Source organism: Kitasatospora sp. NPDC023118 (genome assembly GCF_055560875.1).
This window is the reverse complement of the sequence record NZ_JBVHHW010000001.1, coordinates 1-57,671: the sequence shown is the minus strand read 5'-3', so window position 1 is coordinate 57,671 and position 57,671 is coordinate 1. Positions and strand designations below refer to the sequence as shown.

Genomic DNA, 57,671 nt, shown 5'->3' with positions numbered 1-57,671 from the left:
TCGGCTACACCCCGAAGGGCGGCACCGCGAGCGCGGTGCGCACCCTGGTCCGCTTCGCCGAGCAGACCGCGGCCAACGGCAGGGCCTGATCCGACCGGACTTGAGCCTCCACGGGGGCCCGGCGCACACGCGCCGGGCCCCCGTCGGCGTTACCGCGGGGGTTACCTGCGAGTAGGCCGGGACGCCCCGGCGCACCCCTGTTCGCCACGGGCGAAACTTTGTTCCACAGAGCGGAACAGACGGCGGCAGACGGGGCGGAAGGCGCCCGTCCGGCGGCTGTCAATACCGCGTTGAGCTGCGATGATGCCCTTCCGTCGGGGGTGTTCCCGCCCCGGTGACCACCCTGCGGGACACCCCTGGGGTGGACCCGGACATCAGCCACCGCGAACAAGTGCGAAGATGTATTTCCGGCACGACTGGGCGCCCCACAAAGGCATCCGACCCACCGGACCGCGACCGGCCCGGCGACCCACCCCATTGCATGGAGGACGTGACGTGGCGAACGACGCCAGCACCGTTTTCGACGTAGTCATTCTCGGAGGCGGAAGCGGCGGTTACGCCGCGGCGCTCCGCGCCGCTCAGCTGGGTCTGAGCGTTGCCCTGGTCGAGAAGGGTGAGCTGGGCGGCACCTGCCTGCACCGCGGCTGCATCCCGACCAAGGCGCTGCTGCACGCCGCCGAGATCGCGGACGAGACGAAGGAGGCCGCCGAGTTCGGCGTGCTGGCCACCTTCCAGGGCATCGACATCAACGGCGTCCACAAGTACAAGGACGACGTCATCGCCGGCCTGTACAAGGGTCTGCAGGGCCTGGTGGCGTCCCGCAAGGTCACCTTCATCCAGGGCGAGGGCAAGCTCTCCTCGCAGACCTCGGTGGACGTCAACGGCCAGCGCATCGAAGGCCGCCACATCGTCCTGGCCACCGGTTCGGTGCCGCGCTCGATCCCGGGTCTGGAGATCGACGGCAACCGCGTGATCTCCTCCGACCACGCCCTCAAGCTCGACCGCATCCCGAAGTCGGCCGTCATCCTGGGCGGCGGCGTCATCGGCGTCGAGTTCGCCTCGGTCTGGAAGTCCTTCGGCGTCGAGGTCACGATCGTCGAGGCGCTGCCGCACCTCGTCCCGCTCGAGGACGAGAACTCCTCCAAGCTGCTGGAGCGCGCGTTCCGCAAGCGCGGCATCAAGTTCGAGCTGAAGGCCCGCTTCTCGGGCGTCGAGTACACCGAGACCGGTGTCCGCGTCTCCACCGAAAACGGCAAGCAGATCGACGCCGACCTGCTGCTCGTCGCCATCGGCCGCGGCCCGGTCTCGGCCGGCCTCGGCTACGAGGAGAACGGCGTCGCGATGGACCGCGGCTACGTCCTGGTCGACGAGTACATGCGCACCAACGTGCCCACCATCTCGGCCGTCGGCGACCTCGCCCCGACCCTGCAGCTCGCCCACGTCGGCTTCGCCGAGGGCATCCTGGTCGCCGAGCGCCTGGCCGGCCTGAAGCCGATGCCGATCGACTACGACGGCGTCCCGCGGGTGACCTACTCCAACCCCGAGGTCGCCTCCGTCGGCATCTCCGAGGCCAAGGCCGTCGAGCTGTACGGCAAGGAGAAGGTCGTCACCCTGAAGTACAACCTGGCCGGCAACGGCAAGAGCAAGATCCTGAAGACCGCCGGCGAGATCAAGCTCGTCCAGGTCAAGGACGGCGCCGTGGTCGGCGTCCACATGGTCGGCGCCCGCATGGGCGAGCAGGTCGGCGAAGCCCAGCTGATCTACAACTGGGAGGCCCTGCCGGCCGAGGTCGCGCAGCTGATCCACGCGCACCCGACCCAGTCCGAGGCCCTGGGCGAGGCGCACCTGGCGCTGGCCGGCAAGCCGCTGCACGCGCACGACTGATCGCGCCCACCACCCCCCTTTCCAGTACTTCCCGTACGCAAGACTTGATAGGAGTCGCTGAAACCATGGCGGTCTCAGTAACACTGCCCGCGCTGGGCGAGAGCGTTTCCGAGGGCACCGTCACCCGTTGGCTGAAGGCCGAGGGTGAGCGTGTCGAGGTCGACGAGCCGCTGCTGGAGGTGTCGACCGACAAGGTCGACACCGAGATCCCGGCTCCCGCCTCCGGCATCCTGGCCTCGATCAAGGTCGGCGAGGACGAGACCGTCGAGGTCGGCGCCGAGCTGGCGATCATCCACGACGGCTCCGAGGCCGCCGCTGCCGCCCCGGCGCCCGCCGCCGAGGCCGCTCCGGCCGCTGCCCCGGCCGCCCCGGTCGCCGCTCCGGCTCCGGTCGCCGAGGCCCCGGCTGCCGCTCCGGCCGCCGCCGCTCCGGCTGCTGCCGCTCCGGCCGGTGACGCCCACCCGGTGCTGCTGCCCGCGCTGGGCGAGTCGGTCACCGAGGGCACCGTCACCCGCTGGCTGAAGGCCGAGGGTGAGACGGTCGAGATCGACGAGCCGCTGCTCGAGGTCTCGACCGACAAGGTCGACACCGAGATCCCGTCGCCGGTCGCCGGCGTCGTCGTCAAGATCCTCGTCGGCGAGGACGAGACCGCCGAGGTCGGCGCCCAGCTCGCGCTGATCGGTGCCCCGGGTGCCGCCGCTGCCGCTCCGGCCCCGGCCGCCGCTCCGGTTGCCCCGGCCGCCCCGGCCCCGGTCGCCGCCCCGGTTGCCCCGGCCGCCCCGGCCCCGGTCGCCGCCCCTGCCCCGGTCGCTGCCCCGGCCCCGGCCGCCGCTCCGGTTGCCCCGGCCGCCCCGGCCCCGGTCGCTGCCCCGGCCCCGGTCGCCCCGGCTGCTCCGGCCGCCGACGCCGGTGACGCCTACGTCACCCCGCTGGTGCGCAAGCTCGCCGCCGAGCACGGCGTCGAGCTGTCCTCCGTCGCCGGCACCGGCGTCGGCGGTCGCATCCGCAAGCAGGACGTCATCGCCGCCGCGGAGGCCGCCAAGGCCGCCCCGGCCCCGGTCGCCGCCGTTCCGGCCGCCGCGCCGAAGGCCGCCGCCGCGCCGTCCGCCCTGCGCGGCCAGACGGTCAAGATGACCCGCATGCGCAAGGTCATCGGCGACAACATGATGAAGGCCCTGCACGAGCAGGCCCAGCTGACCAGCGTGGTCGAGGTGGACGTCACCAAGATCATGTCGCTGCGCGCCAAGGCCAAGGACGGCTTCCTCGCCCGCGAGGGCGTCAAGCTCTCCCCGATGCCGTTCTTCGTCAAGGCCGCCGCCCAGGCGCTGAAGGCCCACGCGGTCGTCAACGCCCGGATCAACGAGGCCGAGGGCACCATCACCTACTTCGACACCGAGAACATCGGTATCGCGGTGGACTCCGAGAAGGGTCTGATGACCCCGGTCATCAAGGGCGCGGGCGACCTCAACATCGCCGGCATCTCGAAGAAGACCGCAGAGCTGGCCGCCAAGGTCCGCGACAGCAAGATCACCCCGGACGAGCTGTCCGGCGCCACCTTCACCATCAGCAACACCGGCTCGCGCGGTGCGCTGTTCGACACCGTGATCGTGCCGCCGAACCAGGCCGCCATCCTGGGCATCGGCGCCACCGTGAAGCGCCCGGTCGTCATCGAGGCCGACGGCGGCACCGCCATCGGCATCCGCGACATGACCTACCTGTCGCTCTCCTACGACCACCGTCTGGTGGACGGCGCCGACGCCGCCCGCTACCTGGTCGCGGTCAAGGAGATCCTGGAGGCCGGCGAGTTCGAGGTCGAGCTCGGCCTGTAAGGCACCCCGGTCGTACCGAACCCCGCGTCGTCCCCGGACGGCGCGGGGTTCCGCCGTTCCCGGACGGCGCGGGAATCCGCCGTTCCCGGACGGCGCGGGAATCCGCCGTCTTCTCTTCGGGTCGCGGCATGCGCCGAGGCGGCCGAGCGGGGATGCTGGAGCGGTGATGGACGAGACCGACTTCTGGCAGATCATCGACGAGACCCGGGAGGCCGCCGAGGGCGATCCCGACGAGCAGGCCGACCGGCTGGTGGAGCACCTCGTCCGGCTGACCCCGGACGACGTGATCGACTTCGCCCGGCTGTTCGAGGCCCGGTTCCAGCGCGCCTACCGCTACGACCTGTGGGGCGCGGCCTACCTGCTGCTGGACGGCGCCTCCGAGGACACCTTCGACTTCTTCCGCTGCTGGCTGATCGGCCAGGGCCGGGAGGTCTTCGAGGGCGGGCTGGCCGAGCCGGACGACCTGGCGGACCTGCTGCCCGAGTTCGACGAGGAGGAGGACGGCGAGGCCGAGGACCTCGGCTACGCGGCCGACGAGGCGTACGAGCGGCTGACCGGCCTGCCGTTGCCCGAGGTGGGCGGTCGGCAGGCCCGGCGACCGGCCGGGGCGGCGCTGGACTTCGACGACCCGGACGTCATGGCGAAACGCTTCCCCAAGCTCTGGGAGCGCTACGGGGATTGATCGGGATCGGTCAGGTGCTGCTGCCCGGGCTGCCGTCCTGCTTGATGCCCTTCAGGATCTGGTCCAGCACCGAGGCGTCCGGCGCGGCCGGGTCGTCGTCCACACCGCCCTCGAAGACCACGTAGCCGCCGCCCTTGGCCGGGACGGCGGCCAGCAGGACGTAGCCCTGGGTGCCGTCCGAGGTGCGGACGTGCCAGCGGGTGGCGTAGCCGAGCACGCCGGCGACGCTGACGGAGCCGGAGCCGGAGTCGGTGTGCGAGGTGATCCCGGTGAAGATGCCCCCGGCGTAGGCCGGCATCGCGGCGTCGGCGGCCGCCTTGGGCGAGTCGCCCTGGATGGTGTCCTTCTCGACCGAGAACTGGCCGCGGATGCAGGCGTTGCCGTCCGCGCAGGTATAGCGGCCGCTGCCGAGGTAGACCGTGGAGTGCACCGGGTTGGACGACACGTCCCAGCCGTCCAGCACCGGGACGGTTATCGCGTGCTGGGCGTCCGGGACGGTGCTCTTCACGACCGGGACGGGCTTGGGCGGCGCGACGGTGGGCGTGCTCTCGGTCGGGGAGGGGGTCGGCCCGGGGCTGTCGCTCTGGCTGACCGACACGGTGGGGCTCGGGGTCGGGCCCGCCTTCGGGTCGCCGCCCTGGCTGAGCACGATCCCGGCGATGATCCCGCCTACGGCCAGCACGCCGACCGTGATCCCGATGATCACACCGGGCCTGGTCCTCGCGGGGGCGGGCGGCGGGTAGCCCTGGTCCGGGTAGTAGCCGCCGCCCTGGTAGGCCTCCTGGCCGGGGTAGCCGTACCCGGGGGTCTGCGCGCCGTAGCCCGGGGCCCGGCCGTCCTGGCCGGGGTAGCCGTAGCCGGGGGCCCGGCCGGCGTCCTGACCCGGGTAGCCGTAGCCGGGGGCGGGCGAGCCGCCCTGCGCCGGATAGCCGTAGCCGGGCCGCGGGGGCTGCGGGGCCGACGGCAGCCAGGCCTGGGTCGGGGCGTCGGCGAGCTGTCCGGCGCCGCCCTGGAGCGGCCGGACCTCGCTGCTCCAGGCGTTGCCGTCCCACCAGCGCTCGTGACCGGGGGTGCCATCCGCACCGGGGACCGGGTACCACCCGGGAGGCGTCGAGTTGCTCACGGGCGTACGGTACCCGGCGGAGCGCGGCTCCAGACAGGGCGGGTACGTCACGACTCCGCAGCGCTCGATCCGCTGACGACGCGTCGGCTCACGGGCCTCAGTCGACCAGTCGGCGGGCCATCCAGATGTCGTCCACGTACCGGCCGTCGATCAGGAACTCCTCGGTCAGCGAGCCCTCCACGACGAAGCCGCAGCTCTCGTACAGCCGGCGGGCCGGGGCATTCCAGCCGAGCACCCGCAGGGTCAGCCTGCGGGCGCCCGCGGCCCGGGCCGCGGCGCAGGCCGCCTCGACCAGGCGGCGGCCGATACCCCGGCCGCGGACCGTGTCGTCGACGGCGAGGCCCTGGATCTGCCGGACGTGCCGGTTGCTGGCCAGCGGGGTCGACGGGACCTGGCGGGCGTAGCCGACGATCCGGCCGTCCAGCACGGCGAGCAGGTACTGGTCGGGGGTGTGCCGCTCGTCGAAGATCCCGTCCTTGGCCTGCGGTTCCGGGGAGACGTCGGAGAGGGTGGACCAGGAGGCCCGGTCGAGGGCGGCGAGCCCGCGGTCGTCCTCGGGCCGCGCCGGACGGATGATCAGATCGTCAGGGGAGTCATAGGGCATGCGCGTCAGCCTAATGAGGCGCGTGCGAACGTGGCGGGGATTAAGTACTGCGAGGATGGGGCCCATGCGCATCGCTGTCACAGGCTCCACGGGATTGATCGGTTCGGCACTCGTCCGCTCCCTGCTGGCGGACGGCCACGAGGTGGTCCGGCTGGTCCGGCGCCGCTCCAGGACGGGCCCGCAGCCCGACGGCAGTACGGCGATCGGCTGGAACCCGCTGCTCGGCCAGGTCGAGCGGGACGGCCTCGCCGGGGTCGAGGCGGTGGTGCACCTGGCCGGTGCCGGGGTCGGCGACCGCCGCTGGACGGACGCCTACAAGCGGGAGATCCGGGAGAGCCGGGTCTACGGCACCGAGACCCTGGCCGTCGCGCTCGCGGAGCTCAAGGAGCCGCCGCGGGTGCTCGTCAGCGCCTCCGCGGTCGGCTGGTACGGGCAGACCGGTGACCGGGTGATCGACGAGGACTCCCCCGCCGGGGACGACTTCCTGGCGGAGGTGTGCCTGGAGTGGGAGGCGGCGGCGCGGCCGGCCGAGCGGGCCGGGATCCGGGTCGTGCACCCGCGCACCGGGATGGTGCTCTCCACCGCCGGCGGGGCGGGTGGGCGGCTGTTCCCGCTGTTCAAGCTGGGCCTGGGCGGACGGCTGGGCAGCGGACGGCAGTACTGGAGCTACATCTCGCTGACCGACGAGGTGGCCGCGTTGCGGTTCCTGATCGACCGGGAGGACCTCTCCGGCGCCTTCAACCTCACCGCACCGGAGCCGGTGACCAACGCCGAGCTGACCGCGGCGATCGGTCGGGCGCTGGGGCGGCCGACGCCGTTCCCGGTGCCGGAGGCGGTGCTCAAGGCGGTGCTCGGGGAGCTGGCGGTCGAGGTGGTCGGCAGCCACCGGGTGGTGCCGCGGCGGCTGTTGGACGCGGGGTTCCGCTTCGCGCACCCGGACGTGGACTCGGCGGTGCACGCGGCGCTCTGACTCCCGCTTCGCGCGTAGGCCTCCTACGGCATTCGCCCTGGCCAGGGGCATATGCCGGGCGGGGGTCGGACGGGGCTCCGGCAGGGGGCGCACGGGAGCACATGGCGGGCGCGTCGCACGCCCCCGGTGACCGTGCGCGCCCGCCGGCCCCGTATCCCGGCCGCCACGGCGCACTGTCCGTGACCGCGCCCCCGCCCGGTGCCGCACAACCCCTCCCGACCCCTGCATCCGGTCCGTTGTGCTTGTCTGATACTCACACTGACTGGGCATCACCTTCCACGGACCGTGTCCCGGCACCCCGCTGCCTGCGTCGGCCGGAGCCCCGGAACCAGGGAGGGAGCACGCCAGTGCCCACATACGACTTCACCCGCCGTGCCCGTCGACCGTCCGACCCGGACGTCGTCGTGGTCGGCGCCGGACTCGCGGGCCTGGCCGCCGCCCGCGCACTCACCGGCCACGGCCTCGCCGTTCAGGTCCTGGAGACCACCGACCGGATCGGCGGCCGGATGGCCACCCGCGAGCTGGACGGATTCCGGCTCGACGACGGCAGCCACCTGCTGAACACCGCCTTCCCCGAGCTGCGCCGGGCGCTCGACCTCGACCGCCTGGACCTGCGCCAGCTCACGCCCGGCGTGCTGGTGCACAGCGCCGGACGCCGCTACCGCGCCGGGGACCCGCAGCTCACCACCGCCCGCCAGGCCGCGACCCGGGCACCGCTCGGCAGCCCGCTGGACAAGGCCCGCCTCGGCAGCTGGCTCGGCCGGACCGCCACCACCCCGGCCAGCCGGCTGCGGGCCCGCCCGGAGACCACCGCCGCCCGCGCCCTGGCCGGCCACGGCCTCGCCCCGCGCACCGTGGACGGCTTCCTGCGCCCGCTGCTCAGCGCGCTGCTCAGCGATCCGACGCTCGGCACCAGCAGCCGGATCGCCGACCTGGTGCTGCGCTCCTACGCCCGCGGACGGCTCTGTCTGCCCGCCGACGGGATCGCGGCCGTGCCCGCCCAGCTGGCCGCCGTGCTGCCCGCCGGCACCGTGCGGACCGGGGTGCAGGTCACCTCGGTCACCGCCGACGGCGTGGAGACCCTCGCCCACGGGCGGATCGGCGCCCAGGCCGTCGTGGTCGCCACCGACGCCCGCTCCGCCGTCGAACTGCTGCCCGGGCTGCGGCTGCCGGACTTCCACCCCGTCACCACCTTCTTCCACGCGGCCGACCGCGCCCCGCTGAACGAGGCCGTGCTGCTGCTCGACGGCGACCGGCCGGACGGGCACCCGCCGCTGGTCTCGCATTCGCTGGTACTCAGCGAGCTGCACCCGTCCTTCGCCCCGGCCGGGCAGGCGTTGGTCGCCACCACCGTGCTCGGGCGGCGCTCCTTCGACGCGGGCGGCCCGGCCGGACTGGAACCGGCCGTCCGGGCCCGGCTGGCCGAGCTGTACGGCGTCTCGACGGCGGGCTGGCAGTTCCTCAGCGTGCGCCACGTCCCGGACGCGCTGCCCGCGATGCCGCCGCCGCACAACCCGCGCCGACCGGTGCGGGTGCTGGCCGGACTGTACGTCGCCGGGGACCACCGGGACACCAGCACCGTGCAGGGCGCGCTGGTCTCCGGGCGGCGGGCGGCATGGGCGGCGCTGCGCGACCTCGGGCTGCCGGCGGACGCGCGGGAGGCCGAGGCGGCGGCCTGAGGCCGTTGGCTGAGGCGTGCTGCTCGGGCGTCCTGCTCGGGCGTGCTGCTTGTGCGTGCTGTCCGGGCGTGCCGTTCGGCCGTCCGAACACGCCAGCGGTCTGCCGGGGTGACAGACCGACGGCGTGCCGGGATGCCGGGATGCACGTTCTGACCGTTCAGCGGATGATTTCCGCCGTTCGGCCGGTTTCGCGGTGAGCGCCTCCGCCCCAGCCGGTCGCGCTGATCCTGATCCCCGCGGCAGCCGTCGCCGCGCCGCTGCTCGCCGACCGGCCGCCGCGGTGGATCGCCCTGCCGACCGTCGTGTTCGAGATCGTGCTCGGTGTCCTGATCGGCCCGGACGCCCGGCCGATCGAGCGCACCCTGCGCACCTCGGGGCGGTTCGCGATCCGGGCGGTGTTCCTGGGCACCCGGCTGTCGGGTGGTCGGGCGGGTGATCCGTGTGGTCGGGTGTCGTCAGGCGTGCGGTCAGATCACCCCCGCCTGGCGGGCCGTCTCCTCGAAGGCGCGGGCCACCGGGCTGCCCCGGTAGGGGGTGAGACGGCGGTGGAAGTCCCGGACGTACTCCAGCGAGCGGGCCGAGCGCATCTCCCCCGCCGCCCGCAGCGCGTCGGTGGCCATCGTGCAGGCCTCGTCGAGGTCGCCCATGCCGAGCCGGGCGGTGGCCAGCACCAGCCGGCAGAAGATCCGGCTGCGCGCGTAGGCGGGCGAGCGCAGCCGCAGCGACTTCTCGGCGTGCTGCGCGCAGGTGCGCCACTGCTGGAGGTCGCGGTAGCAGTGGGCGAACTCGTCGGAGAGCTGCGCCTCGTCGAAGTACCGCGCCCAGGAGGGAAGTTCGTCGCCCGTCCGGGAGGCCGCGAGTGAGCGCTCGGCCCGTACCAGGGCGGTGGTGCAGGAGCGGACGTCGCCCAGCAGGCCGTGCCCGCGCGCCTCGGCGGCGTGCATCAGCGACTGGACCACCGGCGGGACGGCGGTGCCCACGCCCTGCTGGGCGACCCGGGCGAGCTGGACGGCCTCCCGGCCGTGGCCCAGATGGACGGCCTGCTGGCTCATCGTCACCAGGACGTAGCCGCCGAGCGCACGGTCCCCGGCGGCCTGGGAGAGGCGCAGCGCCTGGACGAAGTAGCGCTGGGCGAGGCCGTGCGCGGCGATGTCGAAGGACGTCCAGCCGGCCAGCCTGGTCAGGTCGGCGACCGCGCCGAACAGGGCCCGGCCGATCTGCTCGCCGTAGCGGCCGCGCAGCATCGGCTCGGCCTCGCTCTCCAGGTAGCGGACCAGTGCCTGGCGGGCGTGACCGCCGCCGTAGGCGTGGTCGAGCGCGCGGAAGAGGTCGCCGACGGCGCGGATGGCGGCGATGTCGCCGCGGCCGACCCGCAAGGCGGGGCGCGCCTCGCGGGTCGGGTCGGCGTACGGCGGCTCGACGGCGGCCGGCAGGCGGCGGCTCTGGGTGGGCACCCGGCCGATGGTGGCGGCGGTACCGGTGGTTCCGGTGGTGCTGCGGGAGCCGGGGGCGCCGGGGGCCTGGCCGCGCGCGGGGCTCACGGCGGGGGCGCCGGGCGCGCTCGCGGCGCTCTGCGCCGGTGCGGTGGGGGCGGTGCCCGGCGGGCCGGTGGCGGTGTCCGGGCGGACCAGGGTGGAGCCGTCCCGGGCGACCCGCTCATCGGTGCGGCCGATCAGCCAGTCCCGGCTGGGGACGACCAGGCCGGCCGGGGTGAAGGCGATCCGGCGCAGCTCGGACTGCGGGCCGTTGTCCTTGCGCCACATGCTCGCCACGATGTCCACCGCCTCCTGCGGGGTCTCGGCGAACTCCAGGCCCGCGTAGACCGGGGCGCAGGCGTCCAGGCCGAGGTCCTGGGCGGTGAGGCGGCGGCCGAGGCGGCGGGTGAAGACCTCGGCGATCAGCGCCGGGGTGGCGCCGCGGGGCTGCTGGCCGCGCAGCCAGCGGGTGACCGAGGTCTTGTCGTAGCGCAGGTCGAGGCCGTGCTCCAGACCGAGCTGGTCGACCCGGCGGGCCAGGCCGGCGTGCGAGAAGCCGGCCTCCTCGATCAGCGCGGCGAGCTGGCCGTTCTGCGGGGCCGGGCCGGAGTGGCCGGTGTGGCTGCCATGGCCGCTGGTGGTCGCGGGGGCGGGTGCGGCGACGGCTTCGTGCCGGTTCGGTGTGGCCTGCACGGGCAGCCGCAGTTCGTCTGCGGTCGGGGCGTCGGTGGTCAGCGTGTCGCCGGTCAGGGCGTTGGGGGCCAGGGCGTCGGGGGCGTCCGGAAGGGTCCGGCCGACCGGCCCTCGGTGCTGGCCGAGCGGGTCGAGCGGTCCGTACGCCGGGCTGTCGGTTGCAGGCCGTTGGGGCATGTCAGTCAACACCTCTCGGACGTCGCACCGGGCTCTACCAGCACTTCGGCGGCCTGGGGCGGCGCCCCCTGTCGGGAATCGGCGTGAATGTAGCGAGCATTCGGGCGCTATGGGTGGATCTGACCGAGCAATCCTCCGAACGGGTGAAGCAACCGCGCCCATTGTGGGGAAGCGAGGTCAGGATGGGTTTGGCCTTCCGGGGTCGAACCGTCGATCGACCGTCATGTTGGTTTCCGCCATGGGGAACCCTGCTGCTGTAGCGGCCCGCCACATGGGAGCCGCACCGCCGGATTCCTACCGTTCTCGGCCATGGACACCTCTACTGCCCGCCCGCTCGACGGCCGCACGGCCCTGGTGACCGGCGCCGCCTCCGGCATCGGCCGGGCCTGCGCCGAGGCCTTCGCCGGGGCCGGCGCCCGGGTCTACGTCGTCGACCTCGCGGCCGGCCCGGCCAGGGACGTCGCCGAGCGGATCGGCGGGCACGCGATCGTCACGGACCTCGCAGACCCCGGGGCCGTGGACGCCCTGCCGGACGACGCCGACATCGTGGTCAACAACGCCGGCCTGCAACACCTCGCGCCCGTGCACGAGTTCCCGCTCGACCGCTTCACCCTCATGCAACGCGTCATGGTCGAGGCCCCGTTCCGCATCCTGCGCCGCACCCTCCCCCACATGTACGAACAGCGGTGGGGCCGGATCGTCAACATCTCCTCCGTCCACGGCCTGCGCGCCAGCGCCTTCAAGTCCGCGTACGTCACCGCCAAGCACGCCCTGGAAGGCCTCAGCAAGACCGTCGCCCTCGAAGGCGCCCCCCACGGCGTCACCAGCAACTGCCTCAACCCGGGCTACGTCCGCACCCCCCTGGTCGAGAAGCAGATCGCCGCCCAGGCCCTCGCTCACGGCATCCCCGAGAACGAGGTCGTCGACCGCGTCATGCTCGACCGCACCGCCGTCAAGCGCCTCATCGAACCCGGCGAGGTCGCCGCTCTCGCCCTCTGGCTCTGCACCCCGCCCGCCTCCTACATCACCGGCACCAGCCTCCCCATCGACGGCGGCTGGACGGCGCACTGAGTCGATCCCCTATGAGCACCCGGCACGCATCCTCAAATGAGGGATGGAGAAAGAGAGATGTGAGGGAAGACGAGAGCGGTGGAGCTCAGCTCCCGGTACCGCAAACGGTGTCGGGCAGCACGGCGAATGGACCGATCGGGCCGGGCTGGGAGGTGGGCAACGGCCAGGGGTTGAGGTGGTTATGGGGTAGTTGGCCATATCCATCCGAAACGATGTGTGGGTCGGTCACATAGTCCCGGGGGCGTGGGGTTCCTACCTTGTGGCGACATCCTCCCCTCTGGACCTGGAAGTGGTGACCCATGAAGGCCCCTGCACGTGGTTCGGCGGCGACCAGCTCACTCCCGCGAGTGGTGGCCGCGAGTCTGATCGGCACGACGATCGAGTGGTACGACTACTTCTTGTACGGAACAGCGGCGGCGCTGGTGTTCGGGAAGCTGTTCTTCCCGAACACCGATCCGCTGACCGGGACGCTGCTGTCGTTCCTGACCTATGCGATCGGGTTCGCGGCGCGGCCGCTCGGGGCCTTGGTGTTCGGGCACTTCGGGGACCGGGTGGGGCGGAAGAAGCTGCTGGTGGTGAGCCTGCTGCTGATGGGCGGGTCGACCACGGCGATCGGGCTGCTGCCGACGTACGGGTCGATCGGGGTGGCGGCGCCGGTGCTGTTGACGGCGCTCCGGCTGGTGCAGGGGTTCGCGCTCGGCGGGGAGTGGGGCGGGGCGGTGCTGCTGGTGTCGGAGCACGGGGACCAGCGGCGGCGGGGGTTCTGGGCGTCGTGGCCGCAGGGCGGGGCGCCGGCCGGGAACCTGCTGGCGGCGGGGGTGCTGTCGTTGATGACGGCGGTGCAGTCGGACAGCGCGTTCCTGGCGTGGGGGTGGCGGGTGCCGTTCCTGCTGTCGGCGGTGCTGGTCGGGGTAGGGATGTGGATCCGTCTGGCGGTGGACGAGTCGCCGTTGTTCCGGCAGGCGCTGCGGGCGGCGCAGGCCCGGCAGGAGGCCGAACCGGCGCCGCTGGTGGGGGTGTTGAAAAACCACTGGCGGGAGGTGCTGGTGGCCATGGGCGCACGAATGGCGGAGAACATCTCGTACTACGTGATGACGACCTTTGTGCTCACGTACGCCGTCAACCACGCGCACTTCGACAAGCAGAGCGCGCTGAACGCCGTACTGATCGCCTCGGCGATCCAGTTCGCGCTGATCCCGCTGTTCGGCGCGTTGTCCGACCGGGTCGGGCGCAAGCCGGTGTACCTGGTGGGCGCGGCCGGGGTCGGGGTCTGGGCGTTCGTGTTCTTCGGGATGGTGGACACCGAGTCCTTCGGGGCGCTGGTGGTCGCGGTGACCGTCGGTCTGGTGTTCCACAGCGCGATGTACGCGCCGCAGGCGGCCTTCTTCTCCGAGCTGTTCGCGACCAGGCTGCGGTACTCGGGGGCCTCGATCGGCGCCCAGTTCGCCTCGGTGGCCGCCGGGGCGCCCGCCCCGCTGATCGCCACCGCGCTGCTCAAGGACTACGGCAGCGCCACCCCCATCGCGGTGTACGTGGCCGTCGCGGCGGCGATCACCGTGCTGGCGGTGCTGTGCGCACGGGAGACCAGGGGGCAGGACCTCACCGAGGTCGAGGAGCATCCGGCGGACGGTGCCGCGGTCGGAAAGCCCGCCGTGGCCTGAGCGTTGAGCCGATAGCATCGCGGTTCCTCGCAACCGTCGGACCCGACGCCGATTGGCGGCCCGCACCATGAACCACCCCGACGAGGGCGCCGCACCCGCGCTGCGGCGGCTGCTCGACCTGCTCGCCTCCGGCGCCGCCACCGAGGACTTCGCCGAGGTGCTGGCCGACGCCCGCCGCCGCGGGGCGCCGGCCGGCGTCCTCGCCGAGATCGACGACGCCACCTGGCAGGCCCTGCGGGTGCACCGCACGCTGCGCCAACACCGGCGCCGAGAGGCCGAGTTGACCGCACTGTTCGACACCGCCGGGGACCTGGCCGCCTCCCGGGAGCTGGACACCGTGCTGCAGGCGATCGTCCGCCGGGCCCGGATGCTGCTCGGCACCGACACCGCGTACCTGACCCTGCCGGACGAGGCCGCCGGCGACACCTACATGCGGGTCACCGACGGCTCGGTCTCCGTGCTCTTCCAGACCCTGCGACTCAGCCTCGGCGACGGCCTGGGCGGGCTGGTCGCCCAGACCGCCCGCCCGTACGCCACCCCCGACTACCGCACCGACGAACGCTTCCACCACACCCGCACGATCGACGCGGGCGTGCTGGACGAGGGCCTGGTGGCGATCATCGGGGTGCCGCTGCTGATCGGCGGGCAGGTCATCGGCGTCCTGTTCGCCGCCGACCGCTCGCCGCGCGCCTTCTCCCCCGACGAGGTCGCGCTGCTCTGCACGCTGGCCGCGCACGCCGCGATCGCGCTGGACACCGCCAAGTCACTGGCCGACACCCGGGCCGCGCTCGCCGAACTGAACGCCGCCAACGAGCTGGTCCGGGCCCACTCCGCCGCCGTCCAGCGCGCCGAGCAGGCGCACGACCGGCTCACCGACCTGGTGCTGCGCGGCGCCGAGGTGCCGGACGTCGCCGCCGCCGTCGCACTCCTGCTGGACGGGGAGATAGCGGTCCTGGACGCCGAGGGCGAGCCGCTGGCCGGGCGGCCGACGCCCGCCGCCGAGCTGGCCGGGGCGGTGGCCGCGTCCCGGGCCGAAGGCCGGTCGGTACGGCACGGCGAGCTGTGGGTGTGCGCGGTGCTGGCCGGACACGACGCGCTCGGCACCATGGTGCTGCGCGGTCGGCCCGACCTCGACGACGCCGACCGGCGGCTGTTCGAGCGGGCCAGCGTGGTGACCGCGCTGCTCCTGCTGCTGCGCCGCTCGGTGGCGGAGACCGAGAACCGGGTCCGCGGCGAGTTGCTCACCGACCTGTTCACCGCCCCCGAGCGCGACCCGGCCGGGCTCACCGCGCGCGGGCGCCGGCTCGGGGTCGACCTCGCCCGACCGCACCTGGTGCTGGTCGCGGAACCGGCGGACGGCAACGGCGACGAGCGGGAACGGCTCACGGGCGCCGCCCGGCGGTATCTGTTCGGCTCCCGGGGCATCGGCGCCGAGCACGGCGAGGCGGTGGTGCTGCTGGTGCCGCTCGAAGCGGGCACGACCGACGATCCCGAGGAGACCGCCCGGCAGGCCGCCGAGCGGCTGGCCCGGCTGGCCGGCTTCCCGGTCACCGTCGGCGCCGGCCGCCCCGCCGCCGGCCCCCGGGCGCTGGCCGCCGCGTACGCCGAGGGCCTGCGCTGCGTGCGCGCCCTGCGGGTGCTCGGCCGTGCCGGGGAGGGCGCCTCGGCCTGCGCGCTGGGCTTCCTCGGGGTGCTGCTCGGCGACGGCCACGACGTGGACGGCTTCGTCGGCGCGACGCTCGGCCCGCTGCTCGCCTACGACGCCCGGCGCGGCACCGAGCTGGTCCGCACCCTGCGCGCCTACTTCGACTGCGGCGGCAGCCTCACCCGGGCCAAGGACGAGCTGCACGTCCACGTGAACACCGTGGTGCAGCGGCTGGACCGGGTCGAGGCGCTGCTCGGGCCGGACTGGAGCCAGCCGGAGCGCTCCCTGGAGCTGCAGTTGGCGCTGCGGCTGCAGCTGCTCGCGGGAGGACGAGCCGGCTGACCGGGACGGCCGAACGGGTGGTACGGGCCTGGGCGTACAGTGGCCAGGTTGGTCTCGAACGCCTGGCAAGGAGCGGCAGCGGTGAGCGAGAACGTACGTTTCGTGCGGATGGGCATAGGCGAGCACGTCGTCCCCTACGAGGAGGCGTGGGAGGAGCAGCAGCGTCTGCACGCGCTGCGGGTCGCGGACGAGATCCCCGACACCGTGCTGCTGCTGGAGCACCCGCCCGTCTACACCATGGGCAAGCGCACCAACCCCGCCGACCTGCCGCTGGACGGCACCCCCGTGGTCGAGGTCAACCGGGGCGGGGAGATCACCTGGCACGGCCCCGGCCAGCTGGTCGGCTACCCGATCATCAAGCTGCCCGACCCGATCGACGTGATCGCGTACGTCCGCCGGCTGGAGGAGGCGCTGATCCGCGCCGCCGCCGACTTCGGCGTCGAGACCACCCGGGTCGAGGGCCGCAGCGGGGTCTGGGTGCTGGGCCAGAACATCCCGGACGCCGTGGTGGACCCGGCCGAGGTGGTGGACATCGGCAAGCTGACCCTGCGGATGGGCCTGCCGCTGGGCATCGACCCGCGACTGGCCGGGCCCGAGTACGCCCCGTCCAACGCCGGGCAGCGCGGCGGCGACCGCAAGCTCGCCGCGATCGGCGTCCGGGTCGCCCGCGGGGTGACCATGCACGGCTTCGCGCTCAACTGCGACCCCGACATGACGTACTTCGACAAGATCGTGCCCTGCGGCATCCGGGACGCGGGCGTGGCCTCGCTGGCCGACGAGCTGGGGCGCGATTTCGGTGTGAGCGAGGCGCTGCCGGTGGTCGAGCGGCACCTGACGGACGTCTTCGCCGAGCTGCCGGAGCCGGCGCTCAGCCGCTGAAGCCCGCCGCCGTTCAAGCCGCTGCGGCCCGGTGCCCACGCGGCTGCCACCGTCAGCCACTGGGAATCTACTGGCCGGTAGCCGCGTTGCCCTGCGATTGCAGGGCGGCAGGCCCGGCACAGGCCGTACAACCACAGGCGTACCCTGGGGGTACCCCGTCTAGTTCTAGGAGTCGCACGTGTCCGCTGTCGCGCCCGACGGCAGGAAGCTGCTCCGCCTGGAGGTCCGCAACAGCGAGACCCCCATCGAGCGGAAGCCCGAGTGGATCAAGACCCGCGCGAAGATGGGCCCGGAGTACAACGCCCTCCAGTCGCTGGTGAAGAAGGAGGGGCTGCACACGGTCTGCCAGGAGGCCGGCTGTCCCAACATCTTCGAGTGCTGGGAGGACCGCGAGGCGACCTTCCTCATCGGCGGTGACCAGTGCACCCGCCGCTGCGACTTCTGCCAGATCGACACCGGCAAGCCCGCCGAGTTCGACCGCGACGAGCCGCGCCGGGTCGCCGAGTCCATCGTCACCATGGACCTCAACTACGCCACCATCACCGGCGTCGCCCGCGACGACCTGGAGGACGGCGGTGCCTGGCTGTACGCCGAGACCGTGCGCCAGGTGCACGCGATGACCGCCGAGCGCGCGGGCGGCCGTACCGGCGTCGAGCTGCTCATCCCCGACTTCAACGCGGTGCCCGAGCAGCTGGCCGAGGTCTTCTCCTCCCGCCCCGAGGTGCTCGCGCACAACGTCGAGACGGTTCCGCGCATCTTCAAGCGGATCCGCCCGGCGTTCCGGTACGAGCGCTCGCTCGACGTCATCACCCAGGCCCGCGCGGCCGGGCTGGTGACCAAGTCCAACCTGATCCTGGGCATGGGCGAGACCCGCGAGGAGGTCAGCCAGGCGCTGGCCGACCTGGTCGGGGCCGGCTGCGAGCTGATCACCATCACCCAGTACCTGCGCCCCTCGCTGCGCCACCACCCCGTGGAGCGCTGGGTGAAGCCGCAGGAGTTCGTCGAGCTCCAGGAGGAGGCCGAGGAGCTGGGCTTCGCGGGTGTCATGTCAGGGCCGCTGGTGCGTTCGTCGTACCGGGCCGGCCGGCTGTACCGGCAGGCGCTGGAGCGGCGCGCGCAGGCCGCGGTCTGACGTTCCGGGGCAGGTTTCGGCCACTGGGCCATTGGAAGGGCGGAGCCGCGGCTCCGCCCTTTCGGCTTCACCACGCTTTGACTGCATGGTCACGGGCTGGTAACACGGGGTGGGGACGATGGACGCCTAGTGAGCGTTCGATTCTTCTCAGCCACGAGAGGAGCTGTTCGGCATGCGGATGCGGATCCGGTCGGTGGGGGTGGCGCTGCGGTTCGCCGAGAGCGTCCTGCTGGCGCCCGGCCAGCGGCACGCGCGGCTCAACGCCTGGGCGGCGGTGTGCGAGAACCGCCGGTACGCGGCGGACCGCCGGCACGACGCCCTGGCGGGCGGGGCGGCGGCGGGTACGGCGAGGGCACGCTCCGTACGCCCCTGAGGCCCCCGACGTCGCTGTGCGCGACGGTGCGCGGGCACACGGGTCACGGTTCGGGCGAACGGGTACCCGGGCTTGGATATCCCGTACCCGTGCCACGTACCATGAGCGTTATGGCGAGGGAAACATCCGAGAACCCAGGGCGACTGAAGCAGATCCGCCTGGCGTACACCATGACCAAGAAGGTCGACACCAAGATCGGCCTGATCATCGCCGGCGTCGGCCTGCTGACCTTCGGCGTGTTCCTCGCCATCGGCTTCGCGATCGACCACCCCATCTACCTGGGCATCCTGGGCTTCATCGTGGCCGTCCTGGCCATGGCGATCGTCTTCGGACGCCGGGCCGAGCGCGCCGCGTTCGGTCAGATGGAGGGGCAGCCGGGCGCTGTCGCGGCGGTGCTGAACAACATCCGGCGCGGCTGGAGCTCCAGCTCCACCCCGGTCGCGGTCACCCGCAACCAGGACGCGGTCTACCGCGCCGTGGGCCGGGCCGGCATCGCGCTGATCGGTGAGGGCAACCCGAACCGGGTGCGACAGCTGCTGGCCTCCGAGAAGAAGAAGATGGCCCGGGTGGTCGGCGACGTGCCGGTGCACGACATCGTGGTGGGCGACGGCGACGGCGAGATCCCGCTCAAGAAGCTGCAGATCCACCTGATGCGCCTGCCCCGCGCCATCACCCCCTCCCAGGTCACCGAGACCAACGACCGCCTGCGCGCGCTGGGCGACCTGCTCTCCAAGGCGCCGATCCCCAAGGGCCCGATGCCCAAGGGCGCCCGGATGCCCAAGGGCGGCCAGGTCCGCTGACCCCCCTCCCCTGACGACACGAGAACGGCCCCGCTGAGTTTCCTCAGCGGGGCCGTTCGACGTTCAGCCGTTGCGTGTGGTCGCAGCTGTCGTGTGGTCGCCCACGTGGACGTCGTCCGTCCATGTGGACGTCGTCAGATCCGGACCTCGACCGTGCCGACCGCCTTGTCGTGCAGGCCGCGGGTGTCGCGGTCCCAGACCAGCGCCGGCACCACCAGGCAGAGCAGGACGGTGCGCAGCAGAACCTGCGGGATGGTCGCACGGCGGCCGTCCAGGCGGACCACCCGGAGGCCGAACAGCCGCTTGCCGACGGTCGTGCCGGTGGTGGCGAGCAGGACGGCGGCGACCAGGAAGTAGAGCGGGAGGGTCCACAGGTTGGCCTCGGCCTGGTCGCCCTTGGCGAGCAGGCCGTAGGAGACCAGGGCGACCAGCCAGCCGTCCACGAACAGGGAGCCGATCCGTCGGCCGGGGCCGGCGAGCGAGCCGGAGCCCTCCCGCGGCAGTCCGAGGCGCTCGCCGCGGTAGCCGAAGTCGGCGCCCATCTTCTCGGCGGCCGCCTTCGGGCCGTCGATCCACGATCCCAACGCTTCTCTGGTGTCCACGAATCCACACTAACCGGGCTGACCCCGGGCGCCCGCACCGGCTCCCCTCCGGGCGGGGCGCGGCGCCGGGCCCCGACCCGACCGGGTGAATCCCGATCACCGGGCTTACCAAGTGGTCCAGACCACTTCCCCGATGGTCCCCAGGTCGGCGAGGTGATTTGCCCCGTACCGTACGCCTTTGCCACCTGTTCGGCGGCCCTGGTTAACATCTAGGAAACGAGCGGGTCACCGACTGGAAACGACCCATTCCTAGGGTGAGCCCAATTCGCACGCCGAGGAGGATGGATGTTCAACAACGCCGCCGAAGTGAAGCAGTTCATCCAGGACAACGACGTGAAGTTCGTCGATGTCCGATTCTGCGACCTGCCGGGCGTACTGCAGCACTTCTCCGTACCTGCGGCGACCTTCGACCCGTCCGAGACCCTGATGTTCGACGGCTCGTCGATCCGCGGCTTCCAGGCCATTCACGAGTCCGACATGGCCCTCGTGCCGGACCTCGCCACCGCCCGCCTCGACCCGTTCCGGGCCGAGAAGCACCTCAACATCAACTTCTTCATCCAGGACCCGGTCACCGGCGAGGCCTACAGCCGTGACCCCCGCAACGTCGCCAAGAAGGCCGAGGCCTACCTCGCATCCTCCGGCATCGCCGACACCGCCTTCTTCGGACCCGAGGCGGAGTTCTACGTCTTCGACTCGGTGCGGTTCGAGACCAGCGCCAACGCGTCCTTCTACCACATCGACTCGGAGGCGGGCGCCTGGAACACCGGCGCCGCCGAGGGCGACGCGCGCGGCTACAAGGTCAAGTACAAGGGCGGCTACTTCCCCGTCCCGCCGGTGGACCACTTCGCCGACCTGCGCGCCGAGATGTCGCTGGAGCTGGCCAAGGCCGGCCTTGAGGTCGAGCGCCAGCACCACGAGGTCGGCACGGCCGGCCAGGCGGAGATCAACTACAAGTTCAACACCCTGCTGCACGCCGCCGACGACCTGATGCTGTTCAAGTACATCATCAAGAACGTCGCCTGGCGCAACGGCAAGACGGCCACCTTCATGCCGAAGCCGATCTTCGGCGACAACGGCTCGGGCATGCACGTCCACCAGTCGCTGTGGAGCGAGGGCTCGCCGCTCTTCTACGACGAGCAGGGCTACGCCGGCCTGTCCGACACCGCCCGCTACTACATCGGCGGCCTGCTCCGGCACGCCCCCTCGCTGCTGGCCTTCACCAACCCCTCGGTGAACTCCTACCACCGCCTGGTCCCGGGCTTCGAGGCGCCGGTCAACCTGGTCTACTCGCAGCGCAACCGCTCGGCCGCGATCCGCATCCCGATCACCGGATCCAACGCCAAGGCCAAGCGCATCGAGTTCCGCGCGCCGGACCCGTCCTCCAACCCCTACCTGGCCTTCTCCGCCATGCTGATGGCCGGCCTCGACGGCATCCGCAACAAGATCGAGCCGCTGGAGCCGGTCGACAAGGACCTCTACGAGCTCGCCCCCGAGGAGCACGCCAACGTCCCGCAGGTGCCCTCCTCCCTCCCCGCCGTCCTGGAGGCCCTGGAGGCCGACCACGAGTACCTCCTCGCGGGCAACGTCTTCACCCCGGACCTGATCGAGACCTGGATCGACTTCAAGCGCACCAACGAGATCGCCCCGATCGCCCTCCGGCCCCACCCGCACGAGTTCGAGCTGTACTACGACCTGTAGGAAGCACCCACCCTGCGGGGGCGCGGACGCCACGTCCGCGCCCCCGCGGGCGTTTCCGCCGGCGGGCGCGGGTCCGCGCTCGCGGGTGCGGGGCCCGCCGGCGGGAATCCGCTTGCGGGGTGGGTTGGACGGGGACATGGGAAGCAGGAGCGGCGGGGTGACGCCGACGGTGTACGTGTGGGTGGACGTGGAGGCGGACGGGCGGAGCCCGGGGCGGCGCTGCGGGAGTTCGGGCGGTGGGTGGAGCGGGTGCGGACCGGGCCGCAGGGGCGGCGGTACCGGCCGGTGATGGTGGCCTACCCGGCGGTGTACGACTGGCAGTTCCTGTACTGGTACCTGATGCGGTTCACCGGTGCCAGCCCGTTCGGGCACTCCGGGTGCCTGGACCTGAGGACGCTGTACGCGGCGCGGGCGGGGGTGCCGTTCGCCGGGATCGGGAAGCGGTCGATGCCGCCGGAGCTGCTGCCGGACCTGCCGCACACCCACTACGCGCTGGACGACGCGCGGGAGCAGGCGGTGCTGTTCGCGAACCTGTGGGAGTGGCAGGGGGCTACTCCGGGGTGAGGGCGAGGACGGCGAGGTCGTCGGCGAGCAGGCCGGCGAACCGGTGGACGTCCTGGGCCAGGAAGGAGACCACCCGGTCGGGGGCGGTGCTGCCCAGGGCGGCGAGGCGCGGCGCCAGCGGGTAGAAGGCCCCGGCGCGGTCGCGGGCCTCGCTGACGCCGTCGGTGTAGAGCAGGACGGTGTGGCCCGGGGGCAGGGCGACGGTGGTCGGTTTGGCGGGCTCGTCGTCGGGCCCGAGATGGCCGAGGCCGAGCGGGAGCTCGTCGGCGCAGGCCACCGGGGCGACGGTGCCGGCGGCGAGCAGCATCGGGGTGGTGTGGCCGCGGTTGACGATCTCCACGCAGTCGGCGCCCGACCGGTACTGGAGCAGGACGGCGGTGACGAAGAGCTCGTCGTCGCCGCGCTCGGCCGCGTCGCGCAGCACCGCGCGGTCCAGCTGGTCGGCGAGCTCGACCAGGCGCGGGGTGTCGTGAGCGGCCGCCCGGAAGGCGCCGAGCACGTCGGCCACCGTACGGACCGCGCCGAGGCCCTTGCCGCGGACGTCGCCGAGCAGCACCCGGACCCCGAAGCGGGTGTCGCACACCTCGTACAGGTCGCCGCCGACCAGCACCTCCGCCTGGGCAGGGCGGTAGAGACCGGCCACCCGCAGGCCGCCGGTCCGCTCGGGGACCGGCCGCAGCACGGTGCGCTGGAGGGTCTCGGCGACCGTACGGACCTGGAGCAGGTTGCGGTTCTGCCGGGTGCGCTGCCAGGACAGGGCGGTGCCCATCACCCCGGAGAGCAGGGTGGCGATGTAGACCCAGACGTGGTGCTGCTCGTTGATGTGGCCCGCGCGCAGGGCCAGCAGCAGTTGCAGCGCCAGCGAGCCGCCGGTGGCGCCGGCGGTCAGCACCGGCCCGTAGCTGAACGCGGCCACCACCGGCAGGGCGGTCAGCAGGAAGCCCGCGGCGACGGCGTCCGGGACGACGGCCTCGGCGATCAGGTCGACGACCAGCAGCAGGACGGGCAGCCAGGGCACCCAGCGCGGCACCCTGGATTGCGCGACCGCGAGCTGCGGCGGGCGGGGTGCTGACACGGCGGGGACCTCCTGGCTGGTCGGCCTGGCCGGTCCGGGAGGAAAGGCCCGGAATGGCCGGTTCGTCCCTCCATGGTCCCCCACGAACGGGCCCGGTCACGAACGGCCGAGCGTCCCGGATTCCGGGGCCGGCGGGGCCGGCCGGGCCGACGGCGGCCCCGGAAGCACAGGGCCGACCGGGGTCAGCGAACGGTTACCAGCAGGGACTCGAAGCCGCGCAGCACCAGGCGGTCGCGCCGGGTGGGGACCCCGCCCAGGGCGAGCCGGGGGAAGCGGTCGAGCAGCGCCGGTATCGCGACCTCGGCCTCCAGCCTGGCCAGCTGGTAGCCCAGGCAGAAGTGCTGGCCGCCGCCGAAGCTGAGCGGCTGGCTGTCGGTGCGGGTCGGGTCGAACGCCTCCGGGCGGTCGTAGCGGGTCGGGTCGTGGTGGGCCGCGCCGATCAGCAGGGTCACCCCGCTGCCGGGCGGGACGGGCAGGCCCTCGACGCTCAGGCCCTCCTCCAGCGCGACGCGGCCGGTGGCCTGGACCGGGGAGTCGAAGCGCAGCACCTCGTCGGTGAAGCCGGCCGGGGTGACGGCGCCGCTGCGCAGCCCGGCGGCCGCCCCGGGGTGGCGGAACAGCAGGGCGAGGCCGTTGCCGAGCAGGTTGGTGGTGGTCTCGAACCCGGCCACCAGCAGCAGCACCAGATTGGCCAGCAGCTCCTCGGCGGAGAGCCGCCCGTCGTCCTCCGCGGCGATCCGGGCCAGGTCGCTGACCAGGTCGTCCTGCGGACGGGCCAGGCGTTCTGCGGCCAGCTCGGTGAAGTACCCGGACAGCTCGTCGGCGGCCCGGTCGGCGTCGTCCAGCTCGTCGAGGTCCTGGATGACCTCCAGGGCGACGGTCAGGTCGGCGGCGAGGCCGCGGAAGCGGTAGCGGTCCTGCTCGGGGACGCCGAGCAGCTCGCAGATCACCCCGACCGGCAGCCGGAAGGCGAAGGCGTCCATGAAGTCCACCGGCGAGCCGTCGGCGCCCTGCTCGGCCATCCCGTCCAGCAGCCGGTCGACCGCCGCCTCCACGGCCGGGCGCAGCGCGGCGACGCGGCGGGCGGTGAACACCGAGGCGATCAGCGAGCGGACCCGGGGCTGGTCGGGCGCGTTGCGCTGGAGGATCGAGCGGCCGAACAGGGCCAGTGAGGAGTGCGCGGCGAACTCCGGGGCCAGGCCGGCCATCATGTCGGCGGTCGCGACACCGAAGGCGGGGGTGCGCAGCACCTTGTTGACCGCCGCGTACCCGCTCACCACGTACATCCCGTCCCCCGCCGGGACCACCGGGCCGAGCTCGTGTGCCCTCGCGTACAGCGGGTACGGGTCGGTCCTCACCTCCGCGGTCATCAGCTGCTCGATGATCGTCGCGCCGTCCATCCGGTGCTCCCCTCCGAAGACGATGGTTCCCGGCTCGTGAACCACCGGCGGGTACGCCGGAGTTCCCGTCCGGGCGGTTCGGACGCGGGCCCGAGGGCGGGCCCTCGATAGGCTGGCCGGCATGGAGATCTGGATCAATCCGCGCTGCAGCAAGTGCCGGACGGCGCTCAGCGAGCTGGACGGCGCCGGGGTGGAGTACACCGTGCGGCGCTACCTGGAGGAGCCGCCGACGGCGGCCGAGCTGGAGCAGGTGCTGGAGCGCCTGGGCCTGGAGCCCTGGGACATCACCCGCACCGGCGAGCCGGTCGCGAAGGACCTGGGGATGAAGGAGTGGCCCCGGGAGGCGGGCGAGCGGGCGCGCTGGATCGCTGCTATGGCCGAGCACCCGGTGCTGATCCAGCGGCCGATCATCACCGCGGACGACGGGCACGCCGTCGTGGCCCGGACCCCCGAGGCCCTCAAGTCCGTCCTGCCGTAGGACGGTTGGCCGTTCCCGACGGCCGTTCCCGACCGCCGTTCCCGACCGCCGTTCCCGACCGCCGTTCCCGACGGCCGTTCCCGGCGGCCGGTCGCGACTGCCGGTCGCGGCTGCCGGTCGCGGCTGCCGGAAACGTCGGGACCTGTCAGTGGAGCCGGGTCGTCTCCACCGGCCGGCCCGGCTGCCAGTTGTGGACCAGCAGCTGGTCGCCCTCCAGGGCGGTGTGCACCACCTGCTGGAGGTCCAGCCGGAACAGGTGGAACGGGGTGGGCGGCGGCTCGGGCAGCTCGGCCGAGAAGGCGGCGATCTCGTCCTCGTCGGTGACCTCCACCGCGCGGCCGGAGAGCTTGGAGTCCCCGCCGGCCATGGTCTCGTCGCCCGGGTGGGCGTGCAGCGCGAAGCGGGCGTCCCGCTGGAGGTCGCGCGCCTTGACCGCCTGGTACATCGATCCGAGCCAGGCGTCGGCGCCGATGAAGTTGACCTCCGTCCCGCTCACCCGGGGTGAACCGTCCCTGCGCAGCGTCGCCAGGACGTGGTGCTTGTTCGCCTCGAACCGGGCCCGTACCAGGGCCGCGAGTTCGGGGGCCTCGTGCTCGAAATCCTGCCAGGTAGCCATGGCGCCAGTCTGGCAGCCGACACCGACAACCGCCGGGTACGAGCGGCCGGGTGCGGCACGCGGTCCGGACCGGGCGTTGTCGGCGGCCGGTGCCACACTGGCGGGGTGACCACCACGACCACCTACATCGCGTTCCTGCGGGCCATCAACGTCGGCGGCCGGACGGTGCGGATGGAGCGGCTGCGGGCGCTCTTCACCGAACTGGGGCTGGGGAACGTCCGCTCGTACATCCAGAGCGGCAACGTCTTCTTCAGCACCGACGGACCGGACCGGGCCGCGGACCGCGCCGCGCTGACCCGGCGGATCGAGGAGCACCTGGAGCGGGCGCTCGGCTACCCGGTGCCGGTCATGCTGCGGACGGTCGACGAGGTAGCCGGGCTGCTCGCCGCCGAGCCGTTCCGGGGCGTCGAGGTGACGCCGGACGTGCGGCTGGTGATCGCCTTCCTCTCCGAGCCACTGCCGGCCGAGCTCGCCCGCCCGCACCGCTCGGCGAGGGGCGACGTCGAGGTGCTCGGCGCCGATCCCGGGGCCGCGTACGTCGTGGTCCACCTCCAGGACGGCAAGTGGGTCACCAAGGACATGTTCGGCAAGGGCTACCGGGGGTCAGTCACCTCCCGGTTCCTGCACACCACGGAGAAGATCCTCGCGGCCGCCCGCAAGGCCTGACGGCCCGTCCGGCGAACTGGAACCGCGTCCCCGGTCCGGGCGTCTGGAGTGCAGTGACGTACGAACCGAGCGCCGGAGCACGGCGTGATCTGGACAGTCCGAGCCGGTCGATCCGACAATCGGGCCATGACGCAGCCTGAGCTTCCCACCGGCCAAGCCCGGCCCTCCGACGCCGAACGGGAAGCGGCGCTCGGGGTGCTGCGCGAGGGCGCGGGCAGCGGCCGGCTGTCGCACGACACCTTCCTCGGCCGGATGGAGATCGTCCTCCAGGCCACCAGCCGCGCCGAGTTGGACGCGGCGGTGGCCGGGCTGCCCACCGGCGGGCCGGTGGAGCGCTTCGTGCTGCGGGTGGTCGGCCGGGTGTCCGGCTTCGGCGACCGGCTGAACCGGGCCTGGCACACCGAGCGACTGCCCGGGCTGAGCCTCCCGCACTCCGGGGCCGGGCAGTTGACGATCGGACGGATCCCCGGCTCGGGGCTGCGGCTGCACGACGCCTCGGTCTCCCGGCACCACGCGCAGCTGCGGCACGAGAACGGCGGCTGGGTGCTCTACGACCTCGGCTCGACCAACGGCACGCACGTGAACGGGCGGCGGATAGCGGGCGGGGTGCCGGTCCGGCCGGGCGACCAGGTGCGGTTCGGCAACCTGGAGTTCCGGCTCGCCGCGCACTGAGGATCAGCCGGTCACCGGCGGACGGTAGCGCACCGGCGGGGGCCCGCCGGTGAATTGTCCGTGGTGGGTGCGAGGATGCGGGCATGACCCAGGAGACGGCGCTCACCCCCGATGTGCTGGTCGAAGCCCGGGAGCGGGCTCGCGAGTTGATCCGGTGCGGCTTCCAGGAGCCGGACGAGATAGCCGAGTCCCTGGTCGAGGTCCTCGACGACCAGGGCCTGACACAGGAGGAGGCGGAGCGGATCGTCGCTCCGCTGTGGACCGAGCGGCTGGCCGAGCAGTCCGAGTGGCCGCAGACCACGGACGTGGACCGGCTGGAGGAGGCCTTCGACGCGCTGGAGGAGCAGGGCATCGTCGCGGCGATGGACTTCACCTGCTGTGCGGGCTGCGGCTATGCGGAGATCGGCGACGAGGCCGATGAGGATTCGTACGGCTTCGTCTTCTTCCACCAGCAGGACACCGAGGCGGCCGCGGCCGGGCTCGGACTGATGCTGCGCTACGGCGGGTTCCGGGCCGGGGACGAGCCGGGCGAGGTGTCGGAGCGGCGGACGGTGGAGGTCGGCCGGGCCGTGGTGGCCGCGTTGGAGGCGGTCGGCCTTCCGGTGGAGTGGGACGGTTCGCCGCACACGGCGATCCGAATCGCTCCGCTGGAGTGGCTCAACCGCCTGCCGGAGTAGGCGTCGGGAGCACAATCCCCCATGGGACAAGGGAGTTGGCACACCGACCGGTTTTTTGCATATGCCTGAGGCCAATGCCACGCGCGTAGATCGACGGCCCGCGAAAAGAGCCGCGGGTCAGTCGACGACGCTCCCCAGACCGCCGAGGCCCTCGCCGAAGATGCTCAGGTTGCCGCCGACCGGCCCGCCGCCGACCGCTCCCCCGCCCAGGTCACCCGACGGCCCCCACAGCGGCGCCGTGCAGCGCTGGTAGGTCGCCTGCCAGTGCGGCCAGTTGCGGGCCACGTCGTCGTCGCACTCGGCCAGCAGCCGCTCGACCGTCGCCGGCTCCACCCCGTCCAGCAGCCAGGCCAGTGCGTCCGCGGTGCCCGGGCCGTCCGCCGAGCGCAGCAGGTCGAGCAGCTCGCCCAGGCCGCCGAGCCGGGAGTTGTCGGTGACCACCCGCTCCATCCGGGGCAGCAACTGCCGCTCCTCGATCCGCAGATGGGTCTCCAGCCGGGCCGCCAGGTCCTCCATCGCGTACGCCACCGGCCAGGCGCTGCCGGTGTCCCGGCTGGCGATCCGGACCAGCGTGGTGACCCGGGTGAAGGAGTGGTCGAGGTTGTGGTGGTCGGCCTCCAGCCAGTTGAGCAGCAGCCGCAGCTCGGGCGCGAAGCGCCGCACGATCGGCCAGATCCGGGTGTCCTGCTGCTCGTGGTGGCAGGTCAGCATCGCGGTCATGAAGGTCCAGTGCCGCAGCAGCGCCTCGCCCTTGTGCTCCTCCTCGGGCTGGAGCAGCCGCAGCGCGTTGGGCAGTCGGGCGAGGTCCCGGCGCAGTGCGGCGTGCACCAGCCGCAGCCCGGCGAACCGGGCGATGAGCGGCTCCTCGTCCGCGGTCCGCCCGTACGTGTCCGTCCCCCGGGAGTCGGCAGCGGACTTCGCCTGCGCGGGCACGGAGGGAGCGGGCTGGGGCAGCAGGTGGATCGGCATGAGGCTCTCTTCACGACGTGGCAGGACGGCTGGGGCGGCCCGTGATGGCCGCCCAGCCAAGGTGCTCGCAGTCGATCAGAAGCGAATCAATGTCCGATTGACGCGCAGGTCACGGGCCTGCGCATGGACCGAAGCCCGCCCGCCGAACCACCCCCCGGGTCAGTCCGAGGCGGGGCCCGCCAGGTTCTTGGTGAGCCACTGCAGGATGTCCGGGATCATCTTCTTGAAGTCCGAGGTGAGGTGCTTGCCACCGGGCTGCTCGTAGTACTCGATGGACACCGGCGGGACGGCCTTGGCCACCCAGCTCTTGACGACATCCTTCTCGTAGCCGTTGGCGCCGCCCGCGGTGACGTACATCTTCACGTCGGCCTTGCCCTGGGTGATCAGCTGGTTGGGGCTGTTGGCCGCCTTCTCGGCGTCGTGGCCCTTCCACAACCCGGAGTCCGGGATGAAGTAGCCGTCGATCGGCACCGCGGCCTTGTAGACGTCCGGGTGCTGCAGGGCCATCTTGGCGCTGCAGAAGCCGCCGGTGGAGGCGCCCATCACGCCCCAGCTGTCGCGGCCCTTCAGGGTGCGGAAGTTGGCGCGGACCCAGTCCGGGATGTCCTCGGCCATCCAGGTGCCCATCTTGGGCTGGCCCGGGATGTCGGAGCAGTCCAGCGCGTTCTTCTCGTCGCTGTTGAAGTTCTGCACCGGCATGATCATGATGAACGGGTGGGCCTTGCCCTCCTTGACCAGCCGCTCGTCCTCCTCCTGGATCGGCAGCTGGTTGTCGGTCCAGGTGTTGTAGCCGTTGCTCTGGCCGCCCGCATAGAGGGTGAGCACCGGGAAGCCGGTCTTGGCGTACTTGGGGTCGTTGTACTCGGGCGGCAGCCAGACCCAGACCTGGCCGGTGACACCGGACTTGGCGCCGGTCACCTTGGTCATCATGATCGGGCCGGCCGCGGTGTCCCGGACCTTGTTCATGGCGGGGGCCGGGCCGGTCGGCATCTGCACCGCCCCGCTGGCCGGGGTGGGCTGCTCGGCGGAGGGCACGGCCGAGACGGCGGTGCCGGCGGTCGGGCTGCCCGCACCACCGGTCGCCGCCGGGGTGCCGTCCGCCGAGGCGTTCCCCTTCCCGCCGCCGGAACTCCCGCAGGCCGCGAGCGAGGCGGCCAGGGTGAGGACGGCGGCGCCGGTCAGGACGGCACGGGAACGGGACGACTGCCTAAGCACGGTGAGAACTCTCCGACCGATGTCACGCCCGGTCCGTCTGACCGGGCGGCGGCCCCCCGGTGGGGCCGGACAGGCCCGGGGGCGCGGTGCTGGTGCGGTCCCCGGAGTGGTGGGCGCGACGTCGCTTACGGAAGCGCGCCTTCCTGCGATCTTATGACGTGGGCCAGGGTGGGCCGGTTGCGAGGTAGCCACCGGAAATCCAATGTTTGTTCGCGATCAGGTAAAGGCCTTCACCCCTCCCGCCGGACGGCGGGGGCCGGACGGCGGGGGCCACAGCCGCCCACCGGCCGGGCCGTCCGGTTTTTGGGTGCTTTGACCAGTGACGGCGGCCCGCACATCCGGAACGATCTCCTCAGCACGCCCGGAGAGTGACCGCACCGGTACCCGTCCACCGAGGAGAGCACCATGTCCGAGCAGATCACCGCCGCCACCGCCGGAACGGCCCCGGCTGCCGGAGTCGCCGTCGTCACCGGGGCCGGGAGCGGAGTCGGCCGGGCCGTCGCGGTGGAGCTGGCCGCGGCCGGGTGGCGGGTGGTGCTGGCCGGACGCCGCGCCGAGCCGCTGCGGGGGACGGCCGCGCTCTGCGCCGCCCCGGCCGAGGTGGTGCCGACCGACGTCACCGATCCGGCGGCGGTGGACGCGCTGTTCGCGACGGCCGTCGAACGCCACGGCCGGGTGGACCTGCTGTTCAACAACGCCGGCACCTTCGGCCCGGCCGTCCCGGTGGAGGAGTTGGCGGTCGAGGACTGGCGGGCGGTGGTCGACCTCAACCTGACCGGCGCCTTCCTCTGCGCCCGGGCCGCGTTCCGGCAGATGCGGGCCCAGGCCCCGCAGGGCGGCCGCATCATCAACAACGGCTCGATCTCCGCGCACGTCCCGCGCCCGCACTCGATCGCCTACACCGCGACCAAGCACGCGATCACCGGTCTGACCAAGTCGCTCTCGCTGGACGGCCGTCCGTACCGGATCGCCTGCGGCCAGATCGACATCGGCAACGCGGCGACCGACATGACGGCCGCGATGAGCGCCGGGGTGCGGCAGGCGGACGGCCGGATCGCACCCGAGCCGACCATGGACGTGGCCGATGTGGCGCGGACCGTACGGCATATGGCCGGGCTGCCGCTGGAGGCCAATGTGCAGTTCGCCACCGTGATGGCGACGGCGATGCCGTACATCGGGCGGGGCTGAGGACCCCGGCGGCCTGTACGCCCTCACCCGTCGCTACCCGTCGTGCGATTGACGCGCTCTCCGATCTGCGGGCCGGAGGTTCTGGCCCGTACCACGCGTTGTGGCACGACCGTGGCTTCCTGCTTCAACGACCAGTGCCGGCATTGCCGTCGGTCTTACCGAGTCTCCACGGGCTTTCGAGCCCGAAGGCTCCGCTCCCGCCCGCCGAAGGTACCTGACTCACTGTTCGTACGGCGGCTGGCCAACCCTCCGGAGTCCGGCTTGGAACTCTCGCTCGAAGGAGGGACCCCCGTCAGCCCAGGCTGACGGGGGTCCCAAGGGGTCGCAAGAGGTCGCAAGGAGTCTCAAAGGGTCCCGGGGCTACGGCTGCCAGGTGTCGTTCAGCGTGACGTTCCCCGAAGCGGGCGCGGTCGCCGTCCGGTTGGCCCCGGACTCCCAGGTCACCGCCCCGCTCGCGTCCTTGCGGACGTACTTGTACTGGAAGGACGTGCCGCCCGGCAGCGAGAGCGCGAGCGACCAGACCGGGTAGCCGGCCGAGGAGAGCGGCAGCGCCTTGGCCGGGTCCCAGCCACCGAGCGCGGGGACGTCGCCGACCACATAGATGTTCTGACCGTACGAGGTGGTCGCGTTGACGTTGAAGGAGGCGCCGGAGACGTTCGTCCCGGGCTGGACGTACAGCGCGACCGCGTCGCCCGCGCCGACCGTCGCGGTGAACTGCCCGTTGGCGCCCACCTGGTACGTCGGGCCGGTGCAGCCGCCGCCCGGCCGCGGGTCGCCGTGCTGGACGTCGCAGTACGTCCCGGCGGGCAGCCCGGTCTGGAAGGTCTGGGTGATCGCGCCGCTCTCGTGGTTGATCGCGACGTAGCCCCGGTTGCCGCGGCCGAAGGCGATCGCGTTGTTGCCGTTGGACCACCAGTCGGTCACCCCGGTGCCCGCGACCGCGTTGCGGAAGCCGACCATGTTGGCGATCTGCCGCCAGGCGTGGGTGCAGTTCCAGCCGTCCTGGTAGCAGGCGTTCACGGTGCCGCCGTTGGGCGGGCCGTCGTCGTTGTTGGTGAAGCTGTAGCCCGAGTAGATGTTGGGCGAGCCGTAGGTCGAGGCCAGCAGGAAGACGTTGGCCAGCGTGTAGGTGTTGCCGTAGGTGTAGTTGAGGGTGGAGCCGTTGCGCTCGGTGTCCCAGTTGTCGATGAAGCTGCGCGCCTGGCCGCTCGGCAGGTAGCCCCAGGAGGCGCCCCAGCCGCTGAGGTTGGCGAGCTTATCGCTGGTGAAGACGCGCTTGAGGTCGGTGCCGACCCGGAACTCGTCGACGTCGCCGTTGCCGGTGTACTCGGAGGGCTGGATCGGCTCGCCGGCGCCGTAGATGACCTCCTGCACCCAGTAGGCGTTGGGGTTGGCCATCTTGGCCTTGATCGCGGCGAGATCGCCGGCCGCGATGTGCTTGGCGGCGTCGATCCGGTAGCCGTCGACGCCGAGCGAGCCCAGGTCGTCCAGGTAGTGCGCGATGGTGGTCTGGACGTAGGCGCTGCCGGTGTCCAGGTCGGCCAGGTTGACCAGTTCGCAGTCCTGCACGTTGGTGCGGTCCTGGTAGTTGGTGATCGGCTGGCGGCAGGTGTGGAAGTCCTGGTCCTGGTACGTGCCGGGGTAGTTGTACTTGGTGTACACCGTGCCGCCGGTGCCCGTCCCGGAGCCGGCCGTCATGTGGTTGACGACGGCGTCGGCGATCACCTTGACCCCGGCCGCGTGGCAGGTGTCGACCATGTTCTTGAAGGAGGTGCGGTCGCCGAGCCGCCCGGCGATCTGGTAGCTGACCGGCTGGTACGAGGTCCACCACTGCGGGCCCTGGATGTGCTCCTGGGGCGGCGAGACCTCGACGAAGCCGTAGCCCTTCGGGCCGAGGGTGGAGGTGCAGGCCTGGGCGACCGAGTCGAAGCGCCACTCGAAGAGGGTGGCGGTGACGTCCTTGCCGTTGTTCGCGGGCGGGGTGGCGTGGGCGGCGGGGGTGCCGAGGCTCCCGGTGAGCGAGAGCGCGAGCGCCACCGAGGCGGCGAGCGCACCGGCCGCGCGGGCGGGCCGGCGGGTGGGGGTGGTGACCACGTTGTCTCCATGGGGGGTGGCTGGGGTGGGGCAGCCGGGATGAATCTCTGAATCCGGCGCTGCAAGAAAATTCTGTAACTTGCCGGAAACTTTCAGAGAACTTAGAGCCATGGAAAGACAGCGTCAAGGTAACCGACAGAAACGTTTCCGCATCAGTATCCGGAGTTCAGTATCCGGAGTACGGCATCCGGAGTACGGCGAAGGCCCGGCAGCCGTGGCTGCCGGGCCTTGCCTACCGACCGGACGTCAGCTGGTCTGGACGGAGGTGTCGTCGATCACGAAGCTCGTCTGCAGCGAGGAGTCCTCGGTGCCGGTGAACTTCAGGGTGACGCTCTGGCCCGCGTAGGCGGAGAGGTCGAAGGTGCGCTGCTGGTAGCCGGCCGCGGCGTCCACGTTGGAGTAGGTCTTCAGCGTGGTGCCGTTCACCGACACGGTCAGCTTGTCGTACGCGGTCGAGCCCGACTCGGCGGTGTCGATGTGCAGCCAGAAGCTCAGCGTCGCCTTGCAGCCCGCCGGGATCGTCACCGTCTGGGACACCGTGTCGGTGTGGGTGCTGCCGTAGCCGTTCAGCCACGCCTTCCACGAACCGCCGTGCGCCGCCTGCGAGGAGCTGTTGTCGACCACGCCCGAGCTCGCCGTCCACGGCGCCGCCGTGCCCGTCTCGAAGCCCGGGTTGCCGAGCAGCTGCGCCGGGGTGCAGGTACCGCCGCCACCACCGGTGACCGCCCAGGTGAAGCTGGTGGTCCCGGTCTTGCCGGCCGAGTCCTTCACCGTCACCGTCACGTTGGAGTTGCCCGCGGTGGTCGCGGTGCCGGTGATCACGCCGGTGCTGGCGTTGATGGCCAGGCCGGCCGGCAGGCCGGTGGCCGAGTAGGACAGCGGAGCCGTCCCGCCCGAGGCCTTGATCTGCAGGTTGACCGAGCCGCCCACCGCGGTGGACTGGTTGCCCGGGTTGGTGACGGTGACGCCGCCCGGGTTGGGCAGCGAGCCGACGTTGACCGCGGCCCAGGCGGTGGCGACCTGGTTGTACTCGGTGCTGTTCGCGCCGTACAGGTCGGTGGCCGCGTTCAGGGTCGCGGTGCGGGCGGCGGCGTAGTTGGTGGTGGAGGTCATGTAGGCGGTCAGCGCCTTGTACCAGACCTGCAGCGCCTTGTCCCGGCCGATGCCGGTGACGGTGATGTTGTTGACCGTCGGGCTGTTGTAGCTGAAACCGTTGATGGTCTTGGCGCCGCTGCCCTCGGACAGCAGGTAGAAGAAGTGGTTGGCGACACCGGACGAGTAGTGGACGTCCAGGTTGCCCACGCCCGAGTACCAGGAGTCGGCCGAGGAGCCGTCCTTGGAGGGCTTGTCCATGTAGCGCAGCGGCGTGCCGTTGCCGTTGATGTCGATCAGCTCGCCGATCAGGTAGTTCGGCGGGTTGGCGGGCAGGTTGGCGTAGAACTCGACGCCGGTGCCCATGATGTCGGAGGTCGCCTCGTTGAGGCCGCCGGACTCGCCCGAGTAGTTCAGGTTGGCGGTGGCCGAGGTGACGCCGTGGCTCATCTCGTGGCCGGAGACGTCGAGTTCGGTGAGCGGGTGGGTGTCGCTCGCGCCGTCGCCGTAGGTCATGCAGAAGCAGCCGTCGTCCCAGAACGCGTTGACGTAGCCGGTGTCGTAGTGGACCCGGCTCATGGCGCCGACACCGTCGTTCTTGATGCCGCTGCGACCGAAGGAGTTCTTGTAGAAGTCCCAGGTGACGGCGGCACCGTACTGGGCGTCCACGGCGGCGGACTGACGGTTGCTGACCTGGCCGTTGCCCCAGGTGTCGGTCGAGTTGGTGAACAGCGTGCCGTTGCCGGAGGTGCCGTTGGCCATGTCGGTGGTGTACTGGCCGCCGCGGGTGGCGTCCTTGAGCTGGAACTGCGAGCCGCTCTGGGTGGTGGTCAGCGGAACCTGACCGACGAACACGCCGTTGCCGCTGCCGCGCTTGATGCCGTCGGCCTTGCTGAGCACGTCACCGGTCTTGGCGTCGGTGACGACGTGCAGCTTGCTCGGGGTGCCGTCGGACTCGCGGCCGTTGACGACCGTCTCCCAGGCGAGCTTCGGGGTGCCGTCGGCGGCCCAGACGACCAGGCGCGGGGCGGAGTCGACCGAGCCCTGCTCGGCGGCGAGCGCGGCCTCCTGGGCCTTCGGGGCGGCCAGGGCCGGGGTGGTGTCGACGCCCGCGAGGCTGGCCTCGCTGGCCTTGGTCACGCTCTTGGTGGCGCCGGCCGCGTCCTGGTGGACGATCAGGTCGCCGCCGAGGACGGGGAGTCCGGCGTAGGTGCGCTCGTAGCGCAGGTGGCGACCGCCGTTGGCGTCCTGGACAACGTCCTTGGTGACCAGCTTCTCCTTGCCGTCCAGGCCGAGGGCCTGGGCGAGGGAGGCGGTCTGCTGGTTCGCCGAGGCGATCAGCGCGGCCCGGGTGGTCTGCTGGGCGGCGACGGCGGCCGGCGCGTCCGGGGCGGCCTGGGCGATCACGGGTATGCCGGTGACCAGCAGCGCGGTGGTGGCGGCCAGGACGACCGCCGCCTTCCGGGTGTGAGCGTAACGGGACATGCGGACTCCTTTTCCGACCGGCGCCGGTTCGCGCGCGGTGGAGAGAACCTGGGCCGCGGGGTTGCGGCGCAGTGGGGGCCCCCGGCGGCGGGTGCGACGGGGGTGCGGTTGCGGTGCTCACGGGCGTTGCAAAGGTTCGTTGCAGGGTTGGGACGCGCTGCACCTCAACTGGAGCGACTGCACCGGGGGGTGGGGCCCCCTCGTCTGCGGTCGGAGGAATCGTGGCAGCAAACGCGCCGTTAATGACAGATGCATGCCACTGATTGGCCGATTCATTACCGAAACCGTATGCACAACGGTTCGTCAGTTGTGTTACGGCATAACCAAGTCTTGAACACGGTTTTCATGATCCCGGCAAAGTTCGATCACAGCCGGAGGTGACTGACCAGCGCTCAGTCCTCCGCCCCCTACCGCGCGGTAGGGGGCAGCGTCGCACGGGTGCGGCACGTCACAGTTCCGGCCGTGCCACCGCCGGATTCCGGCCATTCCCCGGCCGAAACGGAACCGGGCCCCGCACCGGCCGTAACAGCGGTGCAGGGCCCGGGAGTTACCGGACAGTCGGAATCAGTGGGTCAGTTCTGGACGAATACCGCCACGGTACGACCCGGCACGGTGAAGGTCCCGGTCGCGGCGTCGAAGCCGGACTGCTTCACCACCCGGTCCACCCCGGCCGCCTGGACGGGGTGCAGCGCCTGGCCGGTCCCCTTCAGCTTGGCCACGACCTGGGTCTGGGTGGTGGGCGTGGCGTTGAAGACCACCGTGATGCCCTTCTCCGCGCCCGGTAGTCCGGTGCCGTCCAGGTGCAGGGTGATCACCCCGGGCGTCTCGCCGGACGTGCCGGAGAGCGGGTACGACAGCCGCTGCTGGACGTCGGCCAGGGTGGGGAGCGAGAACAGCGGCGAGGACTGCTTGATCCGCAGGAAGTCCTGGAACTGCGCGGTGGTCGCCTGGATGTCGGCCGCGCCCACGGTCAACTTCGGGTTGGCCAGCAGGGACCGGGCGGTCGGCCACATCTCCTGGTTGTCCTTGGCCATCGGCAGGCCGCGGCCCCAGCCGTTGCCGTCCGTGGCCCCCGTCGTTGGATCGGGCCAGTGGATGGCGTTGAACCAGTCGCCGGAGTCGTAGGCGTTGGAGTCCAGCGACTTGGAGCGCAGCAGGTCGCTGCCGGCCTGGGCGAAGCCCGCGCCCTGGGTGAGCGCGGTCAGCGACAGCCCGAGCGCCTGCATCCGGGCCCGGTCGGCGGGCGCGGTGCCGGTCGGCAGCTTGTACGCGAGCGCGTCGAACAGGTCGGTGTTGTCGTGGGCGTCCACGTACTCCACCGCCTCCCCCGGCTTGGCCGCGTACCCGGTCGGGGCGCCGTTGTAGTCGACCTGGGCGCCGGTGACGGCCTTGCCCGAGCTGTCGGTGAAGGAGTAGCCGGCCAGGTTGCCGGTCAGCCCGACCTTCAACTGGTCCATCTGGTGCAGCAGTCGGGCCTTCTGCTCCTCCGGGCTGCCGTTCGCGGGCGAGCCGTTGGGGTCGGTGTACAGGCCCGAGGCGAAGCCCTGCTGCGGCGCCGAGCTGAGCATGAAGTTGCCGCCGCGGGCGGCGTCGCGGATCCGGTCGTCGAAGGTGGCGATGCCGGTGCCGGCCATGTTCTGCTGGGTGGCCTGCTCGAACCGGGCGTTGTTGGCGACGGTGCCGAAGTTCCAGCCCTCGCCGTAGAGGAAGATGTTCTTCCCGTCCACGCCGTCCGACTCGGGCGTCATCTTCCGCAGCGCGGCCTGCACGTCCAGCATGGTGGACTTCGGGTCGAGGCCCATCAGGTCGAAGCGGAAGCCGTCGACCTGGTACTCCCGGGCCCACAGGGTCACCGAGTCGACCACCAGCCGGTTCATCATGGCGTGCTCGGGCGCGGTGTCGGCGCAGCAACTGTCCGCCGTCACCTTGCCGTCGGCGTCCAGCCGCTGGTAGTAGCCGGGGACGACCTTGTCCAGCACCGAGTGCTCGGCCTGGCCGCTGGCGGCGGTGTGGTTGTAGACCACGTCCAGTACCACCCGCAGCCCGGCCGCGTGCATCGCCTGCACCATCTGCCGGAACTGCACGGTGCGCGCCGTACCTCCCCCGGCCGCCGGCCGGGAGGTGCCCCCGAGGTCGGCGGCGTAGGAGCCCTCCGGCACGTTGTAGTGCAGCGGGTCGTAGCCCCAGTTGTACGCGTCGTCGGCGGCGACGGCCGCCACGCACTCCTGCTGCTTCGGGCTGTCCGGCGGCAGGGACTTGAGGTCGCAGGCCGGCAGCTTCTGGTCGGCCCGGTTCTCGTGGATGGTGGCGATGTCGAAGGTCGGCAGCAGGTGCACCGTGGTCACCCCGGCCTTGGCGAGGTCCCGGAGGTGTTTCATCCCGGCCGAGTCGGACTCGGTGAACGCCAGGTAGGTGCCGCGCTCGGCCTCCGGGACGGTGGTGTCCTCCACCGAGAAGTCCCGGACGTGCAGTTCCTGGATCTGCTGCTGCGCGGGCGGGACGGCCTGCGGGCGGGGCTGGTCGTCCCAGCCCTGCGGCTTGAGCTCCTTGGCGTCCAGGTCGGCGACCAGGCTGCGCCTGGAGTCGGTGGACAGCGCCACCGAGTACGGGTCGGTGACGGTGTTGACCACCAGCTGCTGCACCGACGGCGCCCAGACCTTCACCTGGTACAGGTAGTACTTGCCGTCCAACTCCTGCTTGTCGCGGACGGCTTCCCACACCCCGGTCTCGTCGTCCAGCTTCAGCGGCAGCGTCCTCGGGGTGCCCCCGGTGGCGCTGTCGAAGACCTGGACGGACACCTCCTGGGCCGTCGGCGCCCACAGCGAGAGCGCGACCTTGCCGTCGTAGTACGCCGGGCCGAAGTCCACCTTGCCGGTGCGGCGCGCGTACAGGTCGTCCAGCACGCCCGGGGTCTGGACGCCCGTCCCGGCCAGCACCGCGCCGCTCGGCAGGTGTTCGGTGAACAGCAGCTGGCCGCGCAGCGCGGCCGGGACGCGGGCGGTGTCCCGGGCGTCCACGGTGAAGGCCCGGTAGCCCGCCAGGTGCGGGTACTCGGCCTTCTGGGCGTCGGTCAGTCCGCCGGCCACGGGGCTGAGGCGGATCCACTTGCCCGGCTTGGTCAGCACGCCCTTGTCGGCGCGGATGCCGCCCTCGGGGTCGTAGACCAGCTGGACGCTGGTGCCGCCGGCCAGGGCCTGGTCGGTGGCGCCGTAGTTCGCCGGGACGACGACGGTCTTCGCGTCGATCCACTGGGCCTTGGCGCCGGAGAGGTCCAACTGCGAGGAGGCGGCGGGGTTCTGCGGCAGCAGGTAGCCCTCACGGCCGCCGAGGATCCACACCTCCTTGCCGTTGACGGCGAAGTCGACCGACTGGTCGGCGGGCAGGTCCTTGTCGTTGCCGTGGTGCAGGATGTAGCTGAGGCTGGTCGCCCCGGGGGCGAGCGGCACCTCGAAGACGGCGCCGAAGGCGTCCCGGCGGGCCGGCATCAGCGGCTTGCCCCAGTCGGTGGGGTTGGCGGCGCCGGTCCAGTCGTGCAGGCCCCAGCCGTCGTAGTTCCCGTCGGCCCGGTTGTAGTGGATCACGACGGTGTTCGCCGGCTGCGTGTTCGCCGGGCCCGGGTCGGCCGTACGGACGGTCGCGTCGCCCTGCTTCAGCCACACCTCGCCGGTGGCGCCGACGTCGATGTGCCGGTCGGCGTCCACGTCCTTGACGCCGTTCTTCTCGACGATGAAGCCGACGTCCGAGGCCCCGGGCTTCAGCCGCACGTAGGCGAAGGCGCCGTACGCGTCCCGCCCGACGAAGGGGTGCCCGGCCGGCCACTGGGTGCCCTCGCCGTCGGCGAGGTCGCCCCAGGCGTAGAGGTTCCAGCCGTCGTAGTCGCCGTCCGGCCGGTTGTAGTGGACCACGGCGTACGGGCGGGCACCGGCGGTGGGCACCGGCTTGGGCGCGGGGGTGCCGGTGGTGAAGCTCGCGGTGGCGGAGCGCAGATGGCCGCTGGAGTCCTGCACGACGGCCTTGTACCGCACCACCGTGCCGGGCGCGACGGCGCTCAGGTCCTGGGTGACGGCGAAGAGCCTCCGGCCGTCGGAGCCGGACTTCCCGGTGTCGGCCGTCCCCAGGGTCTGCCAGGGCCCGTTGCCGATCTGCGCGGCGAAGCTCACCCGGTTGAACCCGCCGCCGTCCGCCGTGGCGCCGACCGTGACCGGGCCGGTCGAGCCGTCCGCCGGCGGCTGCACCGAGAGCTGCGGCGCGGCGTTCACGGCGGCCAGCTTGGCGCCCGCCTTGAGCACCACGGCGGACAGCGCCGGGACGGTCACGGTCACCTTGCGGTCCGCGCCGCTGGTGACCCGCGCTCCGGCCGAGGGGTAGACCGGGTCGAAGCCCATCCCCGCCGAGAAGGTGTCCAGCGTGACGGTCTTCGCCTCGGTGGCGTTGTTGACCGCCACCAGGTACTCGACCTGCTGGCCGGCGTCGATCCGGGAGAAGGCGTACACGCCCGCGCCGTCGGCCGCGTAGCGCTCGATCTGCGCGCCGTCGGCCAGCGCCGGGTTGTCCCGGCGCAGCTTGGCCAGGCCCGCGATGCCCTGGTAGAGCTCGCCGCCCTGCCCGTACCGGTCGGCCGGGCCGGAGGCGCCGCCGAGCACCCGGTCGCTGTTGTAGGAGGGCGTCTTGGAGGCGAACATGTCCTGCCGCGCGTCCTTGTCGCCGCCCGCGCCGGTGAAGCCCTGTTCGTCGCCGTAGTAGACGACGGGCTGGCCGCGGGTGAGGAACTGCAGCTCGCTGCCGAGCCGGTCCTTCTTCAGCAGGGTGGCGTCGTCGGCGCCCGGGTTGTCGGCGAGCAGGAAGGAGCCGAAGCGGCCCATGTCGTGGTTGCCGAGGAAGGTCGGCAGCTCGTACGCGTCGGTGTCGGCGCTGGTGTAGCGGTAGTCCTGGGCGTAGACGTCGGCGAGGTTCCTGGCCGAGCCGCCCTGCGAGACGTACGAGCGGGCCGCGCCCTGGAACGGGAAGTCGAGCGTGGCCTGCAGCTTGCCCTTGGTGACGTACGGCGAGGTGACCGCCGGGTCGCCGGAGTAGACCTCGCCGAACATGAAGAACTTCTTGTCGCCCTGCTTGGTGGCGAAGTCCTTGAGCGCGGGCGCCCACTGCTGCCAGAAGGCCATGTCGACGTGCTTGACGGTGTCGATCCGGAAGCCGTCCACACCGGTGTCCTTGACCCACTGCTGGTAGACCTGCTCGAAGCCCTTCACCACCCGGGGGTTCTGGGTGTCCAGGTCGTCCAGGCCGTTGAAGTCGCCCTCGGTGGCGGACTCGCCGACGAAGGTCGAGTCGCCGCGGTTGTGGTACAGCGCCGGGTCGTTGAGCCAGGACGGGCTCTTGGCCTTGGCGTCGGCCGGGGTGCGGAAGACCGGGGTGTAGGGGAAGGAGTCCTCGGTGATCTTCGGCCAGGGAGGCGCTGGGGGTACCTCCCGGCCGGAGGCTGGGGGAGCGTCGGCGATCGCGGTCTCGTCGACCGGGTTGCCGTCGGCGTCGAGGGTCGGGTAAGCGCCGACCGAGCGGTAGCCGTGCTGCTGCTCGGCGTCGTCGATGACGTCGGCGGTGTGGTTGGTGATGACGTCGAAGAAGACCTTGATGCCGCGCGCGTGCGCCTTGGCTATCAGCTCCTTCAGCTGCTCGTTGGTGCCGAAGTGCGGGTCGACCTGGGTGAAGTCGGTGATCCAGTAGCCGTGGTAGCCGGCCGAGGCGTCGGCTCCGCTGCCCTGCACCGGCTTGTTCTTGAAGATCGGGGCCATCCAGATCGCGGTGGTGCCGAGGTTCTGGATGTAGTCGAGCTTCTGGATCAGACCGGCCAGGTCGCCGCCGTGGTAGAAGCCCTTGTCGCCGGGGTCGAAGCCGTTGTCCAGCCGGCCCCCGGTGATGCCGCCGGTGTCGTTGGCGGCGTCGCCGTTGGCGAAGCGGTCGGGCAGGACGAAGTAGAACTGCTCGCGGGTGAGGTCGTGCCGCCCGGCGGTGGCCGCCAGCGCGGCGTCCGAGGGCGGGGGCGGCGGGGCGGCGGCGAGGGCCGCGGGGGCGCCGCCGAGGGTGGCGGCGGTCAGTGCGGCGGCCAGCAGCACGGCCGTGCGGCCGGGTCTGCGGCGGCCGGTGCTCCGTCGGGCAGTGCTCCGTCGGGGGCGGAGCGGCGTATCGGCCACTGAGGGGCTCCCTTAGGGGGAAGGGCGATCGATTTCCCAGGAAGCTAGCGGCCTGCAATATGTTTCAGCAAGATGCAGAAAACGTTTCGTGCCGGGAAAATCCAGGCCACGGGCGCTCCGGACCACCCCGGTTACGCCCCTCCGGCCGCCGGCATGACAATGGGACGTATGCCCGTTCCGCCGGTAACCACCAGACCCGATCGCACCCCCTACCCCGGTGGGATCCGCCCCCTAGCCCTCAAGGGGGACAGCCGGTGAAGAATCCACTTCCGGAGGATGAGCAGACGGCTACGAGCGGTCTGGCAGACTTGCCGTCCATGGGGGAACCGACCGAGATCCAGCGAGGCGCCGAGCGCGCCGACGCGGCCCACGGTGGCGGTTCCGAAGCAGCGGCGGCCACCGCGGCCCAGCTGCCCGAAGGAGCCACCCGTGCCGCCCAGTCCCGCACCGCCGCCCTGCGCGGCCGCATCCGTGACCAGCGCCGCTCACCGGCCCGGCCGCGGATCTGGATCGAGCTGGCCCTGATCGGGATCAGCTACTGGCTCTACTCGATCGTCCGCAACGCCGTCCCGGAACAGGAAGCGATAGCCCAGAAGCACGCGCGCTGGATCTGGGACCTGGAGCAGAACCTCGGCATCGCGGTCGAGCGCTCGATCAACCACGCCATGGACAGCGTCGGGTGGCTCATCACCGGGATGAACTACTACTACGCGACGCTGCACTTCATCATGACGATCGGCGTCCTGGTCTGGCTCTACCGCAGCCACCCCGGCCGGTACGTGGCCGCCCGCACGGTCCTGTTCGTCACCACCCTGATCGCCCTGGTCGGCTTCTACGGCTTCCCGCTGGCCCCGCCCCGGCTGATGACCGACGGCGGCTTCATCGACACCGTGAAGACCCACGGCACCTGGGGATCGTTCGCCTCCGGGCCCGCCGCGCACGTCTCCAACCTGTACGCCGCGATGCCCTCGATGCACATCGGCTGGTCGATGTGGTGCGGCCTGGCGATCTTCTTCCTGGCCCGCCGGAAGTGGGTCAGGGCGCTCGGTCTGATGTACCCGGCCGCCACCCTGCTGGTCATCGTCTCGACCGCCAACCACTTCTGGATGGACGCCGTCGGCGGCGAGATCTGCCTCATGCTGGGCTTCCTCGCGGCCCGCTGGCTGTACCACGAGTGGGTCTACAAGCTGCCCCGGGTACCCACCCGGGAGAAGGCGACGGAGGAGCCGATCACCGTCCCGGAGCAGTGGAGCGAACCGGCGGTCAGCACCGCGCGGCGGTAGCCGTACCGAACAGGGGCCCCTCACGCAGGGGCCCCTTTCACCTGCCCGTGGAGACTCAGCCGGACCCGTAGAACAGCCGCTCCACCACCGCCCGGGCCCGCCGGGTGGTGCGCCGGTAGTCGTCCACCAGCTCCCCGCTGTGCCCGGCGCCGTACCCCAGGTAGCGGGCCACCCCGGCCAGCTCCCGGGCCTCGCCCGGGAAACTGTCCCCCGGCCGCCCGCGCACCAGCATCACCGCCGCCCGCACCCGGGAGGCCAGCACCCAGGCCGCGTCCAGCACCTCCGCGTCCGTCGGCTCGACCAGCCCGGCCTCCATGGCGGCCGCCAGCGCGGCCCTGGTCCTGGTGGTGCGCAGGGCCGGCAGCTCGTGCCCGTGCTGGAGCTGGAGCAGCTGCACCGTCCACTCCACGTCCGCCAGCCCGCCCCGGCCGATCTTGGTGTGGGTGGTCGGATCGGCCCCGCGCGGCAGCCGCTCGGCCTCGATCCGCGCCTTGATCCGGCGGATCTCCAGCAGGTCCCGCTCCGGCACCCCGGTGCCGGGGAAGCGCAGCGGGTCGATCAGCTGCCGGAACCGCGCCCCCAGCTCCTCGTCCCCTGCCACCGGCTCGGCCCGCAGCAGCGCCTGGCTCTCCCAGACGTGCGACCAGCGCCGGTAGTAGGCGGCGTACGAGGCCAGGGTGCGCACCAGCGGGCCGCTGCGCCCCTCCGGCCGCAGGTCGGCGTCGACCAGCAGCGGCGGCTCGGTGGACGGCGCGGCCAGCAGGGTCCGCAGCTCGTTGCAGACCGCCTGGGCGGCCCGGGCCGCCTCCTGCTCCAGCGAGCCGAGCAGCGGCTCGTGGACGAGGAGCACGTCGGCGTCCGAGCCGTAGCCCAGCTCGTGACCGCCGAAGCGGCCCATCGCGATCACCGCGATCCGGGTCGGCAGGTCCCCGTGCTCGGCCTCCCAGCCGGCCACGCAGGCGCGCAGCGCGCCCTGCAGGGTGGCGGCGTTGAGCGCGGTCAGCGCCTCCCCCGCGGTGTCCAGCGCCTCGCCCGGGTCCTCCCCGAGCCGGCCGAGCACGTCCGCCGCGGCCGTACGGAACAGCTCCCGGCGGCGCACCGACCGGGCGGCGGCCACGGCGGCGGCGGTGGAACCGGCCCGGCCGACGGCGGCCAGTATCTCCGACTGCAGCGCCGCCCGGCCGCGCGGCACCAGGCCCTGCGGATCGCCCAGCATGGCCACCGCCTCGGGGGCGCGTAGCAGCAGGTCGGGGGCGAGCCGGCCGGCCGACAGCACCCGGGCGAGCTGCTCGGCGGCGGCGCTCTCGTCCCGCAGCAGCCGCAGGTACCAGGGGGTGCGGCCGAGCGCGTCGGAGACCTGGCGGAAGTTGAGCAGTCCGGCGTCCGGGTCGGCCGAGTCGGCGAACCAGCCGAGCAGCACCGGCAGCAGGGTGCGCTGGATCGCCGCCTTGCGGCTCACCCCGGAGGCGAGCGCGCTGATGTGCCGCAGCGCGGCGGCCGGGTCGGCGTAGCCGAGCGCCTCCAGCCGGGCCCGGGCCGCGTCCGGGGTCAGCCCGGCGGCGCCGGGCGGCAGCTCGGCGACGGCGTCGAGCAGCGGACGGTAGAACAGCTTCTCGTTCAGCCGCCGGACCTCCACCGCGTGCCGCTTCCACTCGCGCTGCAGCGCGGCCACCGGGTCGGAGCGGGTGTCGTCGTTGATCAGCGCGGCGAGCGAGCGGGCGAGGCGGCGCTGGTCCTCCTCGGCGGTGGGCATCAGGTGGGTGCGGCGCAGCCGGTGCAGCTGGATGCGGTGCTCCAGCGAGCGCAGGAAACGGTACGCGGCGTCCAGCGAGGCGGCGTCCGCCCGGCCGACGTACCCGCCGCGGGAGAGCGCGGCCAGCGCCTCCAGGGTGTTGCCGCTGCGCAGCGCCGGATCGGTGCGGCCGTGCACCAGCTGGAGCAGCTGGACGGAGAACTCGACGTCGCGCAGCCCGCCCGGGCCGAGCTTGAGCTGGCGGTCCAGTTCGGTGGCCGGGATGGAGTCGATCACCCGGCGGCGCATCTGCTGCACGTCGGTGACGAAGTTCTCCCGGGCGGCGGCCTGCCAGACCATCGGGGCGAGCGCCTCGACGTACGCGGCGCCGAGCTCGGCGTCCCCGGCGACCGGGCGGGCCTTGAGCAGCGCCTGGAACTCCCAGGTCTTGGCCCAGCGCTGGTAGTAGGCGAGGTGGCTGGCCAGGGTGCGCACCAGCGGGCCGTTGCGGCCCTCCGGGCGCAGGTTGGCGTCCACCGGCCAGATGGTGCCCTCGCCGGTGGTGTCCGAGCAGAGCCGGGTGAGCGCGGCGGCCAGCCGGGTGGCGGCCTTGACCGCCTCGTGCTCGTCCACGCCCTCGCGCGGCTCGGCGACGAAGATGACGTCCACGTCCGAGACGTAGTTGAGTTCGCGGCCGCCGCACTTGCCCATGCCGATCACCGCGAGCCGGCAGGCCGCGGCGGCCTCCGGGTCCTGCTCGGCGGCGAGGTCCAGGGCGGTCTGCAGGGTGGCACCGGCCAGGTCGGCGAGTTCGGCGGCGGTCTGGGCGAGGTCGGTGGTGCCGGTGAGGTCGCGGGCGGCGATGGCCAGCAGGCAGCGGCGGTAGGCGACCCGCAGCGCGTTCGCCGGGCTGAGGGTGTCGTCCCGGACGCCCTCGGCGAGGGCGCGGCGGAAGTCCTCCGGGCCGGGGTGCATGTCGCGCAGCTCGAAGGTGACCAGCACGTGCCAGTCGTGCGGGTGCCGGGCCAGGTGGTCGCCGAGCGCGGTGGAGACGCCGAGCACGCCGAGCAGCCGGTCGCGCAACGGCTTGGAGGTGGTGAGGGTGTCGCGCAGGGTGCGCCGCTCGGGTTCGTCGGCGGCCTCCAGCAGCCGGGCCAGGCCCAGCAGCGCGAGGTCGGGGTCGGCGGTGGCGCCGAGCGCGTCCAGCACCACCGGGTCGTCGGCCAGGCCTTCCAGTCCGGGGCCCGCCAGCAGCCGCACCGCCTGCGCGGGGTCGGTGAACCCGCGCCGGACCAGCCTGATCTCGGGCCGGCTGACCCGGCTCCCGGCCCGCTGCTCCTCCACCGCCATCGGCCCCTCCATCCGTCCCCCCAGCAGGTTACGCGCCCGCGCGGCGCGGCGCCGGGCGTGACCGGCGGGTGGACCGGCGGGTGGACCGGCGGGTGAACCGGCTCGGCCGTTCGAACCCGCCCGCGCTGCACCGCGGGCCCGCCGTCGTCCGAACGAACGACAACGGGCCCGTAGGGGTTTGAGCCGGGCTCAGAGCACCTGGAGGTTCTTCCGCAGCTCGAACGGGGTGACCTCGGAGCGGTACTCCTCCCATTCCTGGCGCTTGTTGCGCAGGAAGAAGTCGAAGACGTGCTCACCCAGCGTCTCCGCGACCAGCTCGCTGCGCTGCATCAGGTCGATCGCCTCGCCGAGGTTCTGCGGCATCGGCTGGATGCCGAGGGCGCGGCGCTCGGAGTCGGACAGCGCCCACACGTCGTCGTCGGCGCCGGGCGGGAGCTCGTAGCCCTCCTCGATGCCCTTGAGGCCGGCCGCGAGGGTGACGGCGTAGGCGAGGTACGGGTTGCAGCCGGTGTCCAGGGAGCGGACCTCGATCCGCGTGGAGCCCTGCTTGCCCGGCTTGTACATCGGCACCCGGATCAGCGCCGAGCGGTTGTTGTGGCCCCAGCAGATGTACGAGGGGGCCTCGCCGCCGGCGCCGGCGGTGCGCTGGGAGCCGCCCCAGATCCGCTTGTAGGAGTTCACCCACTGGTTGGTGACGGCGGCGGTCTCGGCGGCGTGCCGCAGCAGGCCGGCGATGAAGGATCTGCCGACCTTGGAGAGCTGGTACTCGGCGCCGGACTCGTGGAAGGCGTTGCGGTCGCCCTCGAACAGCGAGACGTGGGTGTGCATGCCGCTGCCCGGGTGCTCGGAGAACGGCTTGGGCATGAAGCTCGCGTGCACGCCCTGCTCCAGCGCGACCTCCTTCATGACCAGCCGGAAGGTCATGATGTTGTCGGCGGTGGACAGCGCGTCGGCGTAGCGCAGGTCGATCTCCTGCTGGCCGGGGGCGCCCTCGTGGTGCGAGAACTCGACCGAGATGCCCATCGACTCCAGCATGGTGATCGCCTGGCGGCGGAAGTCGTGGCCCACCCCGCGCGGGGTGTGGTCGAAGTAGCCGGACTGGTCGGCGGGGATCGGCGGGGTGCCGTCGCCCGGCAGGTTCTTCAGCAGGAAGAACTCGATCTCGGGGTGGGTGTAGAAGGTGAAGCCCAGGTCGGAGGCCTTCTCCAGGGTGCGCTTGAGCACGAACCGGGGGTCGGCGTAGGAGGGTGAGCCGTCCGGCATCAGGATGTCGCAGAACATCCGGGCGGTCCCCGGGGTCTCCGAACGCCACGGCAGGATCTGGAAGGTGGTCGGGTCCGGCTTGGCGATCATGTCGGACTCGTAGACCCGGGCAAAGCCCTCGATCGCCGAGCCGTCGAAGCCGATGCCCTCCTCGAAGGCCTGCTCCAGTTCGGCCGGCGCCACCGCGACCGACTTCAGGAACCCGAGCACATCGGTGAACCACAGCCGGACGAACCGGATGTCACGCTCTTCGAGCGTCCGAAGCACGAACTGCTGCTGCTTGCCCATGGGGACAGTCTCACCTCTGCTCTTTACGCTCGTGTTACGCCCGGGCGGCCCCCGAAAGACCTCGCGCGGCGACTGCCCCCATCATGGCCGATCATCGCGCCGCCCGGCAGTGCCGACCCCGGTTCCGGACCCCCTAGCGGTACATTGCGTCAGTTAGACGATTACACTCGGGGCATGCCCAATCTCCGTCTCGCCCTGTGCCAGATCGACCCCTGGGTCGGTGACATCGCCCGCAACAGCGATGAGGTGGTGCGCTGGACCAGGCAGGCCGTCGAGGCCGGTGCCCAGCTGGTCGCGTTCCCCGAGATGGCCCTGACCGGGTACCCGGTCGAGGACCTCGCCCTGCGCAGCTCGTTCGTCGAGGCCTCCCGCGGTGCGCTGGTCGAGCTGGCCGGGCGGCTGGCCGACGACGGGCTGGGCGAGGTGCCGGTGGTGGTCGGCTACCTCGGACGCTCCGACCACGCCTCGCCGCGCTTCGGCCGCCCGGCCGGGTCGCCGCAGAACTGCGCCGCCGTACTGCACCGGGGTGAGGTGGTCACCCGCTTCGCCAAGCACCACCTGCCCAACTACGGCGTCTTCGACGAGTACCGCTGGTTCGTCCCGGGCGACCAGCTGCCGGTGCTGCGGGTGCACGGGGTGGACGTCGCGCTGGCCATCTGCGAGGACATCTGGCAGGACGGCGGCCGGGTCACCGCCGCCCGCGAGGCCGAGGCCGGACTGCTGCTGGTGGTCAACGGCTCGCCGTACGAGCGGAACAAGGACGACCAGCGGCTGGAGCTGGTCCAGCGGCGCGCGGCCGAGGCGGGCTGCACCCTGGCGTACGTCAACATGGTCGGCGGCCAGGACGAGCTGGTCTTCGACGGCGACTCGATCGTGGTCGGCGCGGACGGCGAAGTCCTCGCCCGCTCCCCTCAGTTCGAGGAGCACCTGCTGGTGCTGGACCTCGACCTGCCGGCGGCCAGCAGCGACCACACCGACGGCCTGCTGCTGAGCGACGGGCTGCGCCTGGTCCGCACCGGGCTGGGCGGCGAGCAGGCCGAGGCCCCCGCCGGGCGGCTCGACGCCGGGGTCGCGCCACGGCTGTCCGACGAGGCCGAGATCTGGGCCGCGCTGGTCGCCGGCACCCGGGCCTACGTGAACAAGAACGGCTTCAGGTCGGTGTTGATCGGCCTCTCCGGCGGCATCGACTCGGCGCTGGTGGCCTCGATCGCGGTGGACGCGATCGGGCCCGCGAACGTGTACTGCGTCTCGATGCCGAGCCGCTACTCCTCCCAGCACTCCCGGGACGACGCCGCCGAGCTGGCCCGCCGCACCGGGCTGCACTTCCGGACCGTCTCCATCGCCCCGATGTTCGACGCCTACCTGGGCGCCACCGAGCTGACCGGGCTGGCCGAGGAGAACCTGCAGTCCCGGCTGCGCGGCACCCTGCTGATGGCGATCTCCAACCAGGAGGGGCACATCGTGCTCGCGCCCGGCAACAAGAGCGAGCTGGCGGTCGGCTACTCGACCCTGTACGGCGACTCGGTGGGCGCGTTCGGGCCGATCAAGGACGTCTACAAGTCGCTGATCTTCCGGCTGGCCCGCTGGCGCAACGAGGAGGCCGAGCGGCGCGGCGAGGTGCCGCCGATCCCGGAGAACACGATCAGCAAGCCGCCGTCCGCCGAGCTGCGGCCGGACCAGAAGGACACCGACTCGCTGCCCGACTACGACCTGCTGGACAGCGTGCTGGACCGCTACATCGAGGGCGACGAGGGCCGGGACGCGATCGTCGCGGCCGGCTTCGACCCGGCCGTGGTGGACCGGGTGGTCCGGCTGGTCGACACCGCCGAGTACAAGCGGCGCCAGTACCCGCCGGGCCCGAAGATCTCGGTGAAGAACTTCGGCCGGGACCGCCGGCTGCCGATCACCAACCGCTGGCGGCGCGGCTGACCTACGAGGAGTACCGGTAGGCGGCGGCCACCGCGAGGTGGTCGCTGCCGTCCCGGGGCAGGGTGCGGGAGTCCACCGGCTTGAGCCCGCCCTTGCTCATGATCTGGTCGATCCGCGCCATCGGGAAGGCGGACGGCCAGCTGAAGCCGAAGCCGTCCCCGGCGGCGCCCTGGGCCGAGCGCATCTGCGAGGTGACCGGCGCCAGGCTGCGGTCGTTCATGGTGCCGTTGAGGTCGCCGAGCAGCAGGACCTTCTTCTGCCGCTCGCCCTGGATCGCGTCCCCGAGCGCCTGGGCGCTGACGTCCCGCTGGTCGGCGGTGAAACCGCTCTCGGCCTTGAGCCGGACCGACGGCAGGTGCGCGACGTACACCGCGACCGGGCCCTGCGGGGTGGCCACCTGGGCCCGGAACGCCCTGGTCCAGCCCATCTTCAGATCCACCGGGGAGACCCCGCTGATCGGGTACTTCGACCAGAGCCCGACCGTCCCCTCCACCGCGTGGTACGGGTACGCGTCGGCGAGGCCGGTCTCGTACGCCCGCAGCTGCCTGCCGGCCAGCTCCTGCAGGGCGACGATCTGGGCGTCCGAGGCCACCAGGCCGCGGATGGTGCCCGGCACGTCGGTGTTGTCGGCGGCGACGTTGTGGCTGACCACCGTCCAGTCGCCCTTGCCGCCGCTCTTGTCGGTCAGCTGCCCGCCGAACAGGTTGGCCCACAGCACGGCGGGCAGCAGCAGGGCGAGCAGCGCGGTGGCGGAGCGGCGCAGCAGCGCTGGCACCAGCAGCGCCGGGACTGCCAGGCCCAGCCAGGGCAGGAAGGTCTCCAGCAGGCTGCCGAGGTTGCCGACGCCGTTGGGCACCTCGGCGTGGAAGGCCAGCAGCACGGCGGTGAGCACGGCCAGCAGGGCGATCACCAGTCCGCGCCGCCAGGTGCTGCTGCCGCGGTCGTCCCGGCCCCAGTCCCGCAGGCCGAGGAAGCCGCCGGTACGGCCGGCGGGGGCGGCGCCCGTGCCCCCGGCGTCCGTGATGCGGTCGGTGCTGTCCGCCTGCGTCATGCCGTGGCTCCCTCGTTCGTGCCGTCGCCGGTCCGGCGTCCGGTCCGTGCGGGTACGGGCGAGGTGCCGGACTGGTGCCGGTTTGATCGGATACCCGGCTCAGCCTATGCCGGGACAGACGCCCGGCCCCGGGAGCGGGTTCCGGCGTGGCCCGGTTTGGTGAGCCACGCCACGTCCGGACACGATCTACTTGGGCGCGAGGCCGTCGAGCAGGGCGTCGACCATCTTGCGGGCGAGGTCCGGGTCCTCCAGGTCGGAGTCGTCCCACAGGATGCTGCGGTAGAGGATCGGGCCCATCAGCAGGTCGCCGAGCAGGTCCAGGTCGAGGTCGTCGCGGATGATGCCCTCGGCGACGGCCTGGCGGATCAGGCAGAGCCCGGCCTCCCGGCGCGGTTTGATCACCCGCTCGCGGTACGCGGCGTACAGCTCGGGAAGGGTCTGCATCTGGCCGAGGGCGGCCTTGAGCACCCAGCGGGTGCGCTTGGCGAGGCCGCGCCGCCGGACGTAGTCGATCATCTCGATCAGGTCGTCCCGGGCGCTGCCGCCGGACGGCTCCGGCACCGGGACCTCCAGCCGGCTGACCACGTCGACCAGCAGGGCCTCCTTGTTGGACCAGCGCCGGTAGATGGTCGCCTTGCCGACGCCGGCGGCGGTGGCGATGCCCTCGATGGTGAGCTCGGAGAGTGTGGTGCCGGCGGCCATCATGTCCTCGACGGCGCTGAAGATGGCTTGCTCGGCGGCCTCACTGCGGGGCCGGCCGCGGCGTGCGGCCGCGCAGTGCTGTCCGGTGTCGGCGCTCGGAGTGTCCGTCCTCATCCCCGCTGTCTCTCCCTCGCTGACCCCGGGCGCGCGGGCGCCGTGGGTTTTTCGGTGGGTGGGTCCGCGGGCGGGGGCCCCGCCTGGACCGAGGCCCTGCCGACCGGGGGCACCGGTCGGCAGGGCCATTGTCGCGCAGCTGATCCGCAGATCAGGCGTCGGCGGCCGCGGTCTCCCGGGTCTGGCCCGGCTGCGTCGGGGCCGGGCCGCCGGGGGCGGCGGGGCGGCGCGGCAGCAGGAACCAGGCGACCAGCGCGCCGACCAGCGAGATGCCCACCGAGAGCGAGGCCACCACGTGCATGGCGTGGATGAAGGAGTCGTTCGCCGGGGCGATCAGCGCCTTGCCGGCGCCGTTCGGGATCCGGTCGGCGATGGCCAGGGTGGCCTCCAGCGACTCGCCGGCCTTCTCGCGCAGCCCCTCGGGCAGGTGGTCGAGGGTGTCGGCCATCCCGTTCCGGTAGACGGTGGAGAGCACCGCGCCGAGCACGGCGACCCCGAGCGAGCCGCCGACCTGGCGGAAGGTGTTGTTGACGGCCGATCCTGCGCCGGCCTTCTCGCGGGGCAGCGAGCCCATGATCGCGACGGTGACCGGGGGCATGACGTGCGCCATGCCCGCACCCATCACCAGGCCGAGCACGATCAGTACCCAGATCGGGGTGGTCGCGGTCAGCACGGTGTAGCCGACGAAGCCGATCGCGACCAGCACCATGCCGCCGGCGGCGGTGGCGGCGACGCCGAGGCGATCGACCACCAGCCGGGCCCGCGGGGCGAACATCAGCTGGGCGACGGCCAGCGGCAGCATCAGCAGACCGGCCTGGAGGGCGCTGTAGCCGCGCACGCTCTGGATGTAGAAGACGCCGAAGAAGGACACGCCCATCAGCGCGAAGAAGATCACGCCGACGACCACCACGGAGGCGCTGAAGACCTTGTTGCGGAACCAGGTGACGTCCAGCGCGGGGAACGGGGTGCGGCGTTCGAACCAGACGAAGGCGGCCAGCGCCACGACGCCGAGCAGGGTCGGCCCCCAGGCCTCGAAGGCGGTGAAGTCGGCCAGCTCGCCGCCCTTGATGATGCCGTAGATCAGCGCGACCAGGCCGATGATCGACAGCAGCACACCGACCGGGTCGAGCGCGCCCGGGTTGGGGTCCTTGGACTCGGGGACCAGGATCGCCATCGCGATCACCGCGACGATCACGATCGGGACGTTGATCAGGAAGACCGAGCCCCACCAGAAGTGCTCGATCAGCACGCCGCCGGTGATCGGGCCGATGGCGATGGCCAGGCCGACCGCGCCGGCCCAGATGCCGATCGCCTTGGGCTGCTCCTCGCGCTCGAAGACGTTCATGATGATGGCCAGCGTGGCGGGCATCGCGAGCGCGGCGCCGACGCCCATCAGGGCGCGGTAGCCGATGAGTTCACCGGGCGAGCCGGACATCGCGGACAGCAGCGAGGCGATGCCGAAGACCACCATGCCGGCCAGCAGCGCGAGCTTGCGGCCGAAGCGGTCGCCGAGCAGGCCCGAGGTGAAGAGCAGCCCGGCGAAGACCAGGGTGTAGGAGTTGATCGCCCATTCGAGGTCACTCTGGGTGGCGCCCAGGCCGACCGGGGCGGGGGTCGCGATGGTCTTCATCGCGACATTGAGGATCGAGTTGTCGAGCACGACGACGAGCAGGGCGAGCACCAGGGTGCACAGGATCGCCCAGCGTCTGCGGTGGATGGCTTCCGGCACACGGGGTGGCGCGGCTGCGGTGGTCATTGGTCTTCCCGTCCGTGTTGGCGTGGCACTGGCGGGCATTTGCGAGTCGCGGACGTCTCGTAACCCCCCGCACCAGAGTAGCGGCCGATACGATACGAGACGACTCCGTTTCGCAAAATGGAGGCAAAGCCCGGCGGGCCCGGAGGGGCCGGTGTGGCGTGGATCGCACCCGGCCGAGCGCACCCCTCTTTGCGCTCACGTCGGGGCGTGCAAGCATGGAGGTGATCCGGGGACGCCGCACGGCGCCACGAGACGACAACCCTTCAGGAGTCCGTTCGATGAACGCTTCTTCGCCTTCGTCTGCCCAGAACCAGGCGTCGACCACCACCCTCTACGGCGGGGTCACCAACCGCCGCGTCACCGTCCGCGACCTCGCCGGCGCCAAGCAGCGCGGCGAGAAGTGGGCGATGCTGACCGCCTACGACGCCCTCACGGCAGGGGTGTTCGACGAGGCCGGGATCCCCGTCCTGCTGGTCGGCGACTCCGCCGGCAACTGCCACCTCGGCTACGAGACCACCGTGCCGGTGACCATGGATCAGATGGTGATGCTCTCCGCCGCCGTCGTCCGCGGCACCCAGCGCGCGATGATCGTCGCCGACCTGCCGTTCGGCTCGTACCAGGAGTCGCCCGCCCAGGCCATGCACAACGCGGCCCGGCTGATGAAGGAGGCCGGGGTCGGCGCGGTCAAGCTGGAGGGCGGCGAGCGCAGCGCCCGCTCGATCGAGCTGCTGGTCGAGGCCGGCATCCCGGTGATGGCGCACATCGGCCTCACCCCGCAGTCCGTGCACGCCTTCGGCGGCTACCCCGTCCAGGGCCGCGGCGACGAGGCGGCGCACCAGCTGCTGCGCGACGCCAAGGCCGTTCAGCAGGCCGGCGCCTTCTCGGTGGTTCTGGAGGCCGTCCCGGCCGAACTCGCAGCCCAGGTCACCGAGCAGCTGGCGATCCCGACCGTCGGCATCGGCGGCGGGCCGGAGACCGACGCCCAGGTGCTGGTCTGGACCGACATGGCCGGCATGACGGCGGGCCGGGTGCCCAAGTTCGTCAAGAAGTACGCCAACCTGCGCGGCGTCCTGGGCGAGGCCGCCCGCGAGTTCGCCGAGGAGGTCCGCACCGGCGCCTTCCCGGCGGCGGAGCACAGCTTCCACTGACGGTCACTGCCCGCTCCGGCGGCCACCCACGGTCGCAACGTCGCCGCTTCGGCATCGCCGAAGCGGCGACGTTGCCCCAGGCCCCGGGCCGTACCGCCACGAAGTCAGGCCCGGCCTGCAAGCAGATCGCACTCAGCAGGACCACCGGGCGCGCAGACCTCCCTGTAGACCAAGAAAAGCTGGTTGGGGCTCAGAATGCTCAGCGGCCCTCTCGGAAGCGGGCCCATTGCTGAGCTGCCTGGTTCAGGCCAGCGGTCCACGGGTCCGGATCGTTTCCCGCGATGTCGGCCCACATGCGGGCCTGAGCCTTCGCGAAGACGTTCACCAGCGCGGGGTCGCCGAGACTCCAAGCGGGAATCCGGGCGGCCCAGGCTTCTGCCGCAACCGGGCTACGGCCGCCCGCAGCGATCAACCAGATCACCCACAGGGCCGGGTCGATCCAAGGGGCCCCGCAGGTCGCCCATGCCCAGTCGACCAGAAGCGCACGACTCCCGTGAATCAGGACGTTCTCGTTGTTCAGGTCGGTGTGCAGCAGGCAGCTTCCGGCGAACCGCGACAGCATCCCCAAGTCGTCCACGTAGGCGGCCCATCGCTGCTCGGCCCGGCGAAGCTCGATCGGGGGGCACGGGGTGCGGCCGAGTCGGGTGAGGGTGTCGACCATCAGTTCCAGGTCCCCGGCCACCTTGTAGTCGGCGTGGCGGGCCTCGACATGCTCGAACGCGACGAGGCTCCAGCCGCCGACCTCCAGCTGCCACAGCAGCGTGGGAGCGAGGCCTGCCACGTATTGGTTGATCTCCGCCTCTCGCCGCTGCGTCCACACGCGTGGGTGGCTCGACTGCATTCCCTTGACGAAGACAGCGCCGCTGGAGGTGGTGAGCTTGGCGGCGATCTCGGAGTTGAAGCCGGCCGTGACGGTCTGCGCCGCAAGGATCGGCGCACCGAGCCGGGCGGTGACGCCCTGGTGCACGGATTCGGGCAGGTCTGACCAGTGAATGCGGGTGGTGGTCACAGTGTCCAGGTTCCCAGAGTCAGCCCGGAGGCCGACGGCACCGAAGCCGTCGGCCTCCGGGGAGATGCGCCTTACCGGTACGGGTTGTCGTCGCTGCACCCGGGGAGGGCGTCAGCGCCGAAGTCCTCCATGTTGTCGATGAACTCCAACGTCTCGTCGTCCTGCTCGCGTCGGGTGGCGGTCATCTCGACCATGACAGCGCTCATGCTGCGTTTCCTTTCTGACCGTGCTGGCAGTAGGTGTTCAGCGGTGCCTTCGCTTCCTGGTAGCGCTTGGCCAGCGGCCGGCAAACCGAGCAGTTTCCGGAGAGCTGGCAGCCGGAACAGCCACCGGTGCGAAGCATGAGTCGGTCGGCGATTCCGCCGAGCCGGGCAAGACCCTGGACGCCTTCGGTCATGACGTCGATCTGCTCATCGCGACCGACCTTGCAAATCGAGGCCCTTCCGTGTGGGTCGACGTGGAGGAACGTGTGTCCCGCGTTGCAGCCCTCGAACCGTTCGAGCGGCTTCAGGTGAGTCGGCGACTGGGACGCGAGAGATTCGGCGCCGCCGTAGATCGTCGGCGACATGTGGGTGTACTCCTTGTACGGGAGCCCGAGTTCGTCCGCCATGGCGCGCATCCGGTCGTGTTCGTGCGCGTTCTGCGCGGTGACGATCAATGCCAGCCGCAGGGGAAGGCCGGCCTCGATCCCGGCGGCCAGTCCGCGCATGACCCGTTTGAAGGCGCCCCGGCGACGGGTGAACGAGTCGTACGTCTGCGCAGTCGCTCCGTAGAGGGAGACGGTGACCCTGTACGGCCTACTGGCGGCAAGCGCCTCCAGGGTGGCGTGGTTCGACAACCGTGTGCCGTTCGTCAGAACCTCGATCATCATTCCCAGCTCGTGCGCGAGCCGGCACGAGGCGGAGAAGTGGGGGTCGATCAGCGCCTCGCCTCCCGTGATCTGGAGCCACACGATCCCGGCGTCGCGCAGGATCAACAGCAGGCGGTGCTTGCCCTCCTCGTCCAGACCGGCGAACCGCTTCGGCCCGAGGTAGCAGTGCTCACAGTCCAGGTCGCAGCCGAGGTTGATCTCCCAGCTCGCCCGGCTGTGCCCGTACACAGGGGCGTCGCGGATCAGGACGACACCGTCGACACGTCGAGGAGCCAGTTCGATGCCCCACCGCATGCGGGTGGTGTCTGCGAGCCAGGACGGGATGCCGAGCCCGGAGTCATGGGCTTGTTCCAGCTCCCGGAACCGCTGTTCAGGCAGCTTGATGCCCTCCAACCGGCCCGGTCGCAGCAGAACGAAGCTGTTGAGGAACGGACTTGCGATCAGGTCGTGCAACATTTCCCTCCTTCACCTGACACTTCCGGGGCGCACTGGGCAGCCGGCGCCAGTTCTGCCCCGGTTGGTCTCACATCCATGAGCCAGTGGCCGGGTCAGATGCCTGTCGGTCAGCAGCCGCACGAAGGACTCGCAGTTGCGCCTCAGCAGCCGATTTGGTGTAGAAGCGCTTGATCCGGTCCGAGGAGCCCGGAACGCGCACGTACTCGTGTTGCTCGTGGTCATAGATCCCCCAGCACTCCAGCAGGCGGAAGTGAGGGCTCTGGGAGTCGATCACGCGGATCTCGTACCGAGACAACGCAGAGGGGGCGGCCACCGCACGACCTCCGCTTTCGGCTCGCTCTTGCGGATCCGTCCCGGCTGCTGTGCCCGAGCCTGAGCCGCGAAGACCGGTTCGGCGAGCCGCGTGTCTCCCATCACGAACCTGGTCGGGCTCAACCTCGAACCAGACGACCTTGCCTGTCCCGACCGGGTACCAGCCCCAGGAGTGAGCCAGGACCTCCACCAGGAGGAGGCCGCGGCCGTTGGTGGCCATGTCATCGGCCGTGCCCCTGTCCGGTGGCCTCGGACTCGAATCCGAGACCTCAACCCGCAGACGCACACCGGTCCATCGGACTGCCACACGACACTGTCCGCCCGTGTGCTCAACGGCGTTGGCCAGCAACTCGTCCGCACACAGCTCCACGTCGCGCGCCGCATCTCCCGTTATGGGGACACCCCAGGATCGAACGAGTTGGGCGACCTCTCGACGGGCCAGAGGCACCGCCCCGAGGTCTGCCTCGACGTCCCATTCACAGAGCACCGGCACAATCACGGTGTTCAGCGGACTCATAGCCGTTCCACTCCAAGCCGAAGTCTCGGCGACCATGCGCCTTCACGCGCTCTCGTTGCGGCATGCTTGCCGCATCACCCAGGAAACAAGAGGGAGTGAGCAATAGTCAAGACCTGTGGATGAGTTGTCGTGCGAGCGCGGGGTTATGGCAACGGGGCCGGGCTCCGCAGCCTCACATCCGTGATCTCAGCA

44 protein-coding genes (1 of these 44 running past the window's edge) are annotated in these 57,671 nt (G+C 71.9%); 23 read left to right on the top strand and 21 right to left on the bottom strand.

What is annotated here, in order from left to right:
• The 4 genes from ACZ3UD_RS00220 to ACZ3UD_RS00205 form a co-directional block, all read left to right on the top strand.
• A protein-coding gene (locus ACZ3UD_RS00220) for a leucyl aminopeptidase (RefSeq protein WP_465580506.1) crosses the window boundary here: on the top strand, positions 1-89 show its end. 1,417 nt of this gene lie to the left of the window's left edge; only the last 89 of its 1,506 coding nucleotides appear in the window; its start codon lies off the left edge, out of view; its stop codon occupies positions 87-89.
• Between the two features lie 406 nt (positions 90-495).
• Positions 496-1,884: a dihydrolipoyl dehydrogenase gene (gene lpdA, locus ACZ3UD_RS00215; RefSeq protein ID WP_224284763.1), complete on the top strand. Its 1,389-nt coding sequence runs from the start codon at positions 496-498 to the stop codon at positions 1,882-1,884.
• Between the two features lie 65 nt (positions 1,885-1,949).
• Positions 1,950-3,713, top strand: coding sequence for a 2-oxoglutarate dehydrogenase, E2 component, dihydrolipoamide succinyltransferase (sucB, locus tag ACZ3UD_RS00210; RefSeq protein WP_465580504.1), 1,764 nt, complete (start codon positions 1,950-1,952; stop codon positions 3,711-3,713).
• 166 nt (positions 3,714-3,879) lie between these two features.
• Positions 3,880-4,395 carry a DUF4240 domain-containing protein gene (locus ACZ3UD_RS00205; RefSeq protein ID WP_465580501.1) on the top strand — a complete coding sequence of 172 codons (516 nt, stop codon included), beginning with the start codon at positions 3,880-3,882 and terminating at the stop codon, positions 4,393-4,395.
• Between the two features lie 10 nt (positions 4,396-4,405).
• Here ACZ3UD_RS00205 and ACZ3UD_RS00200 read toward each other — a convergent pair whose 3' ends face one another.
• The gene (locus ACZ3UD_RS00200; protein WP_465580499.1) at positions 4,406-5,518 is read right to left on the bottom strand and encodes a DUF2510 domain-containing protein; all 1,113 of its coding nucleotides are present in this window, start codon (positions 5,516-5,518) and stop codon (positions 4,406-4,408) included.
• A gap of 97 nt (positions 5,519-5,615) precedes the next feature.
• Positions 5,616-6,122, bottom strand: coding sequence for a GNAT family N-acetyltransferase (locus ACZ3UD_RS00195; protein WP_465580497.1), 507 nt, complete (start codon positions 6,120-6,122; stop codon positions 5,616-5,618).
• A 55-nt stretch (positions 6,123-6,177) separates the two neighbouring features.
• On the opposite strand from ACZ3UD_RS00195, the gene ACZ3UD_RS00190 reads away from it, so the two are divergent.
• Together ACZ3UD_RS00190 and ACZ3UD_RS00185 are read left to right on the top strand one after the other, a co-directional pair.
• Positions 6,178-7,092, top strand: coding sequence for a TIGR01777 family oxidoreductase (locus ACZ3UD_RS00190; protein ID WP_465580495.1), 915 nt, complete (start codon positions 6,178-6,180; stop codon positions 7,090-7,092).
• 347 nt (positions 7,093-7,439) lie between these two features.
• Positions 7,440-8,771 carry an NAD(P)/FAD-dependent oxidoreductase gene (locus ACZ3UD_RS00185; RefSeq protein ID WP_465580493.1) on the top strand — a complete coding sequence of 444 codons (1,332 nt, stop codon included), beginning with the start codon at positions 7,440-7,442 and terminating at the stop codon, positions 8,769-8,771.
• 467 nt (positions 8,772-9,238) lie between these two features.
• On the opposite strand, the gene ACZ3UD_RS00180 is transcribed toward ACZ3UD_RS00185, so the two are convergent.
• A complete protein-coding gene (locus ACZ3UD_RS00180) occupies positions 9,239-11,116 on the bottom strand; it encodes a regulator (protein WP_465580491.1) in 1,878 nt (625 codons plus the stop codon).
• Between the two features lie 309 nt (positions 11,117-11,425).
• Between ACZ3UD_RS00180 and ACZ3UD_RS00175 the strand changes: the two genes are divergently transcribed.
• From ACZ3UD_RS00175 to ACZ3UD_RS00145, 7 genes are all read left to right on the top strand, one after another.
• Positions 11,426-12,187, top strand: a complete 762-nt coding sequence (locus ACZ3UD_RS00175) for a 3-hydroxybutyrate dehydrogenase (RefSeq protein ID WP_465580489.1) — start codon at positions 11,426-11,428, stop codon at positions 12,185-12,187.
• Positions 12,188-12,486: 299 nt separating this feature from the next.
• Positions 12,487-13,848: an MFS transporter gene (locus tag ACZ3UD_RS00170; RefSeq protein WP_465580487.1), complete on the top strand. Its 1,362-nt coding sequence runs from the start codon at positions 12,487-12,489 to the stop codon at positions 13,846-13,848.
• Positions 13,849-13,915: 67 nt separating this feature from the next.
• A complete protein-coding gene (locus ACZ3UD_RS00165) occupies positions 13,916-15,835 on the top strand; it encodes a helix-turn-helix domain-containing protein (RefSeq protein WP_465580484.1) in 1,920 nt (639 codons plus the stop codon).
• A 108-nt stretch (positions 15,836-15,943) separates the two neighbouring features.
• Positions 15,944-16,714 (top strand): lipoyl(octanoyl) transferase LipB, encoded by a 771-nt coding sequence (gene lipB / locus ACZ3UD_RS00160; RefSeq protein WP_465581359.1) that lies wholly within the window; start codon positions 15,944-15,946, stop codon positions 16,712-16,714.
• Positions 16,715-16,892: 178 nt separating this feature from the next.
• On the top strand, positions 16,893-17,846 hold the full coding sequence (gene lipA / locus ACZ3UD_RS00155; RefSeq protein WP_380609178.1) for a lipoyl synthase: 954 nt from the start codon (positions 16,893-16,895) through the stop codon (positions 17,844-17,846).
• A gap of 172 nt (positions 17,847-18,018) precedes the next feature.
• Positions 18,019-18,219 carry a hypothetical protein gene (locus ACZ3UD_RS00150; RefSeq protein WP_387623167.1) on the top strand — a complete coding sequence of 67 codons (201 nt, stop codon included), beginning with the start codon at positions 18,019-18,021 and terminating at the stop codon, positions 18,217-18,219.
• A gap of 101 nt (positions 18,220-18,320) precedes the next feature.
• Positions 18,321-19,019, top strand: a complete 699-nt coding sequence (locus tag ACZ3UD_RS00145; protein ID WP_465581357.1) for a DUF4191 domain-containing protein — start codon at positions 18,321-18,323, stop codon at positions 19,017-19,019.
• A 134-nt stretch (positions 19,020-19,153) separates the two neighbouring features.
• Here the strand turns inward: ACZ3UD_RS00145 and ACZ3UD_RS00140 are convergent, their stop codons facing one another.
• Entirely contained in the window at positions 19,154-19,621 is a 468-nt protein-coding gene (locus ACZ3UD_RS00140) for an RDD family protein (protein ID WP_465580481.1), read from the bottom strand.
• Between the two features lie 285 nt (positions 19,622-19,906).
• On the opposite strand from ACZ3UD_RS00140, the gene glnA (ACZ3UD_RS00135) reads away from it, so the two are divergent.
• Together glnA (ACZ3UD_RS00135) and ACZ3UD_RS00130 are read left to right on the top strand one after the other, a co-directional pair.
• Positions 19,907-21,319 (top strand): type I glutamate--ammonia ligase, encoded by a 1,413-nt coding sequence (gene glnA / locus ACZ3UD_RS00135; protein WP_380609181.1) that lies wholly within the window; start codon positions 19,907-19,909, stop codon positions 21,317-21,319.
• A 177-nt stretch (positions 21,320-21,496) separates the two neighbouring features.
• Positions 21,497-21,883 (top strand): hypothetical protein, encoded by a 387-nt coding sequence (locus tag ACZ3UD_RS00130; protein WP_465580478.1) that lies wholly within the window; start codon positions 21,497-21,499, stop codon positions 21,881-21,883.
• On the opposite strand, the gene ACZ3UD_RS00125 is transcribed toward ACZ3UD_RS00130, so the two are convergent.
• On the bottom strand, positions 21,870-22,958 hold the full coding sequence (locus tag ACZ3UD_RS00125) for a PP2C family protein-serine/threonine phosphatase (protein WP_465580476.1): 1,089 nt from the start codon (positions 22,956-22,958) through the stop codon (positions 21,870-21,872). The genes ACZ3UD_RS00130 and ACZ3UD_RS00125 overlap by 14 nt on opposite strands.
• A 182-nt stretch (positions 22,959-23,140) precedes the next feature.
• A complete protein-coding gene (locus ACZ3UD_RS00120; protein ID WP_465580474.1) occupies positions 23,141-24,358 on the bottom strand; it encodes a cytochrome P450 in 1,218 nt (405 codons plus the stop codon).
• A 121-nt stretch (positions 24,359-24,479) separates the two neighbouring features.
• Here ACZ3UD_RS00120 and ACZ3UD_RS00115 point away from each other — a divergent pair, with 121 nt between their 5' ends.
• On the top strand, positions 24,480-24,836 hold the full coding sequence (locus ACZ3UD_RS00115) for an arsenate reductase family protein (protein WP_465580472.1): 357 nt from the start codon (positions 24,480-24,482) through the stop codon (positions 24,834-24,836).
• Positions 24,837-24,981: 145 nt separating this feature from the next.
• On the opposite strand, the gene ACZ3UD_RS00110 is transcribed toward ACZ3UD_RS00115, so the two are convergent.
• Positions 24,982-25,452 carry a pyridoxamine 5'-phosphate oxidase family protein gene (locus ACZ3UD_RS00110; RefSeq protein WP_465580470.1) on the bottom strand — a complete coding sequence of 157 codons (471 nt, stop codon included), beginning with the start codon at positions 25,450-25,452 and terminating at the stop codon, positions 24,982-24,984.
• A gap of 105 nt (positions 25,453-25,557) precedes the next feature.
• On the opposite strand from ACZ3UD_RS00110, the gene ACZ3UD_RS00105 reads away from it, so the two are divergent.
• From ACZ3UD_RS00105 to ACZ3UD_RS00095, 3 genes are all read left to right on the top strand, one after another.
• The gene (locus ACZ3UD_RS00105) at positions 25,558-26,118 is read left to right on the top strand and encodes a DUF1697 domain-containing protein (protein ID WP_465580468.1); all 561 of its coding nucleotides are present in this window, start codon (positions 25,558-25,560) and stop codon (positions 26,116-26,118) included.
• A gap of 126 nt (positions 26,119-26,244) precedes the next feature.
• The gene (locus tag ACZ3UD_RS00100; protein WP_465580465.1) at positions 26,245-26,790 is read left to right on the top strand and encodes an FHA domain-containing protein; all 546 of its coding nucleotides are present in this window, start codon (positions 26,245-26,247) and stop codon (positions 26,788-26,790) included.
• Positions 26,791-26,873: 83 nt separating this feature from the next.
• The gene (locus ACZ3UD_RS00095) at positions 26,874-27,467 is read left to right on the top strand and encodes a DUF6891 domain-containing protein (RefSeq protein WP_465580462.1); all 594 of its coding nucleotides are present in this window, start codon (positions 26,874-26,876) and stop codon (positions 27,465-27,467) included.
• A gap of 117 nt (positions 27,468-27,584) precedes the next feature.
• Here ACZ3UD_RS00095 and ACZ3UD_RS00090 read toward each other — a convergent pair whose 3' ends face one another.
• Together ACZ3UD_RS00090 and ACZ3UD_RS00085 are read right to left on the bottom strand one after the other, a co-directional pair.
• Positions 27,585-28,436 (bottom strand): hemerythrin domain-containing protein, encoded by an 852-nt coding sequence (locus ACZ3UD_RS00090; protein WP_465580460.1) that lies wholly within the window; start codon positions 28,434-28,436, stop codon positions 27,585-27,587.
• A 159-nt stretch (positions 28,437-28,595) separates the two neighbouring features.
• Positions 28,596-29,651 carry an alpha/beta hydrolase gene (locus ACZ3UD_RS00085; protein ID WP_465580458.1) on the bottom strand — a complete coding sequence of 352 codons (1,056 nt, stop codon included), beginning with the start codon at positions 29,649-29,651 and terminating at the stop codon, positions 28,596-28,598.
• 405 nt (positions 29,652-30,056) lie between these two features.
• Between ACZ3UD_RS00085 and ACZ3UD_RS00080 the strand changes: the two genes are divergently transcribed.
• Positions 30,057-30,839, top strand: coding sequence for an SDR family oxidoreductase (locus tag ACZ3UD_RS00080; RefSeq protein WP_465580456.1), 783 nt, complete (start codon positions 30,057-30,059; stop codon positions 30,837-30,839).
• Positions 30,840-31,199: 360 nt separating this feature from the next.
• On the opposite strand, the gene ACZ3UD_RS00075 is transcribed toward ACZ3UD_RS00080, so the two are convergent.
• The 3 genes from ACZ3UD_RS00075 to pulA form a co-directional block, all read right to left on the bottom strand.
• Positions 31,200-32,933 carry a carbohydrate-binding module family 20 domain-containing protein gene (locus ACZ3UD_RS00075; RefSeq protein ID WP_465580454.1) on the bottom strand — a complete coding sequence of 578 codons (1,734 nt, stop codon included), beginning with the start codon at positions 32,931-32,933 and terminating at the stop codon, positions 31,200-31,202.
• A gap of 246 nt (positions 32,934-33,179) precedes the next feature.
• A complete protein-coding gene (locus tag ACZ3UD_RS00070; RefSeq protein ID WP_465580452.1) occupies positions 33,180-35,510 on the bottom strand; it encodes a M4 family metallopeptidase in 2,331 nt (776 codons plus the stop codon).
• A 572-nt stretch (positions 35,511-36,082) separates the two neighbouring features.
• Positions 36,083-41,698, bottom strand: coding sequence for a pullulanase-type alpha-1,6-glucosidase (gene pulA / locus ACZ3UD_RS00065; RefSeq protein WP_465580450.1), 5,616 nt, complete (start codon positions 41,696-41,698; stop codon positions 36,083-36,085).
• Positions 41,699-42,015: 317 nt separating this feature from the next.
• On the opposite strand from pulA, the gene ACZ3UD_RS00060 reads away from it, so the two are divergent.
• Entirely contained in the window at positions 42,016-42,981 is a 966-nt protein-coding gene (locus tag ACZ3UD_RS00060; RefSeq protein ID WP_465580448.1) for a phosphatase PAP2 family protein, read from the top strand.
• Positions 42,982-43,036: 55 nt separating this feature from the next.
• On the opposite strand, the gene ACZ3UD_RS00055 is transcribed toward ACZ3UD_RS00060, so the two are convergent.
• Positions 43,037-46,063: a bifunctional [glutamine synthetase] adenylyltransferase/[glutamine synthetase]-adenylyl-L-tyrosine phosphorylase gene (locus tag ACZ3UD_RS00055; RefSeq protein WP_465580446.1), complete on the bottom strand. Its 3,027-nt coding sequence runs from the start codon at positions 46,061-46,063 to the stop codon at positions 43,037-43,039.
• A 189-nt stretch (positions 46,064-46,252) separates the two neighbouring features.
• Entirely contained in the window at positions 46,253-47,614 is a 1,362-nt protein-coding gene (glnA, locus tag ACZ3UD_RS00050; protein ID WP_380609224.1) for a type I glutamate--ammonia ligase, read from the bottom strand.
• Between the two features lie 174 nt (positions 47,615-47,788).
• Between glnA (ACZ3UD_RS00050) and ACZ3UD_RS00045 the strand changes: the two genes are divergently transcribed.
• Complete coding sequence (locus ACZ3UD_RS00045) at positions 47,789-49,543, top strand: NAD+ synthase (protein WP_465580443.1); 1,755 nt, start codon at positions 47,789-47,791, stop codon at positions 49,541-49,543.
• 1 nt (position 49,544) lies between these two features.
• Here the strand turns inward: ACZ3UD_RS00045 and ACZ3UD_RS00040 are convergent, their stop codons facing one another.
• The 3 genes from ACZ3UD_RS00040 to ACZ3UD_RS00030 all read right to left on the bottom strand — a co-directional run bounded on the left by ACZ3UD_RS00040 (position 49,545) and on the right by ACZ3UD_RS00030 (position 53,166).
• On the bottom strand, positions 49,545-50,594 hold the full coding sequence (locus ACZ3UD_RS00040; protein WP_465580441.1) for an endonuclease/exonuclease/phosphatase family protein: 1,050 nt from the start codon (positions 50,592-50,594) through the stop codon (positions 49,545-49,547).
• A gap of 186 nt (positions 50,595-50,780) precedes the next feature.
• Positions 50,781-51,410 (bottom strand): TetR/AcrR family transcriptional regulator, encoded by a 630-nt coding sequence (locus tag ACZ3UD_RS00035; protein WP_465580439.1) that lies wholly within the window; start codon positions 51,408-51,410, stop codon positions 50,781-50,783.
• A 151-nt stretch (positions 51,411-51,561) separates the two neighbouring features.
• Positions 51,562-53,166, bottom strand: coding sequence for a DHA2 family efflux MFS transporter permease subunit (locus ACZ3UD_RS00030; protein WP_465580437.1), 1,605 nt, complete (start codon positions 53,164-53,166; stop codon positions 51,562-51,564).
• A gap of 278 nt (positions 53,167-53,444) precedes the next feature.
• Here ACZ3UD_RS00030 and panB point away from each other — a divergent pair, with 278 nt between their 5' ends.
• Positions 53,445-54,314 (top strand): 3-methyl-2-oxobutanoate hydroxymethyltransferase, encoded by an 870-nt coding sequence (gene panB / locus ACZ3UD_RS00025; RefSeq protein ID WP_465580435.1) that lies wholly within the window; start codon positions 53,445-53,447, stop codon positions 54,312-54,314.
• A gap of 199 nt (positions 54,315-54,513) precedes the next feature.
• Here the strand turns inward: panB and ACZ3UD_RS00020 are convergent, their stop codons facing one another.
• From ACZ3UD_RS00020 to ACZ3UD_RS00005, 4 genes are all read right to left on the bottom strand, one after another.
• On the bottom strand, positions 54,514-55,323 hold the full coding sequence (locus ACZ3UD_RS00020; RefSeq protein ID WP_465580432.1) for a protein kinase family protein: 810 nt from the start codon (positions 55,321-55,323) through the stop codon (positions 54,514-54,516).
• Positions 55,324-55,394: 71 nt separating this feature from the next.
• Positions 55,395-55,529 carry a hypothetical protein gene (locus tag ACZ3UD_RS00015; protein WP_465580430.1) on the bottom strand — a complete coding sequence of 45 codons (135 nt, stop codon included), beginning with the start codon at positions 55,527-55,529 and terminating at the stop codon, positions 55,395-55,397.
• Positions 55,526-56,650, bottom strand: a complete 1,125-nt coding sequence (locus ACZ3UD_RS00010; RefSeq protein ID WP_465580428.1) for a radical SAM protein — start codon at positions 56,648-56,650, stop codon at positions 55,526-55,528. The genes ACZ3UD_RS00015 and ACZ3UD_RS00010 overlap by 4 nt, the downstream gene beginning before the upstream one ends.
• Positions 56,651-56,717: 67 nt before the next feature.
• Positions 56,718-57,479 (bottom strand): ATP-binding protein, encoded by a 762-nt coding sequence (locus ACZ3UD_RS00005; protein WP_465580426.1) that lies wholly within the window; start codon positions 57,477-57,479, stop codon positions 56,718-56,720.
• Positions 57,480-57,671: the final 192 nt, after the last annotated feature.

Coding starts and splice junctions, on each gene's coding strand:
- ACZ3UD_RS00080 (WP_465580456.1), top strand. CDS start 30,057: ATGTCCGAGCAGATCACCGCCGCCACCGCCGGAACGGCCCCGGCTGCC.
- glnA (WP_380609224.1), bottom strand. CDS start 47,614: ATGGGCAAGCAGCAGCAGTTCGTGCTTCGGACGCTCGAAGAGCGTGAC.
- ACZ3UD_RS00035 (WP_465580439.1), bottom strand. CDS start 51,410: ATGAGGACGGACACTCCGAGCGCCGACACCGGACAGCACTGCGCGGCC.
- ACZ3UD_RS00120 (WP_465580474.1), bottom strand. CDS start 24,358: ATGGACGGCGCGACGATCATCGAGCAGCTGATGACCGCGGAGGTGAGG.
- ACZ3UD_RS00010 (WP_465580428.1), bottom strand. CDS start 56,650: ATGTTGCACGACCTGATCGCAAGTCCGTTCCTCAACAGCTTCGTTCTG.
- ACZ3UD_RS00180 (WP_465580491.1), bottom strand. CDS start 11,116: ATGCCCCAACGGCCTGCAACCGACAGCCCGGCGTACGGACCGCTCGAC.
- ACZ3UD_RS00150 (WP_387623167.1), top strand. CDS start 18,019: ATGCGGATGCGGATCCGGTCGGTGGGGGTGGCGCTGCGGTTCGCCGAG.
- glnA (WP_380609181.1), top strand. CDS start 19,907: ATGTTCAACAACGCCGCCGAAGTGAAGCAGTTCATCCAGGACAACGAC.
- ACZ3UD_RS00015 (WP_465580430.1), bottom strand. CDS start 55,529: ATGAGCGCTGTCATGGTCGAGATGACCGCCACCCGACGCGAGCAGGAC.
- ACZ3UD_RS00195 (WP_465580497.1), bottom strand. CDS start 6,122: ATGCCCTATGACTCCCCTGACGATCTGATCATCCGTCCGGCGCGGCCC.
- sucB (WP_465580504.1), top strand. CDS start 1,950: ATGGCGGTCTCAGTAACACTGCCCGCGCTGGGCGAGAGCGTTTCCGAG.
- ACZ3UD_RS00045 (WP_465580443.1), top strand. CDS start 47,789: ATGCCCAATCTCCGTCTCGCCCTGTGCCAGATCGACCCCTGGGTCGGT.
- ACZ3UD_RS00110 (WP_465580470.1), bottom strand. CDS start 25,452: ATGGCTACCTGGCAGGATTTCGAGCACGAGGCCCCCGAACTCGCGGCC.
- ACZ3UD_RS00100 (WP_465580465.1), top strand. CDS start 26,245: ATGACGCAGCCTGAGCTTCCCACCGGCCAAGCCCGGCCCTCCGACGCC.
- ACZ3UD_RS00040 (WP_465580441.1), bottom strand. CDS start 50,594: ATGACGCAGGCGGACAGCACCGACCGCATCACGGACGCCGGGGGCACG.
- ACZ3UD_RS00175 (WP_465580489.1), top strand. CDS start 11,426: ATGGACACCTCTACTGCCCGCCCGCTCGACGGCCGCACGGCCCTGGTG.
- ACZ3UD_RS00205 (WP_465580501.1), top strand. CDS start 3,880: ATGGACGAGACCGACTTCTGGCAGATCATCGACGAGACCCGGGAGGCC.
- ACZ3UD_RS00005 (WP_465580426.1), bottom strand. CDS start 57,479: ATGAGTCCGCTGAACACCGTGATTGTGCCGGTGCTCTGTGAATGGGAC.
- ACZ3UD_RS00145 (WP_465581357.1), top strand. CDS start 18,321: ATGAGCGTTATGGCGAGGGAAACATCCGAGAACCCAGGGCGACTGAAG.
- ACZ3UD_RS00055 (WP_465580446.1), bottom strand. CDS start 46,063: ATGGCGGTGGAGGAGCAGCGGGCCGGGAGCCGGGTCAGCCGGCCCGAG.
- ACZ3UD_RS00060 (WP_465580448.1), top strand. CDS start 42,016: ATGGGGGAACCGACCGAGATCCAGCGAGGCGCCGAGCGCGCCGACGCG.
- ACZ3UD_RS00090 (WP_465580460.1), bottom strand. CDS start 28,436: ATGCCGATCCACCTGCTGCCCCAGCCCGCTCCCTCCGTGCCCGCGCAG.
- panB (WP_465580435.1), top strand. CDS start 53,445: ATGAACGCTTCTTCGCCTTCGTCTGCCCAGAACCAGGCGTCGACCACC.
- ACZ3UD_RS00030 (WP_465580437.1), bottom strand. CDS start 53,166: ATGACCACCGCAGCCGCGCCACCCCGTGTGCCGGAAGCCATCCACCGC.
- ACZ3UD_RS00115 (WP_465580472.1), top strand. CDS start 24,480: ATGGAGATCTGGATCAATCCGCGCTGCAGCAAGTGCCGGACGGCGCTC.
- ACZ3UD_RS00165 (WP_465580484.1), top strand. CDS start 13,916: ATGAACCACCCCGACGAGGGCGCCGCACCCGCGCTGCGGCGGCTGCTC.
- lipB (WP_465581359.1), top strand. CDS start 15,944: ATGGGCATAGGCGAGCACGTCGTCCCCTACGAGGAGGCGTGGGAGGAG.
- ACZ3UD_RS00170 (WP_465580487.1), top strand. CDS start 12,487: ATGAAGGCCCCTGCACGTGGTTCGGCGGCGACCAGCTCACTCCCGCGA.
- ACZ3UD_RS00095 (WP_465580462.1), top strand. CDS start 26,874: ATGACCCAGGAGACGGCGCTCACCCCCGATGTGCTGGTCGAAGCCCGG.
- ACZ3UD_RS00070 (WP_465580452.1), bottom strand. CDS start 35,510: ATGTCCCGTTACGCTCACACCCGGAAGGCGGCGGTCGTCCTGGCCGCC.
- ACZ3UD_RS00190 (WP_465580495.1), top strand. CDS start 6,178: ATGGGGCCCATGCGCATCGCTGTCACAGGCTCCACGGGATTGATCGGT.